The organism is Streptomyces eurythermus (assembly GCF_014649115.1).
GTDB classification, from domain to species: domain Bacteria; phylum Actinomycetota; class Actinomycetes; order Streptomycetales; family Streptomycetaceae; genus Streptomyces; species Streptomyces eurythermus.
Map to the genome: position 1 here is coordinate 57,672 of NZ_BMSK01000027.1, position 53,135 is coordinate 110,806.

The window sequence follows — 53,135 nt, forward strand, 5'->3', positions numbered from 1 at the left end:
GAGCTTGCGCGGATAACCCATCGCGTGCAGCGTGGCGTCGTCGTCGAGCACGACGGCGTCCGCGGCCCGGGCGCGCGCCCGGGAAGTCGACATCCGTTCCGACACGGATCGGCCTTTCTCTGGATGGGGACAAGGGGGGGGCAGGAAGGGGCGAGGAGAACGGGCGGGGTCAGCCCGGCCCCGGGACGGGCAGGCCGCAGGCGCGCCGGGCCCGGGAGAGCTGCTCGACGGGGTCTCCGAAGGCGCTCCAGGGCATGCGCGAGGCGTACGGGCCCATCGCCGTGAACACCGCCCGGGCCTCGAACTCGCGCTGGGCCATCACCAGCGCGTGCGCGAGGTAGGCGAGGTCGAGCACCGGGGTGAAGCGGTAACCGGCCACCGTGGGCAGCCAGTTCTGGTAGATCGCCAGCGCCGTGGAGCGCCACTGGGGCTGTTCCCAGACCCGGTCGGCGAGCAGCTGGGTGGGGTTGTAGCTCTCCACCAGGGCCACCAGGGGCAGCAGCCGCAGGGGGGAGTCGGCGGGTGCCCGCTGGCTGAGGAAGGCGGCGACGTCCCAGGCGGCGGTGACCGAGCCGCCGTGGCGGGTGAAGAAGCAGGACAGGAAGCGGTGGTGGGCCTCCCGGTGCCAGGGGTCCAGGGACAGGATGTGCGCGAACAGCCGCCAGGGTCCGGGCGGCGAGGTGAGCAGGCCCTTCGGGGCCGGGTCGCGCAGCCGGTGCAGCCGGGCCATGGAGAGCCGGGCGACCCAGGGCGTGGGGTCGTCGGGGGCCGCCTCGGCGGCCCGGTCGCAGGCGGCCAGCGCTATCCGCTCCAGCGCCTCGGCGCGCTCGTCGCGCCCGTCGGCGGCCCGCAGGGCGCGCTGCACGGCCACCCGCGCCCACATCAGCGCGGCCTCGGGGGTCGGCTCCTCGGCGAGCCAGCGCTCCACCAGATCGGTGCCGGCCGCCTCGGAGGCGAGCACCAGCGAGCGGTGGGCGCGCAGGCCGAAGTCGGCGCGGGTCTCGGCGAGGGCCTCGTCGGCGGACCGGTAACGCCCGGCGCGCACGTCGACGCAGACACTCGCCAGCACCCGGTCGTCGGCCGCCGGATGCCACACATAGTGCCCTTCGAATAAGTCCGCGGCCATATCCCCCTGCCCGTCCCCGTGCGACGCATCACGTTGCGCAGGAGGCACCTTACTCAGCGTGGGCCACACCCGGAACGCCGAATTCGACATATCGGTCAGCGGATTCGGATTGTTTATCGACGCCTTCGACTGGCCCGCGGCCGGTGATTCAAGGCGGGACTTTCCCGGCCGGGCCACTCCCGCCGGCTCCGGGCGGATCCGTCGGCTTCCGTCGGAGCCCGTCGGCTCGCGCCAGTCCGCCCCCGCCGGTTCCCGCCCCCGGCCCCCGGAGGCCCGCCACTAGACTGTCGCGCGAAGAACGGCCCCCATCGCACCACACCTCGGGAATGACCATTCACGACCTCGCCGCCCGGCTGCGCGGGCTCCCCCCGTCCCTGGGGCCGGTCCGGCTGATCGGCGTCGACGGGCACGCCGGCTCCGGCAAGTCGACCTTCGCCGGGCGGCTGGCGCGGGCGCTGGACGGGGCGCCGGTGGTCCACCTCGACGACTTCGCCAGCCATGAGCACCTGTTCGCCTGGACCGGCCGGCTCATGACCCAGGTGATCGAACCGCTGGGCCGGGGCGAGGACGGGTACGTCACCCCCTACGACTGGCGGGCCCGCGCCTTCGGCGCCCCGCGCCCGGTCCCGGCCGCGCCCGTGGTGCTGATCGAGGGCGTCGGCGCCGGGCGCCGGGCGCTGCGGCCCCATCTGGCCCGGCTGCTGTGGATGGAGCTGCCCCGGGAGGAGTCCTGGGCGCGCGGCCGGCGGCGGGACGGGGCGGGGCAACGGGAGTTCTGGGACGGGTGGGTCACGGCGGAGCACGCGCACTTCGTCACCGATCCCTCACGCCCCCACGCCGATCTCCTGGTGCTCCAGCGACCGGAGGGGTACGAGGTGCTCCCGGGACCGGCCGCGAGCCCCCGGACACCGGCCTGATGTGACGCTCGGTGACGGCCTGTCCGCGATGTGGTGAACCTGTGAAGACTCTTGCGGCAGAAGTTCTCCCAGTACCTCAACTTCGCTTGACCGAGGGCCCGTACAGGACTTACGTTCTGAATGTGCGGCTTTCGGAGCCGCCCGCCGACACGAAGCCCCCGGTTGTTCCCCCGTGACCGGGGGCTTCGTTCTGCCCGCGAGGCCCCCTTTCCGCGCGCCGGCGCGGCGGTCCTCTCACCCTGGGTCACGAAATCCCGTGCGCCCCGTCTGCTCCCACCTCGCCGAACGCCCTGTGCGGCACCCTTCGGCAGGTACCCGCACCGCGGGTACGATGCCCTCGGTGCGACCTTCGAGCGGCAGCCTCGCGCACCTGCAACTCCGGTCCGCGGTACGGAGGTTCGACCGCGGTGGCCATCGGGCGACTGCCCGGTGGTGAACCACGGGTGCATGGTCTGTGGGGGGACGTGATGGACTTCGGCACGCAGGGCCCCGAGGCGCCGGCCGACCTCGCCTGGCTGCGGGGTGTGGACGCCTGCACGATGGGTGCCTACCCGCAGGCGGAGGAGGAGTTCCGCACCGCGGTGCGGATGGACCCGGGCATGGCGGACGCCTGGCTCGGACTGCACGCGCTCCGGGTCGACACCACCACCGCGCTGCTGCGCATGTTCCGGCACCGCGACCGCTTCGGCGAACAGCGCGCCCGGCACCGCCGCGCCCTCAACTCCTGGTACTGGCTGGGCTGGTGGGTGCAGCCCGTGCTGGAGAGCCCGCGCGATCTGCTGCTGGCGCACGCCTCCCACTGGCTGGACGGCCGGCACGTGCCCGAGCTGGACCGCGCCCTCGCCGGACTGCCCCCGGTCGACACCGACGCCCAGGTCCGCTTCCTGCACGCCTGCCGCGCCTACCTGGTCAAGGACTGGGACCAGCTGGTCCGGCACACCGACCCGCTGCTGGACGATCCCCTGCTCGGCATCGAGGCCGGCCTCTTCGGCGGCATGGCCCGGGTCCGGCTGGAGATGTACGGCCAGGCCGAACCGCTGCTGTCGGCCGCGCTGATGCGGTGCCGCAGCGAGCAGCCGCAGCGCAAGGAGCTGCGCTACTGGCTGGCGCGGGCGCACGAGGGCACCGGGCGGTCGGCCGCCGCGCTCCCCCTGTACCGGGCGGTGCACCGGGTCGACCCGGCCTTCATGGACACCTCGGCCCGGCTCGCGGCGATCGCCGAGGGCGACGGGTACGACGAGACGGGCGACCTCGCCGCGATCACCCTGACCGGCGCCGGCCAGGACACGGTGGACGGTCCCGACGGGTTCGATCCGCTGTTCGGCACCGAGGGCCGCGATCTGCGGCTGCCGGAGCCCGACCTGCCGGCCGGGCCGCTGCCGTCGGTGGCCGACCCCTCGGTGCGGACCAGGACCGGCCCCGGGGGTTCCGCCGCGCCGGTACCGGCCGGGCCGACCGACCCCGCCTTACTCGAGCAGGCACTCGCCGAACTGGAGCGCATGGTGGGCCTGGAGCCGGTCAAGCGCCAGGTCAAGGCGTTGTCCGCGCAGCTGAACATGGCACGGCTGCGGGCCGGTCAGGGCCTGCCGGTGCAGCCGCCCAAGCGGCACTTCGTCTTCTCCGGCCCCTCCGGCACGGGCAAGACCACGGTCGCGCGCATCCTGGGCCGGGTCTTCTACGCCCTGGGCCTGCTCGGCGGCGACCACCTCGTGGAGGCCCAGCGGGCCGACCTGGTCGGCGAGTACCTGGGGCAGACGGCCGTGAAGGCCAACGAGCTGATCGACTCCGCGATCGGCGGGGTGCTGTTCGTGGACGAGGCGTACTCGCTGTCCAACTCCGGGTACGGCAAGGGGGACGCGTACGGCGACGAGGCGCTCCAGGTGCTGCTGAAGCGGGCCGAGGACAACCGCGACCACCTGGTGGTGATCCTGGCCGGCTACCCGGAGGGCATGGACCGCCTGCTGGCCGCCAACCCCGGGCTGTCCTCCCGCTTCACCACCCGGGTGGACTTCCCCTCGTACCGGCCGCAGGAGCTCACCGAGATCGGCAAGGTGCTCGCGGCGGAGAACGGCGACGAGTGGGACGAGGAGGCACTGGACGAGCTGCGCTCGATCGCCGGGCACGTGGTCGGCCAGGGGTGGATCGACGAGCTGGGCAACGGGCGGTTCCTGCGGACCCTGTACGAGAAGAGCTGCGCGTACCGGGACCTGCGGCTGTCGGCGTACGCGGGCCCCCTGTCCCGGGAGGACCTGGCGACCCTGCGGCTGCCCGACCTGATGCAGGCCTACGGCGAGGTGCTGTCGGGGCGGGGACCGCAGGATCCGTCCGCGTACTAGGGGTCCGCAGGCTCCCGCCCGCGTACCGGGTGAGCGCCCCCGGAGGGGCGCGGGGAACCGCGCGGACGGCCCGGCACCGGCCGGCCGCCGCACGGTTCGGCGCCACCCACCGGGGCTATCCGGCGAGCGCTCCCTCCGGCTCCCCGCTCGCCCTGGGTTCCGGCATCTCCCGGTGCGCCGGGTCCCGGACCTCGCCCACCAGCATCTCCAGTACGTCCTCCAGGGCCACCAGGCCCAGCACCTTGCCGGTCGCGTCGGCGACCTGGGCCAGGTGCGTGGCCGCCCGGCGCATCACGGTGAGGGCGTCGTCCAGCGGCAGCTCGGCGCGGAGCGTGGCCATGGGCCGCCAGACCTGCTGGGGGACGGCCCGGTCGGAGTCCTCCAGGTCGAGGACGTCCTTCACGTGCACGTACCCCATGAAGGGGCCCTTGCCGGCCGCGGCGACCGGGAAGCGGGAGTAGCCCGTGCGGGCGGTCAGCTCCACGATGTCCCCCGGGGTGACCGACGGGTCCACGATGACCAGGGACTCGCGGCGCAGCAGGACGTCCGTCACCGGGCGCGAGCCCAGCTCCAGGGCGTCCTCCAGCCGCTCGCGCTCCTCGGGGCCGAGCAGACCGGCCTCGCCGGAGTCCTCCAGCAGGCGGTTGAGCTGCTCGGTGGTGACGACCGCTTCCACCTCGTCCTTCGGCTCGACCCGGAACAGCCGCAGGATGCCCTGGGCGCAGGCGCCGAGGGCCACGGTGACCGGCTTGCACAGGCGGGCGAACCAGACCAGGCCGGGACCGAGCCAGAGCGCCGCCTTCTCGGGCGCCGCCATGGCCAGGTTCTTCGGCACCATCTCGCCGATGACCAGGTGGAAGAAGACCACCGCGGCCAGCGCGATGACATAGCCGAGCGGGTGGATCATGCCGTGCGGCAGGTGGATCGCCTCGAACAGCGGCTCCAGCAGGTGCGCCACCGTCGGCTCGGCGACCGCGCCGAGGGTCAGGGAGCAGACGGTGATGCCGAACTGGGCGGCGGCCATCATCTGCGGCAGCCGTTCCAGGCCGTGGAGCACCTGGCGGGCGCGGGCGGTGCCGAGCGGTTCGATCTGGCTGCGGCGGACGGAGACGAGCGCGAACTCGGCGCCGACGAAGAAGCCGTTGGCGAGCACGAGCAGCGCCGCGAAGAGCAGTTGCAGGAGGCTCATCGGGCGGCCTCCGGCACGCTCGCCACGGGGGCCGTCCTGACCAGGCGGACCCGTTCGGCGCGATAGTGGCCGACCTGGCGGACCGACAGGCGCCAGCCGGGCAGTTCGGCCCGGTCGCCGGGGGCCGGGATCCGGCCGAGCAGATCGGCGACCAGTCCGGCCACGGTCTCGTACGGCCCCTCGGGCACCTCCAGTCCTATGCGCGTCAGGATGTCGACGCGGCAGCCGCCGTCCACGTCCCAGGCGGGCCTGCCGTCCTCGGGCGGGGCGGGGGCCAGCTCGGGCATGTCCTTGGCGTCGTGCTCGTCGCGGACCTCGCCGACCAGTTCCTCGACGATGTCCTCCAGGGTGACCACGCCGGCCGTGCCGCCGTACTCGTCCACGACGACCGCGATGGGCTGCTCGCTGCGCAGCCGGGCGAGCAGGGGCTGCACGGGCAGGGTCTCGGGGACGAGGAGCGCCTTGCGGGCGATGCGGCCGACCGGGGTGCGCAGCCGGTCGTGGGCCGGGACGGCCAGCGCGTCCTTCAGGTGGGCCATGCCCACGATCTCGTCGATCTTCTCCCGGTAGACGGGGAAACGGGACAGCCCGGTGGCCCGGGTGAGGTTGACCACGTCCTCGGCGGTGGCCGAGTCCTGCAACGCGCTCACCTTCACCCGCGGGGTCATCACGTGCTGTGCGGTCAGCTCGCCCAGGGACAGGGTGCGCACGAACAGGTCGGCCGTGTCCTGCTCCAGGGCGCCGGCCAGGGCGGAGTGCCGGGCCAGCGAGACGAGTTCGCCGGGGGTGCGGGCGGAGGCCAGCTCCTCGGCGGGTTCCACGCCGAGGGCGCGGACCAGCCGGTTGGCGACCGTGTTCAGCGCGGAGATCACCGGGCGGAACAGGAGGGCGAAGCGGTGCTGCGGGCCGGCCACGAAGCGGGCCACCTGCAGCGGCCGGGACACCGCCCAGTTCTTGGGCACGAGTTCGCCGATCACCATCTGGATCGCGGAGGCCAGCAGCATGCCGACGACCACCGCGACGCCGGCCGCGGCCCCCTCGGGGACGCCGAGCGCCGTGAACGGGCCGCGCAGCAGCTCGGCCAGCGCGGGCTCGGCGAGCATGCCGACGACCAGGGAGGTGATGGTGATGCCGAGCTGGGTGCCGGAGAGCTGGAAGGACAGCTCCTTCAGCGACTCCACGACCGTGCGGGCGCGCGGGTCGCCGTCGGCGGCGGCCTTCTCGGCGTCCGGGCGTTCGACCGTCACGAGGCCGAACTCGGCCGCCACGAAGAATCCGTTGGCGAGGATCAGCAGGAAGGCCGCGGCGAGCAACAGCAGGGGGATGGTCACGCTGCCACCGCCTTGCCGCTATGTCGGGCAGGGGTGGCGCGGGTACTACAGGACGATCCGTCCATCGCCGGAGTAGGTCACTCCTCGGGTAGCAGGAACCCCTGTGCACCGGGTGGCACGCAGGGGCGGAGGCGCAGCGGGACGGCCTCCGCCCACCAGATTAATCAAGATCTGGGCTGGTGCGGCAGGGCGGGCGAGCCGGAGCGGGCCTCGGCGAGTTCCCTGAGGGTCCGGGCGTCGGCGATGGCCTGCTGTTTGGCGATGCCGGGCTGGATGCCGAGCGCGGGCAGGCTGGTGCCGTCGCTGAGGTCGAGGAAGACCCAGGGGTCACCCGGCCGGAGGTTCACCCGGAGGATCTCCGCCCAGGCCAGGCGCCGCTTGCTCGCGATGTTGACGACGGTGACGCCGGACTCGTCGGCGACCACTCTCACCCGGGCCAGCTGGGCGAGCACCCAGAGGCAGAGCGCGCCGGTGACGATGAAGCTGAGCCGGGAGCCCGGGCCGAGGTTCTCCAGCAGCAGCGCGATCCCGGAGATCACCACGAAGATCAGGACTCCGGCGGTGAGCAGGATCGCCCGGGTGCGGCCGGGCCGGAAGGTGACGGGCAGGGCGGGCAGGTCGGACATCTCGGGCGTACCCCTCAGAGGCGGCAGGCGTGGATGGCCGTGGTCAGGATGGCGCGGGCGCCGATGCCGTAGAGGTCGTCCATGATCCGCTGGGCCTCCTTGGCGGGGACCATGGCACGGACGGCGACCCAGCCCTCGTTGTGCAGCGGGGAGACGGTCGGGGACTCCAGGCCGGGGGTGAGCGCCACGGCCTTCTCCAGCTGCTCCACCCGGCAGTCGTAGTCCATCATCACGTACGTCCGGGCCACCAGGACGCCCTGGAGGCGGCGCAGGAACTGCTGGACCTTGGGTTCCTCGGCGTCGGCGCCGGTGCGGCGGACGACGATGGCCTCGGACTTCATGATCGGCTCGCCGAAGACCTCCAGGCCCGCGTTGCGCAGGCTGGTGCCGGTCTCCACGACGTCGGCGATGACCTCGGCGACACCGAGTTCGATGGCGGTCTCTACGGCGCCGTCCAGGTGCACCACGGAGGCGTCGATGCCGCTGTCCGCGAGGTGCTTGGCGACGATCCCCTCGTAGGAGGTGGCGACCGTGCGGCCCTTGAGGTCCTCGATGCCCTGCGCGGTGCCGGGCTTGGCGGCGAAGCGGAAGGTGGAGCGGGCGAAGCCGAGCGGCAGGATCTCCTCGGCGTCGGCGCCGGAGTCGATCAGCAGGTCACGGCCGGTGATGCCGATGTCGAGGCGGCCGGAGGAGACGTAGATCGCGATGTCGCGGGGGCGGAGGTAGAAGAACTCGACCTCGTTCTCCGGGTCGACGATGCGCAGTTCCTTGGACTCGCGGCGCTGCTGGTAGCCGGCCTCATGCAGCATCTCCGCCGCAGGGCCGGACAGTGAACCCTTGTTGGGGACGGCGATGCGCAGCATGAGGTCGGCTTCCTTCGTTCGTTCTCTACGGGACGGTGTGTGCGGGCTACGGCTTACAGGTGGGCGTAGACGTCGTCCAGGGAGATGCCGCGGGCGACCATCATCACCTGGACGTGGTACAGCAGCTGCGAGATCTCCTCGGCCGCCGCCTCCTTGCCCTCGTACTCGGCGGCCATCCAGACCTCGGCGGCCTCTTCGACGACCTTCTTGCCGATGGCATGGACGCCCTTTCCGACCAGTTCCGCGGTGCGGGAGGTGGCGGGATCGCCGTGGGCGGCCTTCTGCTGGAGCTCGGTGAACAGCTCCTCGAACGTCTTCTTGGACATGGTGAGCCCCACCCTAGCCGTTGTGCCGGCCGGTCTAGTGCCAGGGTTCGGATACCGAGCGGAGCGTGGCCGCCGTCGCCACGGCCGCCGTCACCGCCTCGTGGCCCTTGTCCTCGCTGGAGCCCTCCAGGCCGGCCCGGTCCAGGGCCTGCTCCTCGGTGTCGCAGGTGAGCACGCCGAAGCCGACGGGGACACCGGTGTCGACGGAGACCTGGGTGAGGCCCTGGGTGACGCCCTGGCACACGTAGTCGAAGTGCGGGGTGCCGCCGCGGATGACGACGCCGAGGGCGACGATCGCGTCGTAGCCCCGGCCCGCGAGGACCTTGGCGGCGACCGGCAGCTCGAAGCTGCCGGGGACCCGGATCAGGGTCGGCTCGTCGATGCCCAGGTCGCGCAGGGCGCGCAGGGCGCCGTCCACCAGGCCGTCCATCACCTTCTCGTGCCACTGCGCCGCGATCACGGCGACCCTGAGGTCGTCCACCTTGCGTACGGACACTTCCGGTGCGCCCTTGCCGCTCACTTCTTACCTCCGTGCTCTTTCGCTTACTGGTTGCCGCAGGCCGACACGGCGGGCGTGTCGAGCCAGGGCAGGTCGTGCCCCATCCGGTCCCGCTTGGTGCGCAGGTAGCGGAGGTTGTGCTCACCGGCCTGGACGGGCATCGGCTCCCGGCCGGCGACCTCGACGCCGTGGCGCCTGAGGGCGTCGGTCTTGTCGGGGTTGTTGGTCATCAGCCGGACCTCGCGCACGCCGAGGTCGGCGAGGATCCGGGCGCCGGCGCCGTAGTCGCGGGCGTCGGCGGGCAGGCCGAGCTCCAGGTTGGCGTCCAGGGTGTCGTGGCCCTGCTCCTGGAGTTCGTAGGCGCGCAGCTTGGACAGCAGGCCGATGCCGCGTCCCTCGTGTCCGCGCAGGTAGACGACGACTCCGCGGCCCTCCTCCTGGATGCGGCCGAGCGCGGTGTCCAGCTGGGGCCCGCAGTCGCAGCGCAGGGAGCCGAAGACGTCGCCGGTGAGGCATTCGGAGTGGACCCGGACCAGGACGTCCCGGCCGTCGCCGAGGTCGCCGTGGACGAGGGCGACGTGCTCGACGCCGTCGACGGTGGACCGGTAGCCGTAGGCGGTGAAGGTGCCGTGCCGGGTGGGCAGCCGGGTGGCGGCCTCGCGGCGGACGGTGGGCTCGCTGCCGCGGCGGTAGGCGACCAGGTCCTCGATGGAGATGATCGTCAGGCCGTGCTTGCGGGCGAACGGGATCAGCTCGGGCAGGCGGAGCATCCGGCCGTCCTCGCCGGCGATCTCCACGATGGCGCCGGCCGGGCGCAGGCCCGCGAGCCGGGCGAGGTCGACGGCGGCCTCGGTGTGGCCGTTGCGGGCGAGGACGCCGCCGGCCCTGGCGCGCAGCGGGAAGACATGGCCGGGGCGGACGAAGTCGGTGTGCCCGGCCGTGCCGCTCGCGAGCAGCCGGAGCGTGGTGGCGCGGTCGGCGGCCGAGATGCCGGTGCTCACACCGTGCACGGCGGTGGCGTCCACGGAGACGGTGAACGCGGTCTTCATCGACTCGGTGTTGTCCTCGACCATCTGCGGCAGCCGCAGCCGGTCCAGTTCCTCGCTCTCCATGGGAGCGCAGATCAGTCCCCGGCACTCGCTCATCATGAAGGCGACGATCTCGGGGGTGATCTTCTCGGCGGCCATCACGAGGTCGCCCTCGTTCTCCCGGTTCTCGTCGTCGACGACGATGATCGGGCGCCCGGCGGCGATGTCGGCGATGGCCTGCTCGACCGGGTCGAGCGCGAAGTTGTCGAAATCGTGGGTGTCGTGGAGGACGGGTGCCGAGGTCATGCCGGCGCTCCTTCCAGTGTGGGCCTTGCCGCCTTGCGGGAGCGCAGCCACCAGTCGCGCATGCCCCACAGGACGAGTGCGCCGTAGATGACGTAGACGAAGCCGGAGAAGGCGTAGCCGTTGGCGAAGTTCAGGGGGACGCCGACCAGGTCGACGAGCAGCCAGGCGATCCAGAACTCGACCATGCCCTTGGCCTGGGCGTACATCGCGACGATGGTGCCGACGAAGATGTAGGCGTCGGGCCAGGGGTCCCAGGACAGGGACGGGTAGGCCTGGAACAGCAGGGCGACGGCGACCGTGCCGGCGCCGGCGGCGGCGGCCATGGCCGCCCGCTCGCGCCAGGAGGCGAACCGGGGGGTGATCTGGCCGTCGCCGGACCGGTTCCGGGTGCGCTGCCACTGCCACCAGCCGTACAGCGCGACGGCCATGACGACGACCTGCTTGCCGGCGCTGCCGGTCAGATGGCCGTAGAAGGCGGCGAACAGGACGAGGCCGGACAGGAACTGCACGGGCCAGGTCCACAGGGAACGGCGCCAGCCGAGGGCGAGGGTGATCAGGCCCAGGATGTTGCCGGTCATGTCCGACCAGATGATGTGCTGGCCGAAGAGGGTGAACGCCTCGGAGTTCAGCCAGTTCACCGGCCGGCCCCCTGCCCGGCCGCGAGCAGCCGCTCCACGTACTTGGCGATGACGTCCACTTCGAGGTTGACCGGGTCGCCGGGCTGCTTCACGCCGAGCGTGGTCAGGGCGAGGGTGGTCGGGATGAGGCTGACCGTGAAGTGGTCCAAGGCCGCCTCCACGACGGTCAGGCTGATGCCGTCGACCGTGATGGAGCCCTTCTCCACGACGTAGCGGGAGAGGTCGGCGGGGAGGGAGATCTTCACGATCTCCCAGTGCTCGGAGGGCGTGCGGGCCAGGATCTCGCCGGTGCCGTCGACGTGTCCCTGCACGATGTGCCCGCCGAGGCGGGCGCCGACGGCGGTGGGGCGCTCCAGGTTGACGCGGGAGCCGACGGTGAGCGCGCCCAGGCTGGAGCGCTTCAGGGTCTCGGCCATGACGTCGGCGGTGAACTCGTCACCCTCGTGCTCGACGACGGTGAGACAGACCCCGTTCACGGCGATGGAGTCGCCGTGCCGGGCGCCCTCGGTCACGACGGGGCCGCGCAGCCGGAAGCGGGAGGCGTCGCCGAGGTTCTCGACGGCGGTGACCTCACCCAGCTCTTCGACGATTCCGGTGAACACTTCCCGGGTCCTCCTGCCTCTTCGGGCACGGACTCCGGGGCTGTCGATGACGACAGAATCCACGGGTGAGCACACACCGAGAGGCGTCGCCGAACGGACGCGTCCACGCGGACGAGCCTCGATACGGCGGCGCGCACACGGATACACGCGTGCCCGCCCGCCGCGCACTGCCTCCCATCCGGACTTTAACCGTCGGTCCAGGAATTTCACCTGGTCAACCGGCCGCTGGAAGCGACCGGGTCGCGGACTGTAACCGCCGGTTCGGACTTTCACCGACCCCGGAGTGCGCTGCTTCTGGTACAGGCCCAGTGTGCCACGCCCGCCACGCGTCCATACGGGTGGGCCATGTGGCCTCGCTCACAGTGCGTACCGATGCTTTCGCGCCACGCGACCGCCGGGGACAACCGGTCGTCGGACCAAGCGGGCCGAGGTTGGTCCGGACCATTGACCCTACTGGTCTAGTCCTCTTAAGGTGCGGTCGGGCTCGGCGGCGGTGACGACGGCCCTTGCCCGCCGCCGGGCCGCCAAGCCGGGGCCGACCCGGACCCGACCCGGGCCGGCCCGCCGACCGGGACCGCTACCGCTCCGGCGGCCCGAACAGCTCGTCCTGCGCCCGTTCCCGCGCGGTGAGCAGCGCCCCGCGCAGCACGGCCGTCCCGCCGAGGCCGCTCGCCCGCACCTCCGTGGGCAGCGGTGACATCCGGCGCAGCCGCTCCCCCACCAGCCCGGCGAGCACCGCTCCCCCGGCCCGGCCGACCTCCCCGCCGAGCACCACGCAGCCGGGGTCCAGGACGGCCACCACCGAGGCCGCGCCGACGGCGATCCGGTCGGCCAGCGCGCGCAGGAAGCGCTCGTCGGCCGCGGACGCCCGTGCCACCGCCCCGCGCACCACGCGCGCCGCCTCCGGCTCGTCCGCCGCCCCGCGCGCCGCCGCCCGTACCGCGCCCGGCGCGTCGGCAGGCCCGTCCACCGGCGCATCCATCGGCCCGGCCACCGACCCGTCCGCCGACCCGTCCGCCGTCCCGGGCGCCGGCAGTCCGTACTCGGCGGCCAGCGACACGACGGCCGCCGCCCCGGTCAGCGAGTGGAAGCCGCCGCCGCAGTCGGTCGCCGAGGGCAGCGTGCTCGTGCCCGGAACCGGCAGGAAGCCGATCTCGCCGGTGCCGCCGGAGGCGCCGCGGCGCAGGGTGCCGTCCAGGACGACGGCGGCGCCGACGCCGTGCCCCAGCCAGAGCAGGACGAAGGTGTCCCGGTCGCGGGCGGCGCCCTCGCGCTGCTCGGCCAGCGCGGCCAGGTTCGTCTCGTTCTCGACGGTCACCCGGGCGCCGGGCAGCCGGTCCTGGAGGGCGGCGACCAGGCTGCGGTGCCAGGCGGGCAGCCCGGCGGAGTCCCTGAGGTCGCCGGTGGCCGGGTCGATCAGGCCCGGCGCCCCGATGCCGACCGTGTGCAGCCGGTCCGCGCCGCCTTCCTTCACGGCCCGCTCCACCGCGGCCACCGCCTGCTCCACGGCGGGCCCGGTCCCGGTGTCCCCGCCGATCGGCGCGGACGCCTCGGCGAGCACCCGCCCGAGCAGGTCGGAGACCAGGACGAGGACGCCTTCGGTGCGCACGTCGAGGGCGGCGAGGTGGGCGCGGCCGGCGACGATGCCGTAGAGCCGGGCGTTGGGGCCCCGGCGCTGTTCGCCGGACTCGCCGACCACCGTGATCAGGCCGGCGGCCGTGAGCCGGTCCACCAGGTCGGCGACGGTCGGCCGGGACAGGCCGGTCAGCTGCTTCAGCTGCCCCGCCGTCAGCGGGCCTTCCTGCTGCAACAGCCGCAGGGCCAGCCGGTCGTTGAGGGCCCGGGCGGTGCTGGGTGATGCGGGCATGTCGGGAATCCTCCCAGATCGCTGCGGACCGGACGGCCGTACGTCTCGCACGGCCGCCACCCTATCTATCAGGCAGGGTTCCTGATAATTTACGCGCCGAGCTGCCGCGAGGGTCGGCCGGGGAGGGACAGGAACATGGGTGACATGAGCCCCGCACGCGAGGAGGTCCGGCGCGCACGGTACGCCGTGGCGGCCGTGTTCGCCGTGCACGGCTCCGTGACCGGGTCGTTCGCCACGCGGGTGCCCTGGATCCGGGAGCACGCCGGGCTGAGCGCCGGCCAGCTGGGGTTCGCGCTGGCCTTCACCGCGTTCGGCGCGGCGTGCGCGATGCCGCTGGCGGGCCGGGTCACCCACCGGTTCGGCAGCCGGGCGGCCCTGCGCGGGCTGCTGGCGATGTGGACGCTGGCCCTGGTGCTGCCGTCCCTCGCGCCGAACCTGGTCACGCTGTGCCTGGCGCTGTTCGCCTACGGCGCCTCCTCGGGCATGGCCGACGTCGCGATGAACGCGCTCGGCGTGGAGGTCGAGCGGCTGCTCGGCAAGTCGGTGATGTCCGGGCTGCACGGCATGTGGAGCGCGGGGGCCCTGACCGGCTCGGCGGCCGGCACCCTGGCCGCGCACCTCGGGGCGGACGCGCGGGTGCACTTCGCGCTGGCCGCGGCCGTCCTCACCGTGCTCGGCTGCGCGGTCTGCGCCTGGGTGCTGGACGTCCAGCCCGCCGAGGACGAGGAGCCGCCGCCGCGGTTCACGCTGCCGCCGCGCTCCGCCCTGCTGATCGGCGCCGTCGGGTTCTGCGCGGTGTTCGCCGAGGGCGCCACCCTGGACTGGTCGGCGGTGTTCCTGAAGGACCGGCTGGACGGCTCGGCCGGCCTGGCGGCGTCCGCCACCACCGGCTCCATGCTGACCATGGCCGTGGCCCGGATCGCCGGGGACGCGGTGGTGAACCGCTTCGGCGCGGTCCGCACCGTGCGGGCCGGCGGGGTGCTGGCCGTGCTGGGCGGGCTGCTGATCGTGCTCGCGCGGCACCCGGCGGCGGCGATGACCGGGTTCGCGCTGATGGGGCTCGGCATCGCGGTGGTCGTCCCGCTGTGCTTCGCGGCCGCCGGACACGCCGGTCCCAACCCGAGCCAGGCCATCGCGGGTGTGGCGACCGTCACCTACACCTCCGGGCTGATCGCGCCGAGCCTGATCGGCGGGGTGGCCCAGGCGACCAGCCTGATGGTGTCGTTCTGTGTGGTGACGGCGCTGGCCTGCGGGCTCGTCCTGTTCGCGGGCGTCCTGCGCGCCGCCGAACGCGGGGAGGGCGCGAAGGCGGAACCGCACGGCGCGGCGGTGTCCGGCCCGCACTCCTAGGCGATCGGCTATGTGAACCGAGTTCACATAGCCGTCCGCGTGGGCGGAGAACCGCCGCTTACCCGCACAATGGTTCGGACCGTCCTCATGTACGTAAGAAAGCGAAACCCCACCATGGACCTCGGCGTGCGCTGGAAACTGCACGGTGACGGGCGCACGCCCGCTCCCGGAGCGGTGGTACGCCCCGACGAACGGCTGTCCTGGCCCCGCACCGTGGGCCTGGGCGCCCAGCACGTGGTCGCGATGTTCGGCGCCTCCTTCGTGGCCCCCGTGCTCATGGGCCTGGACCCGAACCTGGCGATCATGATGTCGGGCGTGGCGACCGTGATCTTCCTGCTCGCCACCCGCGGCCGGGTGCCGAGCTACCTCGGCTGCTCCCTGTCGTTCGTGGGCGTGGCCGCCGTCATCCGCGCCCAGGGCGGCACCAGCGCGACCGTGACCGGCGCGGTGCTCGTCGTCGGCGCGGTGCTGTTCCTGGTGGGCCTGGCCGTGCAGCGGTTCGGCGCGCGGATCATCCACGCCGCCATGCCGCCGATCGTGACCGGTGCCGTCGTCATGCTGATCGGCTTCAACCTGGCCCCGGTGACCGCGTCCACCTACTGGCCGCAGGACCAGTGGACCGCCCTGCTGGTGATGCTCTTCACCGGGCTGGCGGTCGTCTGCCTGCGCGGTTTCTGGTCGCGCATCGCCATCTTCCTGGGTCTGGTCTTCGGCTACGGCATCTCCTGGGCCTTCGACCGGATCTTCGGCAAGATCCACTCCGTGAGCCCGAGCGGCAAGGTCACCGACCACTGGCGCCTGGACCTGTCCGCGGTCTCGCACGCCAACTGGATCGGGCTGCCCCACCTGCACGGGCCGTCCTTCCAGTGGTCGGCCGTCCTGGTCGCCCTGCCCGTGGTCATCGCCCTGGTCGCGGAGAACGCGGGCCACGTCAAGGCGGTCGGCGAGATGACCGGCGACCCGCTGGACGACAAGCTCGGCACGGCGATCTCCGCCGACGGTGTCGCCTCGGTGCTCTCCACCGCCGTCGGCGGCCCGCCGAACACCACCTACTCCGAGAACATCGGCGTGATGGCCGCGACCCGCGTCTACTCCACCGCCGCCTACTGGGCCGCCGCCGGCTTCGCGCTGCTCTTCGGCGTGTGCCCGAAGTTCGGCGCGGTCGTGGCGGCCATCCCGGGCGGGGTGCTCGGCGGCATCACCGTCATCCTCTACGGCATGATCGGCCTGCTCGGCGCCCAGATCTGGACCAACGCCAAGGTGGACCTGCGCAACCCGCTGAACCTGGTCCCGGCCGCCGCGGGCATCATCATCGGCGTCGGCAACGTCTCCATGAAGTTCACCGACACCTTCTCGCTCAGCGGCATCGCCCTCGGCACCCTGGTCGTCATCACCGGCTACCACGCCCTGCGCGCGTTCGCCCCGGCCCACCTGAAGGCGCAGGAGCCGCTGCTGGACGAGGGCACGTCGACGTACGACACGGAGGCGGAGGCGGACGCGGAGACCGGCTCGCGGGAGCACACGCGGGCGCCGCACGCCAAGTCCTAGCCGGCGCTCCCGCGTTCCGCCGTTCCCCCGTTCCGGGGAAGCACCGGGCCGGTCGGCACGCCGGCCGGCACCGGGCTGGGACGCTTCCGCCATGGCTACCCCCCTGGCGCGGCCCACGGCACGCATCACCCCCGTCGACGCCGTCGTGGCACGGATGCGCGCGCTGGACGCGGCCCTGCCCGCGCGGGACGGCGTCGCCGTGTTCAACCGCGTCTACCTCACCGTGACCGAGGAGGTCGGCCGGCGGCTGACCTCGGGCGCGTTCCCGGATCCGCGGGCGGCGAGCACGCTGGACGTGCGGTTCGCGGAGCGCTATCTGGCGGCGGTCGACGCGGCCGACGAGGACCGCCGCCCGCCCGCCTGCTGGCGGCCGCTGTTCCAGCTCCGCCGCCACCCCGGGGTACGGCCGTTGCAGTTCGCCCTGTCCGGCGTCAACGCGCACATCGGGCACGACCTGGCCCTGGCCCTGGTCGACACCTGCCGGGCGCTCGGCTGCGAACCGGCCGATCTGGAGGACGAGTTCGACCGGGTGGGCGAGCTGCTCGTGGCGCTGGAGGAACGCGTCCGCGAGGACCTCATGCCGGGCCCGGACCTGCTCCAGCTCGCCGACCCGCTCACCCATCTGCTGGGCTCGTGGAGCCTGGAGCGGGCCCGGGACGCGGCCTGGGCGGCGGCCCGCGCCCTGTGGGCGCTGCGGCACTGCACCGGGATCGCCGAGGAGTTCACCGAGCGGCTGGACGCGGCGGTGGGGTTCGCGGGCCGGATGCTGCTGACCCCGCTGCCCGGCTGAGCGGGGCCGAGGGGTTGGCGAAGGCGCGGGGATTGGCGAAGGCGCGGGCGGCCGGAATCCCGGTCCGGCCGCCCGCGCCTCGGTCCGTCTCCCGGGTCAGTCCTCGGGAAGCTCCACCGGGGCGATCTCGTCGTAGACGTCACCCGGGCCCGGGTTCGACGGGTCGGTCGTGCCGCCGAAGTGGTGCATCACGCCCCACACCGCGTTCAGCGCGGTCTGCACGGCGCCCTCGGCCCAGCCGGCCGTCCAGGAGATGTCGTCGCCGGCGAGGAAGATGCCCCGCTTGTCCTCGGGCAGCCGGTCCTGCATGAAGTGGGTGAACAGGCGCCGCTGGTAGCGGTAGTGGCCGGGCAGGTTGGCCTTGAACGCGCCCATGAAGTAGGGCTCGTTCTCCCAGGAGACCGTCACCGGGTTGCCGATGATGTGCTTGCGGATGTCGACCTTCGGGTAGATCTCGCCGAGCGACTTCAGCATGACCTCCATCCGCTCGTTCGCGGACAGCGGCAGCCACTTCAGGCTGTCGTCGCACCAGGTGTACGACAGACAGATCACGGCGGGCCGGTCCGGGCCGTCGTCGAGCAGGTAGGTGCCGCGGGTCATGCGGTCGGTGAGCGTCATCGACATGACGTCCCGGCCGGTCTCCTCGTCCTTGTCCAGCCAGAACGGCCGGTCCACGGGGACGAACAGCTTCGAGGACTCCATGTAGTGGGTGCGCTCGATCGCGGTCCAGTGGTCGATCGGGAAGAGCGAGTCGTCACAGGCGATCTTGGACAGCAGCATCCAGGACTGGGCGGTGAAGATCGCCGCCTGGTAGGTGCGGATGTCGCCGTCCGCGTCCGTCACCGTGATCCGGTTGCCCGCGGTGCGGTGCAGCCGGGTCACCGCCGGCTTCGGCTCGCCGCCCGGGTGCAGGGACTTCAGCGAGGTGCCGTGCGGCCAGTGCACGATCTTCTCCGGCTCCCGCTCCCACAGGCGCAGCGGCAGCTGCTGGGAGCCGCCGACGATGCCGCGGTGGTGGTCGTCGGCCTCGGTGTAGACGACGCGCAGGATCTCCAGGATGGAGTTCGGGAAGTCGGTGTCCCAGCCGCCGGTGCCGAAGCCGACCTGGCCGAAGATCTCCCGGTGCCGGAAGGACTTGAACGCCTCGGAGTCGCACAGGAAGCCGTAGAAGGTCTGGTTGTCGAGCTTCTCGACCAGCTTCGCCCAGATCTCCCGGATGCGCGGCACGTCCCGCTCGCGCATCGCGCGGTTCATGTCGGAGAAGTCGGCGCCCTCCTCCAGGCACTTGTTCCAGGCCTCGGCGACGTCCCGGTACACCTGGGGCAGGTCGTCGATGGTGACGGCGTAGTGCGACTCGCCCTTGAGGTCGACCACGGTCGACGGGGTGGCCTCGGCCAGCGGGTTCGGGAAGGGCCTGGTCTCCAGGCCGACCAGGTCGATGTAGTGCTGGAGGGCGGTGGAGGAGGGCGGGAAGCGCATGGCGCCCATCTCGGCGGTCAGCGAGTCGTCGCAGCCGTCGAAGCCGACCGTGCGGAGCCGGCCGCCGATCTGGTCGGCCTCGTAGACGACGGGCTTGAGACCCATCTTCATCAGCTCGTAGGCGGCCACGATGCCGGACAGGCCGCCGCCGATGACCGCGACCTCGGTGCCGTGCTCGGTCGCCGGGACCTGGCCGAGGCCCGCCGGGTGGGCGAGGAAGTCGTCGTAGGCGTAGGGGAAGTCCGGGCCGAACATGGTGATCGGCGGCTGCTGCTCGTCGGTGTGCTCGACGGCGTTGGGCACCGTGGACGTCATGGGGGTACGGACTCCTTGCGTGGTGGAACAGGGTGAGGCTGCTGCGGCCGCTTGCGCGCGGCTCTCCTTCGCGGCTGGTCCGCGGCTCAGACCAGGGACCCGTACAGACCGGGGCGGCGGTCCGCCAGGTACGGGTTGTTCTCCCGGGAGGCGGCCAGGAAGGCGGGGTCGGCGTCGGCGAGCACCAGCTGCTCGGCGCGGCCGGCGCGGGTGCGGGCGACGCCGTCGGGGCCGGCGAGGACGGAGAGGCCGATGAACTCGAACTCCCCTTCCTGACCGACCCGGTTGACGTACGCGACGTACATCTGGTTCTCGAAGGCGCGTACCGGGATCATCGACTCGGCGACGAACTGGAAGGGGTGCATCTGCGCGGTCGGTACGACGAGGAGGTCGGTGCCGGCCAGGGCGTGGGCCCGGACGTTCTCCGGGAACTCGACGTCGTAGCAGATCAGCAGGCCCACGGTGAGCCCGTTCAGCTCGGCCTGGACGACCTGCCGCTCGCCCGGCGTGAAGTGGTCGCGCTCGAAGCAGCCGAAGAGGTGGGTCTTGCGGTAGTTGGCGAGCCGGGTGCCGTCGGCGGAGATCAGCTGGGCGGAGTTGAAGACGGTGTCGCCGTCGCGCTCCGGGTAGCCGTAGACGAGGGCCAGGCCGTGCCGGGTGGCGATCTCGGCGACCGCGTCGGCCGAGTCGCCGTCGGCGGGCTCGGCGAGGCGGGCGATGTCGTCGCCGATCGCGTACCCGGTGAGGAACATCTCCGGCGCGGCCAGCAGCCCGGCGCCCGCGGCGGCGGCGCGGCCCGCGGCCTCGTCGAGGACCTTCAGGTTCTCGGCGATCGAGCCGGGACGGCCGGAGCTCTGGAGCAGGGCGGTGCGCATGCGTGATCCTCACCGGAACGACAGGGTTGGGGGGTCAGGAAGACGGTACGGGCGGCGCGCTCGGCCGGACAAGAAGGAGCCGTTGCGCGCGCGTGCGTGGTTCGTTGCGCGGAATCGGGGCTGGGCGGCGATTCGTTGCGCGGGCCGGTGGGCTTCCCCGGAAAAGCAGTCGGGGCGCCTTGTCGTACGCCGGGTGCGGGCCGTGCGGGGTTGCTCGCGCAGTTCCCCGCGCCCCTTCAGGGGGCGCTGCCCGCAGCCGGCGACGACAAGGCGCCCCGGGCCGCCGTCCGCTCCTACCCCGGTGCCCCGGAGGAGAAGCGGCGCAGCAGTGGTGACAGGACCAGGACGGACTTGGTGCGTTCCACGAACGGCTCGCCCGCGATCCGCTCCAGGACCCGCTCGAAGTGCCGCATGTCGGAGGCGAAGACCTGGGCGATCGCGTCCGCGTCGCCGGTGACGGTCGACGCGGCCACGACCTCCTGGTACCGCTCCAGACCCCGCTGGATGGTCTCCGGAGAGGTGTTGCTCCGGCAGTAGATCTCGATGTACCCCTCGGTCTCCCAGCCGAGCGCCGCCGGGTCCACCCGGACGGTGAACCCGGTGATGGCTCCGGTGGCCCGCAGCCGGTCCACGCGCCGCTTCACCGCGGGCGCGGACAGGCCGATCAGCTGCCCGATGTCCGCGTAGGAGCGGCGGGCGTCCTCGGCGAGGGCGTGCACGATGCGTTCGTCGAGATCGTTCAGCACAGGGGGTCGTTCACTTCTTCGGTTCGGTCACTTCACTGCCGTCACCGCGAGGTCGTCGTCGGCCGCGAGACGGGAACGGCGATAGCCGTACAGGAAGTAGAACACGAGCCCGACGGCCATCCAGCATCCGAAGACGACCCAGGTCACGGTGTCGAGGCTGAACATGTTGTACGCGCAGAACAGGAAGCCCAGCACCGGCAGCAGCGGCCCGAACGGCACCTTGAACGTCCGCTCCAGGTTCGGCCGCTTGCGGCGCAGCACGATGACCGCGACGTTGACCAGGGCGAAGGCGAACAGGGTGCCGATGCTGGTGGCGTCGACGAGCTTGCCCAGCGGGATGAGGGCGGCGAGCGCACCGCAGAACAGGGAGACGATCACCGTGTTGAGGCGGGGGGCGCCGGACTTGCGGTGGACCTTGCCGAGCGCCTTGGGCACCAGGCCGTCGCGGGACATCGCGAAGAGGATGCGGGTCTGGCCGTAGAGCACGGTGAGCACCACGCTCGCGATGGAGATGACCGCGCCCAGCGCCAGCATCGTGCCCCAGAAGGTCTGGCCGCTGACATCGTTCATGATCGCGGCGAGGGAGGCCTCCGAGCCGTCGAACTTCTTCCAGTTCCAGGCGCCGACGGCGACACCGGCGACGAGCACGTACAGCGCGGTGACGATGATCAGCGACAGCATGATCGCCCGCGGCAGGTCCCGCTTGGGGTCCTTGGCCTCCTCACCGGCGGTGGAGGCGGCGTCGAAGCCGATGTACGAGAAGAACAGCGTGGCGCCGGCGGCGCTGACGCCGCTCATGCCGAGCGGCATGAAGTCGGCGTAGTTGCCGGACTTGAAGCCCATGATGCCGACCGCGCAGAACAGCACGAGGGCGACGATCTTCACGCACACCATGATCGTGTTGGCGCGGGCGGACTCGCGGGCGCCGCCGAGCAGGAACACCATCGCCAGCAGGACGACGACCAGCGCGGGCAGGTTGATGACACCGCCCTCGCCGGGGGCCGAGGACAGCACGCTCGGGATGGTGACGCCGATGGTGCCGTCCAGCAGCTCGTTCAGGTACTCGCCCCAGCCGACGGCGACGGCGGCCACCGAGACGCCGTACTCCAGGATCAGGCACCAGCCGCAGACCCAGGCGACCAGCTCGCCCATCGTTGCGTATGCGTACGAGTAGGAGGAGCCGGCGACCGGGATGCTGCCCGCCAGCTCGGCGTAGGACAGGGCCGAGAACAGCGCGGTGAGGCCGGCGATCACGAAGGACAGGGTGACCGCGGGGCCGGCCTCGGGGACGGCGTCGCCGAGGACGACGAAGATGCCGGTGCCGAGGGTGGCACCGATGCTGATCATGGTCAGCTGCCACAGCCCGAGGGAGCGCCGAAGCTGTCCTCCCTCGCCGTGGCCGCCCTCCGCGACCAGGCGTTCCACCGGCTTGCGACGCATCAGGCGCGCGGCGACGCCCGGGGACGCGGGGGCGGCCGGTATCTGGTTCTGCGGGGGTGCGCCTTGGTCGAGCACGCGCTGGCTCCTTATCGCTGCCGGTGTGGTGCGGACGCGGACCGGCGGATGAGCCGGCCCTCGTGGACGGGGACCGGTGGGCCTGCGAGGGCAGGAACCCACCGAGCGGGGTCCCCGCCACGCACGTACTAGCGCAGCACCCTATGAGGCGGGCCTTCACGGGCGTAATGCAGCAACCTTGCGCATCCCCGCAGAATCATTGCGTTCATCCGCCCCGAATGACAAATCGTTGCGCGCGCGGTTTCGACCGTTGCGCAACGCCCTGAGGCGCACCTTTTCCGAGGTCGGCGGATACGGCGACGGCCCCCGCCGTTCCCGGGTGGGGAACGGCGGGGGCCGTCGTGCGGATCGCGGCAGGCCGCGGGTCAGCTCCAGCTGGCGTGCAGCGGCTTGCCCTCGGCGTAGCCGGCCGCGCTCTGGATGCCGACGATCGCCTTCTCGGCGAACTCCTCCAGCGAGCCGGCGCCCGCGTAGGTGCAGGAGGAGCGGACGCCCGCGATGATCGAGTCGATCAGGTCCTCGACGCCCGGGCGGGCCGGGTCGAGGAACATCCGGGAGGTGGAGATGCCCTCCTCGAACAGCGCCTTGCGGGCGCGGTCGTAGGCCGACTCCTCCGAGGTGCGGTTGCGCACGGCACGCGCGGAGGCCATGCCGAAGGACTCCTTGTAGGCACGGCCCTGGGCGTCGTGCTGGAGGTCGCCCGGGGACTCGTAGGTGCCGGCGAACCAGGAGCCGATCATCACGTTGGACGCGCCGGCCGCGAGGGCCATGGCGACGTCGCGCGGGTGGCGGACACCGCCGTCGGCCCACACGTGCTTGCCGTACTTCTTCGCCTCGGCGGCGCACTCCAGGACGGCCGAGAACTGCGGGCGGCCCACGCCGGTCATCATGCGGGTGGTGCACATGGCGCCCGGGCCGACACCGACCTTGATGATGTCGGCGCCCGCGTCGATGAGATCCTTCACACCCTCGGCGGAGACGATGTTGCCGGCGACGATCGGGACCTTCGGGTCGAGGGCGCGCACCACCTGGACGGCGCTGATCATCGACTCCTGGTGGCCGTGCGCGGTGTCGATGACGAGCGTGTCCACGCCCGCGTCGAGCAGCTGCTTGGCCTTGCCCGCCACGTCGCCGTTGATGCCGACCGCGGCGGCGATCCGCAGCTTGCCGTCGGCGTCCACGGCCGGGGTGTACAGCGTGGCGCGCAGGGCGCCCTTGCGGGTGAGGATGCCGGCGAGCCTGCCGTCCTTGTCGACGGCCGGGGCGTAGCGGCGGTTGTGGTGGTCGAGGGTGTTGAAGGCCTCGCGCGGGTCGATGTCGGCGTCCAGCAGGAGCAGATCCTTGGACATGACGACTTCGAGCTGGGTGAAGCGGTCGACGCCGGACAGGTCGGCGTCGGTGACGACACCGACGGGCCGGCGGTTCTCGTCCACGACCACGCCGGCGTTGTGCGCCCGCTTGGGCAGCAGCGCCAGGGCGTCGGCGACGGTCTGGTGCGGGGCCAGCACGATCGGGGTGTCCAGCACCAGGTGCCGGCTCTTCACCCAGGAGATCACATCGGTGACGACGTCGATCGGGATGTCCTGCGGGATGACCACGAGCCCGCCGCGGCGGGCCACCGTCTCGGCCATGCGGCGGCCGGCGATGGCGGTCATGTTCGCGACGACGAGCGGGATGGTGGTGCCCGTCCCGTCCGGCGAGGCGAGGTCCACGCCCTGACGCGAGCCCACCGCGGAGCGGCGCGGCACCATGAACACGTCGTCGTACGTCAGGTCGTACGCGGGCTGGATGTCATTGAGGAAACGCACGTGCTGCACATCCCAGTCGATCAGAGGTGACCCCCTGACAGGTGTGCCAGGGGGAAAGAGCACGTACTTCATTCTCCCATGGCGGGCCGTCTGTCATGCCCTGACAGAACATCCAGGGTCGCCACCGGGCGGCTAGGAGGTTCCTCCAAGGGCGAGGGCGACGGTGAGGGCGGTGGTGCGGTCCGCGGCCTCGGTGAGGACCTCCTCGGCCGTCCGCCACTCCTCGGGCCGGGCCTCGGCGTACGGCCGCCAGCCCCGTACGACGATCAGCAGCCCCCGTTCGACGGCGCCCTCGGGCCAGACCGTGTGATCGGACAGGGAGTCGGCCAGCGCGTCCCAGTTGCGGCCGAACCAGTCGGGCAGCGCCAGGGACCGGGCGGCACGGTCCATCAGGCCCGCCTTGTCCGTGACGCCGTCGAGGTCGAGCACGGCCACGAGCGGGCCGGCCGGGTCTTCGCTCATCTCAGTACCGCCCGGAACGAGTCGTAGTGGTCATCGGTGTAGTAGATCTCCCCGCCCTGCCCGGTGACCAGGCGCCGGGCGCCCCGGTCATGGGAGCCGGGGGTCTTGACGGTGTACTCGTGGTAGTAGCCGCGCCGGTGCCTGGGCAGGTGCTGCTCGAAGTTCCCGAAGACGGCCCCGTCCTGGGCGTAGGGGAAGGGCCCGCCCCGGTCGATCAGGGCCAGTGTGGCGCGGGCCTCGGCGGGCAGCCGGGAGGCGGGGACCGTGGCCATGCCGTGCGCCCAGGCCGGGGTGGAGGCGCCCGGGGAGGCCGGCGGGGAGGCGCCGGAACATCCGGTCAGGAGAACGGCGAGACAGATCAGCAGCCCGGCGAGGGCGCGGGGGACGAACCGTGGCGGCATGCGTCGATGCTGCCACGGCCGTCCCGTCCGGGCCCGCCGGGGAGGCGCCGTCAGACTCCGTCGGGGTCCTGGCGGCTGAGCGCCGGCTTGGGCGCCTGGCCCGCCGTCAGCAGGTGGTCGGCGGCCGAGGTGTCGGTCACCAGGCTGGTGACCAGCCCGGAGCGCAGCACCGCGTCGATCGCGGCGGCCTTGCGCTGCCCGCCCGCGATCGCCACCACCTCCGGGATACGGCGCAGCTGGTCGGTCTTGACCGTGATGCACCGCTCCCCCAGGTCCCGGCCGATCCGGCGCCCCTCGGCGTCGAAGAGGTGCGCCGACATCTCGGCGGCGACACCGAGCGAGGCGTAGTGCGCGCGCTCCTCGTCGCTGAGCATGTCGTGCACGGTCGAGATGCCCGGCTCCCAGGAGCCGATGGAGACACAGGCGACCGTGACCTTGTCGAAGTACTCGAAGGCCCGGGCGATCCCGGTCTGGCTGCGCAGCGCCGCCGCGGTGGCCGCGTCCGGCAGCAGCATCGGCGCGTAGATGGGGTGCGCGTCGCCGCCCGAGACCTGGGCGGCCCGGCGGACGGCCTCCACCGAGCCGCGCTCGGCGGTCCCGGCGTCGTACACGCCCGTCAGCTGCACCACCGTGCACGGCGGCAGCCGGTCGAGCGCCGCCGCCATGTGGATCGTGGACCGGCCCCAGGCCAGCCCGAGCACGTCACCCTCGTTGACGAGTTCGCCGAGCAGGTCGGCGGCGACCTCACCGAGGTTCTCGGGGTCCGGGGTCTCCTCCGCCTCGGCCGGGGACTCGACCACGACGGCGTGCCGCAGCCCGTAGCGGGCGCGGAGCGCGTCGGAACGCTCGGCGTCCAGCTCGGCCGGCACACGGATCTCGATACGTACGAGGTCCCGTTCGAGGGCGGTCTCCAGGACCCGGGCCACCTTGAAGCGGCTGACGCCGAACTCCTCCGCGATCTGGATCTTGGACTTGCCCTCGAGGTAGAAGCGGCGGGCCATGGCCGCCGCCTGCACCAGCTCAGCGGGTCCCATCCGCATGGCTGACCGGCCCGCCGACATACCCGACACGGCGATCTCCTCACTGCTGTTCACACTCTGGATTCGCCGTTCATCCTCGCAGATTCGGGGCGACTGATCCGCCCTGATGGGCGGCCTTCATTCAACCGTTCACTTCGCCGTGGCTCAGTGGTCGCATGCCCAGGACGCCTTGGCGGTGGCCGACTCCGCCTGGGCGCGCAGCGCGCGCACCGCCTCGGCCGGGTCCTCGGCCCCGTACACGGCCGAGCCGGCGACGAACACGTCCGCCCCCGCGTCCGCGCACCGCTCGATGGTGGCGGCCGACACACCGCCGTCGACCTGGAGCCACAGCTGCAGACCGTGCTTCTTGATCAGCTCCCGGGTGCGGCGGATCTTCGGCAGCATGATGTCGAGGAACGCCTGGCCGCCGAAGCCCGGCTCGACCGTCATGATCAGCAGCATGTCGAGTTCCGGCAGCAGGTCCTCGAACGGCTCGATGGGCGTCGCGGGCTTCAGCGCCATGGACGCACGGGCGCCCTTCGCGCGGATCTCCCGGGCGAGCCGCACCGGGGCGGCCGCCGCCTCCACGTGGAAGGTGACCGACGACGCCCCCGCCTCGACGTACTGAGGGGCCCACCGGTCGGGGTCCTCGATCATCAGGTGGCAGTCCAGCGGGGTGTCCGTCGCCCGGGCCAGGGACTCCACCACCGGCACGCCGAGGGTGAGGTTCGGGACGAAGTGGTTGTCCATGACGTCGACATGGAGCCAGTCGGCGCCGCGGACCGCCTCGGCCTCGTCCGCGAGGCGGGCGAAGTCGGCGGACAGGATGCTGGGATTGATCTGCACGGACATGGGCCCAAGCCTATGCCCTGTGGGGGACGCCTGTTCGGGCCCGGGGCGGCCGGCGCTACGCGGTCCTGCGGATCAGGGCCAGGTACATCGCGTCCGTGCCGTGCAGATGGGGCCACAGCTGGATGTCCGGGCCCTCGCCCAGGCCGGGGAGGCCGGGGAGCAGGGGGCGGGCGTCGATCAGGTCGGTGCCGGGGTGCTGTTTGAGGACGTCGGCGACCACCGCCCGGGTCTCGGCCAAGTGCGGGGAGCAGGTGGCGTAGCCGACGACCCCGCCGACGCGTACGGAGTCCAGGGCGGTGCGCAGCAGGGCGCGCTGGAGCGGGGCGAAGGTGTCCAGGTCCTCGGGGCGGCGGCGCCAGCGGGCCTCGGGGCGGCGGCGCAGGGCGCCGAGGCCGCTGCACGGGACGTCCACGAGCACCCGGTCGAAGCTGCCGGGCCGCCACGGCGGACGGGTGCCGTCGGCAGCGATGACCTGGTACGGGCCCGGGTTGCCGTGCAGCGCCTTGGCTACCAGGCCGGCCCGGTGCGGCTGCTTCTCGGAGGCGAGCAGTACGGCGCCGCGCTCGGCGGCGAGGGCGCCGAGCAGCGCGGCCTTGCCGCCGGGTCCGGCGCAGCCGTCGAGCCACTTCGTGTCGGGCCCGTCGAGCGGGGCGTTCGCGAGCGCGAGGGCGACCAGCTGGCTGCCCTCGTCCTGCACGCCGGCCCGGCCCTCGCGCACGGCCTCGACCGCGCCCGGCTCGCCGCCCTCCGCGAGCCGTACGGCGTACGGCGACCAGCGGCCCGGTACGGCGGCGTCCTCGCGCAGCAGTTCCTCGGTGGTGGCCCGTCCGGGCCGGGCGACCAGGGTCACCTCGGGCCGTTCGTTGTCGGCGGCCAGCAGCTCCTCGATGCCCGTCCGGCCGCCGCCGAGGGAGTCCCAGAGCGCGGAGACGACCCAGCGCGGGTGCGAGTGCACCACGGCCAGGTGGTCCTCGGGGTCCTCGTCATAAGGCGGCGCGACCTTCTCGGTCCAGCCCGCCAGGTCGTCCTGCGCGACCTTGCGCAGCACGGCGTTGACGAACTTGGCCCGGCCGTCGCCGAGCACCACCCGGGCCAGCTCCACGGAGGCGGAGACGGCGGCGTGGGTCGGGATCCGGGTGCCGAGCAGCTGGTGCACGCCGAGGCTGAGCACGTCCAGCACCGGCGGGTCGACCTCGCGCAGCGGCCGGTCGACACAGGCGGCGATGACGGCGTCGTAGGTGCCCTGCCGGCGCAGCGTGCCGTACACCAGCTCGGTGGCGAGCGCGGCGTCCCGGGCGTCGAAGTCGCCCTTGTCGCGGGCCTTGCGCAGCAGCGGGGGCAGCACGAGGTTGGCGTAGGCGTCCCGCTCGTCCACCGCGCGCAGCGCCTCGAAGGCCAGGATGCGGACGGGGTCCTTCTGGGGACGGCGGTAGGGCTTGGCGGGCCTGCGGGGCCGCCGGGAGGACTCGCTCACGAAAAAGGTGCTCCGGAGGTAGAAGGGGATGCCTCTCCAGCCTACGTCGGGGCATCTCCGCCACCGCCGTCCGGGGCGTCAGCCGCCGAGCGTCTCGCCCTCCGCGATGCGCACCCCGCGCGCCCAGTCGGCCGCGCGCATCGGCTTCTTGCCCTGGGCCTGCACCCAGAGCAGTTCGACGGCGTACGAGCCGGTACCCACGTGCACGCTGTTCTTGCCCACCGCGAGCCGGCCCGGCGCGAGGCCGGTCCGCTCGGGCACGGGGGTGACCTGGACGAGCTTGAGGCGCTCGCCGCGGAAGGTGGTCCAGGCGCCGGGCGCCGGGGTGCAGCCGCGCACGACCCGGTCGACGCGCAGCGCGGGCGCCGCCCAGTCCACCTGGGCGTCCTCGACGGTGATCTTCGGCGCGAGGGAGACGCCCTCGGCGGGCTGCGGCACGGCCTTCAGGGTGCCGTCCTCGATGCCGTCCATGGTGGCGGCGAGCAGCCCGGCGCCCGCGAAGGCGAGCCGGGTGAGCAGGTCGCCGCTGGTGTCGGTGGGGCGGATCTCCTCGGTGACGGTGCCGTAGACGGGCCCGGAGTCCAGGCCCTCCTCGATGAGGAAGGTGGACGCCCCGGTGATCTCGTCGCCCGCCATGACGGCGTGCTGCACGGGCGCGGCGCCGCGCCAGGCGGGCAGCAGCGAGAAGTGCAGGTTGACCCAGCCGTGGGCCGGGATGTCCAGGGCGGGCCGGGGCAGCAGGGCGCCGTAGGCGACGACCGGGCAGCAGTCCGGGGCGATCTGCTTCAGCCGCTCCAGGAAGTCCGCGTCCCGGGGCTTGAGCGGCTTCAGCACCTCGATCCCGGCCTCCTCCGCCCGTTCGGCCACGGGGGACGCGACCAGCCTGCGCCCGCGCCCGGCCGGCGCGTCGGGCCGCGTGACGACGGCGGCCACCTCGTGCCGCCCGGAGGCGAGCAGGGCGTCCAGGGCGGGAACGGCGACCTCGGGGGTACCGGCGAAGACGAGCTTCATGGGCGGGATCGGGCCTCTCGGGCGGGGGCGGTCGGGCAGCGCACCAGTCTATGACCATGGACGGCGCACGGGTGGGCGACCGGCGTACGCATATGCCCGTACGCCCCCAGCCCGTGACCAGCGGAGGGTCGGCGCGTTGGTCAAGAAAGAGTTGACCACATCGGGCCGCTTTCGCGGCCGAATTCCTTTCAACGCCGGTTCGAGAGGCTTGTTCATGGCCGACCACGCAACCCACGACGCCCAGGCCCGGGCCAGCCTGCACTTGCTGGTGCGGGACATCGAGCGGGTCCGCCGGCAGGTGGACGCGCTGCGCACGCTCACCGCCCAGCTGGGCAACGTCTACCGCCCGCGCCGCTCCGGCCCGTCCACGGGCTTCGTCGTCTACGGACGTGCCCCCGCCCCGACGGTCCGTCTCGCCCAGGAACTCCGCGACAGTGTCGAGACGCTGGTCACGGCCGCGGTGGACTTCGACCGCTCACTCGGTTTCTCGTGGGACGCGGTGGGCTCGGCGCTCGGGGTCACCAAACAGGCGGTGCACCGCCGCTACGGCGCCCGCCGCGCGGCGGCCCAGGCGGCGGCCGAGGCGGAGCGGACGCCGGAGCCGTCCGGCACCCGCACGATCAATGTGAACACCGGGCTGCCCGCCGTGCCGACGGTGCCCGCGGCCCGCTCCATGCCCACCCAGCCGACCGCGACGGCCCCCGCCCGCCGCGACGACACCCGCCCCGCCACCTTCCCCAGCCCGCGCAACGGCTGACCCACCGACCGCCCCGTCCCCCGCCCTTCCGGAGAGACCCGGGAGGGCGGACGTGTGGGGCGGGCACCCCCGCCACACCCCGGAGCCCACCCGGTGCCCAGCCGCCCGTCCCCCGCCCGGCACCCGACCCGACCGCCCGGTGGCCGGTACCCGGCGGCTCAGCCGATGTCCGGTGGGTCGACGCGGACCCGTACCTGCTCGGCGCTGCCACGGGCCATCCGGGCGGCCTGGGCGGTCTTCAGGGCCGTGGCCAGGGCGGCGCCGCTGCCCGGCGGGACGCGGACGAGGGCCCGTTCCCAGTGTTCGCCGGGCGGGGGCGCGCCGGGCCGGCGCGGCCGGCCGGGCTGCGCGGGCGGCAGCGGGACCGGGCCCAGCACCTCGGCGTCCGGCGGCAGTTCGACGGCCGCCAGGAACTCGGCGACGGCCGCCGGCGGTCCGGACACGGCCGCCATCCGGGACACCGGCGGGAAGCCCAGTTCGGCCCGCTCGGACAGTTCGCGCACGGCATGCCCGACGGGGTCCCAGCGCACCAGCGCCTGGACGGGCCGCAGGGTGGGCTCGGCCACCACGACCACGGTGCCCCCCTCGCTCTGCGGCCGCACCAGCGCACCGGCCGCGATCCACCGGCGCAGCGCGTCCTCCCCGGCCCGCAGATCGGGACGCCCGAGCATGGCCCAGCCGTCCAGGAGCAGGGCCGCCGCGTAGCCGCCCTCGGCCACCGGTTCGGCGCCCGGCGTGCTGACCACCAGCGCGGGCGTGTCCGGCACGGTGTCCAGTACATGCTCGCGCCCCGAGGTGCGCACCGGTACGGCGGGAAACGCGCGCCCCAGTTCCTCGGCGGTGCGGCGCGCGCCGACGATCTGGGCGCGGAGCCGGAAACCACCGCACTCCGGGCAGTGCCAGGCGCTCTCCCCCTGCCCGCACCAGCCGCACCGCAGCACGCCCCCGTCCTGTCCCTCCAGCGGCCCCGAGCAGTGCCGGCACCGGGCGGGCGCCCGGCAGCGGGCGCAGGCCATGCGGGGGGTGTAACCGCGCCGGGGCACCTGCACCAGCACCGGTCCGTGCCGCAGCCCCTCGCGGGCGGCCTGCCAGGCGAGGCTGGGCAGCCGGGCGGCGCGGGCCGCCTCGTCGCGCGCGAGGTCCTCGTCCCCGACGGTCCGCACCAGGGGCGCGGCCCGGCGCACCTGCTCGCGCCCGGCGACCAGCGGCCGGGCCCAGCCGGTCTCGACGAGCTGGGCGCCCTCCACGGTGCAGCCCCAGCCCCCCAGCAGGAAGGCGCACCGGTCCAGCGCGGCCCGCAGCAGCAGCACATCGCGGGCGTGCGGCTGCGGGGCGTGCGGCTCGCTGTGGCTGTCGTCGCCGTCGTCCCAGACGGCGACGAGCCCGAGGTCCCGCACGGGCGCGAACATCGCCGCCCGTGTCCCGACGACGGCGCGCACGGATCCGCGCCGCACCGCCAGCCACTCGGCGTACCGCTTCTCGGGGCCGGCCTCGGCGGTGAGCAGCGCGTGCCGGCCGGGGCCGAGCAGCGCGGTCAGCGCGGCGTCGACACGCGCGGCGGCCCGCCCGTCCGGTACGACGACCAGGGCGCCCCGCCCGGAGGCGAGGGTGGCGGCGACGGCCCGGGCCAGCTCCTCGCTCCACATCGGTCCGGGCAGCGCGTTCCACACGGCCCTGGGCGACCCGCCGGAGGCCAGCGCGTCGAGGAAGGCGCCCCCGTGCTCGTACCGCGCCCAGGAACCGGCGTCGGGCGCCTCGGGCGGGGGCAGCGGCTCAGGGGACGGCCGCTGCTCGGCGCGGGCGTTGCGCGGCGGTACGGCCAGTTGCAGCACGTCGGCGAGGCTGCCCGCGTACCGGTCGGCGACGGCCCGCGCGAGGCCGAGCAGTTCCTCGCCCAGTACCGGCTCCGGCGACACGACCTGGGCGAGCGCGGCCAGCGGCCCGGAGTAGTCGGACTCGGCCCGGCGCTCGACGATGAAGCCGTCGATGAGCCCGCCGCCCTCCCGGCGCCCCTCGCGCACCCGGTGCCGCCCGGCGCCGAACCGCACCCGCACCCGCACCCCGGGCTGTGCCTGGGCGTCCAGCTCGGCGGGCACCGCGTAGTCGAAGTACCGGTCGAGGTGGAGCACGCCCTTGTCGACCAGCACCCGGGCGACGGGCAGCTCCGGCGCCAGCGCGGCCCCCCGCCAGGTCCGCGGCTTGGCCCGCGGCACCTTGGCCTTGCGCACACTCTCCCGGATCAGCGCGAGCTGCTCCGGCGGCGCCCCTTCGGCCCCACCGCCCCCGTCTCCCCGGGACACCCCGTTCTCGCTGCTCACGCCAGCATTCTTACCAAACCCCACCGACAATGCCCGGCCGGCAGAATCGCCGGCCGCCCCGCGACGCGCCGAGGCCCGGCCCCCGTAGCGGGGAAGCCGGGCCTCGGTGGGCGGGCGGGTGTGGGTTACAGGCCGGCGGCGGCGCGCAGGGCGTCGACGCGGTCCGTGCGCTCCCAGGTGAACTCGGGCAGCTCGCGGCCGAAGTGGCCGTACGCGGCGGTCTGGCCGTAGATCGGGCGGAGCAGGTCGAGGTCGCGGATGATCGCGGCCGGGCGGAGGTCGAAGACCTCGTCGATCGCCTTCTCGATCTTCTCGGGGTCGATCTTGTGGGTGCCGAAGGTCTCCACGAAGAGGCCGACGGGCTCGGCCTTGCCGATGGCGTAGGCGACCTGGACCTCGCAGCGGGAGGCCAGGCCGGCCGCCACGACGTTCTTGGCGACCCAGCGCATCGCGTACGCCGCCGAGCGGTCCACCTTGGACGGGTCCTTGCCCGAGAAGGCGCCGCCACCGTGCCGGGCCATGCCGCCGTAGGTGTCGATGATGATCTTGCGGCCGGTCAGGCCCGCGTCACCCATCGGACCGCCGATCTCGAACCGGCCGGTCGGGTTGACCAGCAGGCGGTAGCCCTCGGTGTCCAGCTTGATGCCCTCGTCCAGCAGGGCCTTCAGCTCCGGCTCCACGACGAACTCGCGGATGTCGGGGGCGAGCAGCGACTCCAGGTCGATGTCGGAGGCGTGCTGGGACGAGACGACCACCGTGTCCAGACGGACGGCCTTGTCGCCGTCGTACTCGATGGTGACCTGCGTCTTGCCGTCGGGGCGCAGATAGGGGATGGTGCCGTTCTTGCGGACCTCGGACAGGCGCTTGGACAGGCGGTGCGCCAGGAAGATCGGCAGCGGCATCAGGGTCGGCGTCTCGTCGGACGCGTAGCCGAACATCAGGCCCTGGTCGCCCGCGCCCTGCCGGTCCAGCTCGTCGTCGTCGCCCTCGACCCGGGCCTCGTACGCGGCGTCGACACCCTGGGCGATGTCCGGGGACTGCGCGCCGATGGACACCGAGACACCGCAGGAGGCGCCGTCGAAGCCCTTCTTGGAGGAGTCGTAACCGATGTCCAGGATCTTGTTGCGGACGAGGGTCGCGATGTCCGCGTAGGCCTTGGTCGTCACCTCGCCGGCCACGTGCACCAGGCCGGTGGTGATGAGCGTCTCCACGGCGACCCGGGAGGTCGGGTCCTCACGCAGAAGCGCGTCGAGAATGGTGTCGCTGATCTGGTCAGCGATCTTGTCGGGGTGACCCTCGGTCACGGACTCCGAGGTGAACAGGCGACGGGACACAACGCTCCCTGTGGTTGCAGCGGCTGCTGGCTGATCATTTGCGATCGACGCGGGGCTGCGCCCGGCGTCGACCGTGAACAGTTTATCGGTCGCACTCCGCCGACGGGCCACCCGTCTCGCCTCTCGGGAGCGCTGTGACCTGCGGCACGGGCATTCTGCCCAATGCCCGGCGGCCTTGGCCAGGGTCGCCACGCCCAATTCCGGCGTGGCGTGAACACGACCCAGGCCCGCCCGGCCGGGTGGCGCCGGTCAGCCCAGGCGCCGGACGACCAGGTCCCAGACGGTGTCGGCGAGGTCCTCCTTGGGGCCGTACGGCACCGGGGTCTCGCTGCCGTCGGCGCCCAGCACCACGGCCTCGCTCTCCTCGGCGCCGAAGGTCTTGCGCTCCCCCACTTCATTGACCACGAGCAGGTCACAGCCCTTGCGGGCGAGCTTGGCGCGGCCGTTGGCGAGGACGTCGTCGGTCTCGGCGGCGAAGCCGACGATCACCTGTCCGGGCCGGGCCCGCTCGGCCGAGATCTCCGCGAGGACGTCCGGGTTGCGCACCAGGACGATCGGGTCGGGCTCCTGGCCGTCCTTCTTCTTGATCTTTCCGGCGGCATAGGCGGACGGCCGGAAATCGGCCACGGCGGCGGCCATGACGACCGCGTCGGCGTCCGCGGCGGCCTTCAGGACGGCTTCCCGCAGCTGCACGGCGGTGCCCACCCGGACGACGTCCACGCCCGCCGGGTCGGGCAGGCCGGTGTTGGCCGCGACCAGCGTGACCCGGGCGCCGCGGGCGGCGGCGGTGCGGGCGAGGGCGTAGCCCTGCTTGCCGGAGGAGCGGTTGCCGAGGAAGCGGACCGGGTCGAGGGGTTCGCGGGTGCCGCCGGCGGAGACGACGACGTGCCGTCCTTCGAGGTCGGGCGTGGCGCTGCCGCGGGCCAGCACCCGGCGGCAGACCTCGAAGATCTCGCCCGGGTCGGGCAGCCGGCCCTTGCCGGTGTCGACGCCGGTGAGGCGGCCGACGGCGGGCTCGATGACGACGGCGCCGCGACGGCGCAGGGTGGCGACGTTCTCCTGGGTGGCCGGGTGCTCCCACATCTCGGTGTGCATCGCGGGTGCGAAGACCACCGGGCAGCGGGCGGTGAGCAGGGTGTTGGTCAGCAGGTCGTCGGCGAGGCCGTGGGCGGCCTTGGCGAGCATGTCCGCGGTGGCCGGGGCCACCACCACCAGGTCGGCGTGCTGGCCGATGCGGACGTGCGGGACCTCGTGGACGTCGTCCCAGACCTCGGTGGCGACCGGGTTGCCGGACAGCGCGGACCAGGTGGCGGCGCCGACGAAGTGCAGCGCGGCGGCGGTGGGCACCACCCGGACGTCATGGCCCGACTCCGTGAACCTCCTCAGCAGCTCACAGGCCTTGTACGCGGCGATACCGCCGCTGACCCCCAGCACGACCTTCGGCTTGTCCACCATGGCTCCTCGCATTCGAGAATCTGCACCACCCATGACACACCACAGGCCCGGCAGAATGACTGCCGGGCCTGTGGATAAGTCAAACGCGATCTGAAAGTACTACTGCGCCGGGCCGTCGACAGCCTCGGAGGTCAGCAGACCGGCGTTGATCTCGCGCAGGGCGATCGAAAGCGGCTTCTCGTGCACGTGGGTGTCGACGAGCGGACCGACGTACTCAAGGAGGCCCTCACCGAGCTGCGAGTAGTACGCGTTGATCTGGCGGGCACGCTTGGCCGCGTAGATCACGAGGCTGTACTTCGAGTCGGTCGCCTCGAGAAGCTCGTCGATCGGCGGGTTGATGATGCCCTCGGGCGCGGTGATGGAAGAGGACACGCTCTACCTTCCGATGGATGGAAAAGAATCAGACATCGTGATCACGGTCACGATCACACAACGTCCATCAAGGCTAGCAGCTCGCGGGCCACGTCCTCGACGGAGGTGTTGACCAAGGTCACATCGAACTCCGGCTCGGCCGCCAGTTCGGTCCGCGCCGCCTCGAGACGGCGCTCGATGACCTCCGGCGACTCGGTCCCCCGGCCGGTCAGCCTGCGCACCAGCTCCTCCCAGGAGGGCGGAGCCAGGAACACCAGCCGTGCGTCGGTCATGGACTCGCGGACCTGCCGGGCACCCTGGAGGTCGATCTCCAGCAGGACGGGCTCGCCCTTCTCCAGCCGCTCCAGCACGGCCGCGCGGGGCGTGCCGTAGCGGTTGCCGGCGAACTCGGCCCACTCCAGCAGCTCCCCGTTGGCGATCAGCTTGTCCATCTCCTCGTCGGTGACGAAGAAGTAGTGGACTCCGTGCTGCTCGCCGGGGCGCGGCTTGCGGGTGGTCGCCGACACCGAGAGCCAGACGTCGGGGTGTTCCTTGCGCATATGGGCGACGACCGTGCTCTTGCCGACCCCCGAGGGGCCGGAGAGCACGGTCAGCCGCGGACGTTCACTCATGCAGCGATTATTCCAGCAATCCCGGGGTGCCCGGGACTCCCGGTCCGCCGGGCGGGCGGACTCAGGAGCCGGTGCTGCCGAACTCACGCTCCAGGGAGGCGATCTGGTTCGAACCGAGACCGCGCACGCGGCGGCTCTCGGAGATGCCCAGACGCTCCATGATCTGCTTGGCGCGGACCTTGCCCACGCCCGGCAGGGACTCCAGCAGCGCGGAGACCTTCATCTTGCCGATGACGTCGTTTTCCTGGCCCTGCTTGATGACCTCGTGCAGGGAGGCGCCGGAGTGCTTGAGTCGATTCTTGACCTCGGCCCGCTCCCGGCGAGCCGCGGCGGCCTTTTCGAGCGCGGCTGCGCGCTGTTCAGGGGTAAGGGGCGGAAGAGCCACGCCTACGTCACCTCGGATGTCGAACTGTCGGATACGGACCGGTGAGGAACCTGACGCCCCACACCTGGGGGCTACGGACGACGCATCGCCCGACCTCCCCACACTGCCTTGAGGGGCATGGGAGGTTCCCCACTGCCTCGGAGACTAGCGGGCAAGTCCGCCAGAGTCAGCGAGAACAGCGGAAAAGTCCTGGTCAGCCTCCGTCAGGTCGGACATTTTGCACATATCGCCCCCGATTTGAGGGTGTATTCACACCACGGACGGCGGGATCGCGCTCCGGCGGGCACCGTCACCGCGGCTCAGCCCGCGGTGAGGGCCTGCCGGATCTCCTCCGCGAACCGCTCGGCCGCGCCGCGCAGCGCGCCCGCGTCGGGGCCGTGCCGCAGCACACCCCGGCTGACATTGGGCACGACGTTGCGGACGGCCGCCCCGAAGACCCGGGGGAGGTCGGCCGGGGTCGCGCCCTGGGCGCCGATGCCGGGGGCGAGGAGCGGGCCGCCCATGTCCAGGTCGTACGACGACAGGTCGCCGAGCGTGGCGCCGACGACCGCGCCGAAGGAGCCCAGCGGCTCCTCCCCCGCGTTCTCGGCCGCCAGGTGGGCCAGCATGGTCGCCCCGACCGTGCGGCCGTCGGCGCGCACCGCGTGCTGCACCTCGCCGCCCTCCGGGTTCGAGGTGAGCGCCAGCACGAACAGTCCGGCGCCGCTCTCCCGGGCCAGCGCGACGGCCGGGGACAGCGAGCCGTAGCCGAGGTACGGCGAGACGGTCAGGGCGTCGGAGAACAGCGGGGCGTCCGGACGCAGGAACGCCTCGGCGTAGGCGGCCATGGTGGAGCCGATGTCGCCGCGCTTGGCGTCCATCACGACCAGGGCGCCGGCCGCGCGCGCCTCCTGGACCGACTTCTCCAGCACGGCGAGGCCGCGCGAGCCGAACCGCTCGAAGAAGGCGCTCTGCGGCTTCAGGACGGCCACCCGGCCGGCCAGGGCCTCGACGACCGTGCGGCTGAACCGCTCCAGGCCGGCGATGTCGTCGTCCAGGCCCCACTCGGCGAGCAGGGAGGCGTGCGGGTCGATGCCGACACACAGCGGGCCGCGCTCGTCCATGGCGCGCCGCAGCCGGGCGCCGAAGGGTTCTCCAGAAGATGTCCGCGGCCCGGAGGGCCTCGTCGAGGGGTGGGCGGTCATGCGGACTTCCTCACATCGGCGCCGACCGCGTCGGCGAGGGTGGCGTACGGGCTGGTGCGCAGGCGGGCGGCGAGGCCCTTGTGGATGGACCGGCACCAGAAGGGGCCCTCGTAGATGAAGGCGCTGTAGCCCTGGACCAGCGTGGCACCGGCCAGGATGCGCTGCCAGGCGTCCTCGGCCGTCTCGACGCCGCCGACGCCCACCAGGGTGATCCGGTCGCCCACGCGCGCGTACAGGCGCCGCAGGACCTCCAGGGAGCGTGCCTTGAGCGGCGCCCCGGACAGGCCGCCGGTCTCCGCCACCAGCGCGGGCGCGGAAGCGAGGCCCAGGCCCTCGCGGGCGATGGTGGTGTTGGTGGCGATGATGCCGTCCAGGCCCAGTTCCACGGCGAGGTCGGCGACCGCGTCGATGTCCTCGTCCGCGAGGTCGGGGGCGATCTTCACCAGCAGCGGGACACGCCGGGCGGGGACGGCGCGGTCGGCGGCCTCGCGCACGGCGGTGAGCAGCGGGCGCAGGTGGTCCACCGCCTGGAGGTTGCGCAGGCCGGGGGTGTTGGGCGAGGAGACGTTGACGACCAGGTAGTCGGCGTGCGGCGCGAGCCGTTCGGCCGACTTCACGTAGTCGGCGACGGCCTCCGCCTCGGGGACGACCTTGGTCTTGCCGATGTTGACGCCGACGACGGTCTTGAAGACCGCCTCGCGCGAGGCCAGGCGGGCCGCCACGGCCAGCGAGCCGTCGTTGTTGAAGCCCATGCGGTTGATCAGCGCGCGGTCGGCGACGAGCCGGAACAACCGCTTCTTGGGGTTGCCGGGCTGCGGCTCCCCCGTCACCGTGCCGATCTCGACGTGGTCGAAGCCCAGCATCGACATCCCGTCGATCGCGACGGCGTTCTTGTCGAAGCCGGCGGCCAGCCCGAACGGGCCGTGCATCCGCAGCCCGAACGCCTCGGTGCGCAGCTCCTTGTGGCGGGGCGCGAGGACGGCGGCGACGAACGTGCGCAGCACGGGAACGCGGGCGGCCAGCCGGATCCACCGGAAGGCCAGGTGGTGCGCCTGCTCCGGGTCCATGCGGCGGAAGACCAGCTGGAAAAAGATCTTGTACATGGTGTCCTCGTGAAGAGGGGGACACCGTTTCCGGTGTCCCCCTCGGGGCTGCTAGTCGCGGGCGGCGGTCAGACGTTCCGCGTGTTCCTGGAGGGAGCGGACGCCCACGTCCCCGTGGTTGAGGGCGTCGATGCCCTGGACGGCCGCCGCGAGCGCCTGGACGGTCGTCAGGCACGGCACGGAGCGGGCCACCGCGGCCGTACGGATGTCGTAGCCGTCGAGGCGGCCGCCGGTGCCGTACGGGGTGTTGACGATGAGGTCGACCTCGCCGTCGTGGATGAGCTGGACGATGGTCCGCTCGCCGTTCGGGCCGGTGCCCTCGGACTGCTTGCGCACGACCGTGGCGTTGATGCCGTTGCGCTTGAGGACCTCGGCGGTGCCGGAGGTGGCGAGCAGTTCGAAGCCGTGGGCGACCAGCTCGCGCGCCGGGAAGATCATCGAGCGCTTGTCGCGGTTGGCGACCGAGATGAACGCGCGGCCCTTGGTGGGCAGCGGGCCGTAGGCACCCGCCTGCGACTTGGCGTACGCCGTGCCGAAGACGGAGTCGATGCCCATGACCTCGCCGGTGGAGCGCATCTCCGGGCCGAGGACGGTGTCCACGCCCCGGCCGTGGATGTCGCGGAACCGCGACCACGGCAGGACGGCCTCCTTGACGGAGATCGGCGCGTCCAGCGGCAGCTCGCCGCCGTCGCCGGTCTTCGGCAGCAGGCCCTCGGCGCGCAGCTCGGCGATGGTCGCGCCCAGCGAGATCCGGGCGGCGGCCTTGGCGAGCGGCACCGCGGTCGCCTTGGAGGTGAAGGGCACCGTGCGGGAGGCGCGCGGGTTGGCCTCCAGGACGTAGAGGATGTCGCCGGCCATCGCGAACTGGATGTTGATCAGGCCGCGCACGCCGACGCCCTTGGCGATGGCCTCGGTGGAGGCGCGCAGCCGCTTGATGTCGAAGCCGCCGAGGGTGATCGGGGGCAGGGCGCACGCCGAGTCGCCGGAGTGGATGCCGGCCTCCTCGATGTGCTCCATCACACCGCCGAGGTACAGCTCCTCGCCGTCGTAGAGCGCGTCGACGTCGATCTCGATGGCGTCGTCCAGGAAGCGGTCGACGAGGACCGGCCGGGAGGGGCTGATCTCGGTCGACTCGGCGATGTAGGAGGCGAGGCGGGTCTCGTCGTAGACGATCTCCATGCCGCGTCCGCCGAGCACGTACGACGGACGGACCAGGACCGGGTAGCCGATCTCGTCGGCGATGGCCTTGGCCTCGGCGAAGGTGGTGGCCGTGCCGTGCTTGGGGGCCGGCAGGCCCGCCTCGGCGAGGACGCGGCCGAAGGCGCCGCGGTCCTCGGCCGCGTGGATGGCCTCCGGGGAGGTGCCCACGATCGGCACGCCGTTGTCCTTCAGGGCCTGCGACAGGCCGAGCGGGGTCTGGCCGCCGAGCTGGACGACGACGCCCGCGACCGGGCCGGCCTGCTGCTCCGCGTGGACGATCTCCAGCACGTCTTCCAGCGTCAGCGGCTCGAAGTACAGGCGGTCGGAGGTGTCGTAGTCCGTGGAGACGGTCTCCGGGTTGCAGTTGACCATCACGGTCTCGTACCCGGCGTCGGCCAGCGCGAAGGAGGCGTGGACGCAGGAGTAGTCGAACTCGATGCCCTGGCCGATGCGGTTCGGGCCGGAGCCGAGGATGATGACGGCCGGCTTCTCGCGCGGGGCGACCTCGGTCTCCTCGTCGTAGGAGGAGTAGAAGTACGGCGTCTTCGCGGCGAACTCGGCGGCGCAGGTGTCGACCGTCTTGTAGACGGGGCGGACGCCGAGGGCGTGCCGGACCTCGCGGACGACGTCCTCGCGCAGGCCGCGGATCTCGGCGATCTGCTGGTCGGAGAAGCCGTGCCGCTTGGCCTCGGCGAGCAGGCCGGCGGTCAGCTCGGGGGCCTCGGCCAGTTCGTCCGCGATCTCCTTGATGAGGAAGAGCTGGTCCACGAACCAGGGGTCGATCTTCGTGTACTCGAAGACCTCCTCGGGCGTGGCGCCGGCGCGGATGGCCTGCATGACGGTGTTGATCCGGCCGTCGGTGGGCCGTACGGCCTCGCGCAGCAGGGTGTCCTTGTCGCCCGGGTCGCCGACGAAGGTGAACTGGCTGCCCTTCTTCTCCAGTGAGCGCAGCGCCTTCTGGAAGGCCTCGGGGAAGTTGCGGCCGATGGCCATGGCCTCGCCGACCGACTTCATGGTGGTGGTCAGCGTGGAGTCGGCCTGCGGGAACTTCTCGAAGGCGAACCGGGGGGCCTTGACGACCACGTAGTCCAGGGTCGGCTCGAAGGAGGCCGGGGTCTCCTGGGTGATGTCGTTCGGGATCTCGTCCAGCGTGTAGCCGACGGCCAGCTTGGCGGCGATCTTCGCGATCGGGAAGCCGGTGGCCTTGGAGGCGAGCGCCGAGGAACGCGACACGCGCGGGTTCATCTCGATGACGATCACGCGGCCGTCCTCGGGGTTGACCGCGAACTGGATGTTGCAGCCGCCGGTGTCGACGCCGACCTCGCGGATGATCGCGATGCCGACGTCGCGCAGCACCTGGTACTCGCGGTCGGTCAGCGTCATCGCCGGGGCGACGGTGATCGAGTCGCCGGTGTGCACGCCCATCGGGTCGAAGTTCTCGATGGAGCAGACGACCACGACGTTGTCGTTCTTGTCGCGCATCAGCTCCAGCTCGTACTCCTTCCAGCCGAGGATGGACTCCTCCAGGAGCACCTCGGTGGTCGGGGAGAGCGTCAGGCCCTGGCCGGCGATGCGGCGCAGCTCCTCCTCGTCGTGCGCGAAGCCGGAGCCGGCGCCGCCCATGGTGAAGGAGGGGCGGACGACGACCGGGTAGCCGCCGAGGGTCTCGACGCCCTTGAGGACGTCGTCCATGGAGTGGCAGATCACCGAGCGGGCGGACTCGCCGTGCCCGATCTTCTTGCGGACCTCCTCCACGACGTCCTTGAACAGGTCGCGGTCCTCGCCTTTGTGGATCGCCTCGGGCTTGGCGCCGATCAGCTCCACGCCGTACTTGGCGAGCACGCCGTTCTCGTGCAGGGAGATGGCGGTGTTCAGGGCCGTCTGGCCGCCCAGGGTGGGCAGCAGGGCGTCCGGGCGCTCCTTGGCGATGATCTTCTCGACGAACTCGGGGGTGATCGGCTCGACGTAGGTGGCGTCGGCGATCTCCGGGTCGGTCATGATCGTCGCCGGGTTGGAGTTGACCAGGATGACGCGCAGGCCCTCGGCCTTGAGCACGCGGCACGCCTGGGTGCCGGAGTAGTCGAACTCGGCGGCCTGGCCGATGACGATCGGGCCGGAGCCGATGACCAGGACGGACTGGATATCGGTGCGCTTAGGCACGCTGGCCCTCCATCAGGGAAACGAAGCGGTCGAACAGGTAGGCGGCGTCGTGCGGACCGGCTGCCGCTTCGGGGTGGTACTGGACGGAGAAGGCGGGCTGGTCGAGCAGCTGGAGCCCCTCCACGACGTTGTCGTTCAGGCAGACGTGCGAGACCTCGGCGCGGCCGAACTTCGTCTCGCTGACCTTGTCGAGCGGCGCGTCCACGGCGAAGCCGTGGTTGTGCGCGGTGACCTCGACCTTGCCGGTCGTACGGTCCTGGACCGGCTGGTTGATGCCGCGGTGGCCGTACTTCAGCTTGTAGGTGCCGAAGCCGAGGGCGCGGCCGAGGATCTGGTTGCCGAAGCAGATGCCGAACAGGGGCGTCTTGCGCTCCAGGACGGCGGTCATCAGGGCGACCGGGCCGTCGGCGGTCGCCGGGTCGCCGGGTCCGTTGGAGAAGAACACGCCGTCCGGGTCGACGGCGTAGACGTCGTCGGCGGTGGCGGTGGCGGGCAGGACGTGCACCTCGATGCCGCGCTCGGCCATGCGGTGCGGGGTCATGCCCTTGATGCCGAGGTCGATGGCGGCGACGGTGAAGCGCTTCTCGCCGACGGCCGGGACGACGTACGCCTCCTTGGTCGCGACCTCCTCGTAGAGGCTCGCGCCCTTCATCTGCGGCTGGGCCTGCACGCGCCGGAGCAGTTCCGCCTCGGGGGCGAGGGCCTCGCCGGAGAAGACGCCGGCCCGCATCGAGCCGCGCTCGCGCAGGTGGCGGGTGAGGGCGCGGGTGTCGATGCCGGAGATGCCGACCACGCCCTGGCGCTCCAGCTCGTCGTCCAGGGAGCGCTTGGCCCGCCAGTTGGACGGGACGCGGGCGGGGTCGCGCACGACGTAGCCGGAGACCCAGATGCGGCTCGACTCGTCGTCCTCGTCGTTCCAGCCGGTGTTGCCGATCTGCGGGGCGGTCGCGACGACGATCTGGCGGTCGTACGACGGGTCGGTGAGGGTCTCCTGGTAGCCGGTCATGCCGGTGGAGAACACGGCCTCGCCGAAGGTCTCCCCCACGGCCCCGTAGGCGCGGCCGCGGAAGGTGCGGCCGTCCTCCAGGACGAGTACGGCGGGAACCCTTGCGGCTCCCCTGGTGGAGGTCGTCATCGTGCGCCTTCCGTGTCGTTGGTCATCTTGTTCAGGGTGTCGGCCCACTCGGCGTGCTCCGCCGAGCGGTCGGAGCGGAAGCCGGAGTCGATCAGCTTGTCGCCGTGTTGCCAGGTCACCACCAGCAGTCCGCCCTCGGTGAGGACCTTGCCGGCGATGCCCTTGTCCAGGCGGGCGCCGCGCAGGGCGGCCCGGGGGACGAAGAAGTCGGCGGCGCCGGGGCGCTCGACCTCCAGGCCCGCGTCGGTCAGGGTGAGCTCGGCCCGGCTGCGGGTGCCCAGGCCGTGGGCCACGATGCGGTCCAGCCACTGCCCGGCGGTGGTGGAGCCGTGGTAGCGGCCGCTCATGCTCAGTCTGACCGGGCCGGCGTCCTCGGGCGCTGCGGGCAGCGGCGGCAGGCCCGCCTGGAGGGTGCCGCGCCACTTCCAGCCCTCGCGCATCAGCCAGTAGACCAGCGCGATGAACAGGGCCAGACCGACGAGCCAGCCGATCCGGGCCCCCCAGTCGGTGACCTCGGCCGACTTCTTCGCCTCGGCCAGCAGGATTACAGGTGTCACGTGAGCTTCCCGTCGACGAGCGTGGCCTTGCCCCGCAGCCACGTGTGCGTCACACGGCCCGGCAGCTCACGGCCCTCGTAGGGGGTGTTGCGGCTGCGCGAGGCGAAGCGCGCGGGGTCCACCGGGCCACGGTATGCCGTGTCGACGAGGGTGAGGTTGGCGGGCTCACCAGCCGAGACGGGGCGGCCGTGGCCGGTGGCCTGTCCGATCCGCGCGGGCTTGACGGACATCCGGTCGGCGACGCCGGCCCAGTCCAGCAGGCCCGTGTCGACCATGGTCTCCTGGACCACCGACAACGCGGTCTCCAGACCGACCATGCCCATGGCGGCGGCGGCCCACTCGCAGTCCTTGTCCTCGTGCGGGTGCGGGGCGTGGTCGGTGGCGACGATGTCGATCGTGCCGTCGGCGAGCGCCTCGCGCAGGGCCATGACGTCGCGCTCGGTGCGCAGCGGCGGGTTGACCTTGTAGACGGGGTTGTAGGTGCGCACCAGCTCGTCGGTCAGCAGCAGGTGGTGGGGGGTGACCTCGGCGGTGACCCGGATGCCGCGGGACTTGGCCCAGCGGACGATCTCGACGCTGCCGGCGGTCGACAGGTGGCAGATATGGACGCGGGAGCCGACGTGCTCGGCGAGCAGCACGTCCCGGGCGATGATCGACTCCTCGGCGACGGCGGGCCAGCCGCCCAGACCCAGCTCGGCGGAGACGACGCCCTCGTTCATCTGGGCGCCCTCGGTGAGCCGCGGCTCCTGCGCGTGCTGGGCGACGACGCCGTCGAAGGCCTTCACGTACTCCAGCGCACGGCGCATGATCACCGCGTCGTCCACGCACTTGCCGTCGTCGGAGAAGACGGTGACGCCGGCGGCGGACTCGTGCATGGCACCCAGCTCGGCGAGCTTCTTGCCCTCGAGGCCGACGGTGACGGCGCCGATGGGCCGGACGTCGCAGTAGCCGTGCTCCCGGCCCAGCCGCCAGACCTGCTCGACCACGCCGGCGGTGTCGGCGACGGGGAAGGTGTTGGCCATGGCGAAGACGGCCGTGTAGCCGCCGCTCGCCGCGGCGCGGGTGCCGGTGAGGACGGTCTCGGAGTCCTCGCGGCCCGGCTCGCGCAGGTGGGTGTGCAGGTCGACCAGGCCCGGCAGCAGCACCTTGCCGGCGGCCTCGACCACCTCGGCGCCCTCGGCGCTCAGGTCCGTGCCCACCTCGGCGATGGTCTCGCCGTCGATCAGCACGTCCTGCGGCTCGCCGCCGAGCACCTTCGCACCGCGGATCAGGATCTTGCTCATGGTCTTACTTCTCCTCGGTACGAGAGTGGGTGACGGCGGGCTCGTTGCCACCGAGCAGCAGGTACAGGACGGCCATCCGGATGGAGACGCCGTTGGCGACCTGTTCGACGGCGGTGCAGCGGCCGGAGTCGGCGACCTCGGCGGTGATCTCCATGCCGCGGACCATCGGGCCGGGGTGCATCACGATCGCGTGCTCGGGCAGCCGGGCCATGCGGTCGCCGTCGAGGCCGTAGCGCCGGGAGTACTCGCGCTCGGTCGGGAAGAAGGCCGCGTTCATGCGTTCGCGCTGGACGCGGAGCATCATCACGGCGTCGCACTTGGGCAGCGTGCTGTCCAGGTCGTAGGAGACCGCGCACGGCCAGGACTCGACGCCGACCGGCACCAGCGTGGGCGGCGCGACCAGGGTGACCTCGGCGCCGAGGGTGTGCAGCAGGTCGACGTTGGAGCGGGCGACCCGGCTGTGCAGGACGTCGCCGACGATGGTGATCCGCTTGCCGGACAGGTCCTGGCCGAGCCCGGCGTCGCGGCCGACCAGCCGGCGGCGCAGGGTGAAGGCGTCCAGCAGGGCCTGGGTGGGGTGCTGGTGGGTGCCGTCGCCGGCGTTGATGACGGCCGCGTCGATCCAGCCGGAGTTGGCGAGCCGGTAGGGGGCCCCGGAGGCGCCGTGCCGGATGACCACGGCGTCGACGCCCATGGCCTCCAGGGTCTGGGCGGTGTCCTTCAGGGACTCGCCCTTGGACACCGAGGAGCCCTTGGCGGAGAAGTTGATGACGTCCGCGGACAGCCGCTTCTCGGCGGCCTCGAAGGAGATGCGCGTCCGCGTGGAGTCCTCGAAGAAGAGGTTGACGACCGTCCGGCCGCGCAGGGTCGGCAGCTTCTTGATCGGCCGGTCGGCGACCCGGGACATCTCCTCGGCGGTGTCGAGGATCAGGACGGCGTCGTCGCGGGTGAGGTCGGCGGCCGAGATGAGATGGCGCTGCATCTGACAGGCTCCGTAAGGCAGTTCATTCGGGAGATTTCGGGCAGACAGGCGCGTGCGGGGGCACGCCGGGGCGGCCGTGCGCCTGTCGTGCTACTGGGCGGCCGGCTTCGCACCGAGCAGCACGGTGTCGCGACCGTCCTCCTCGGCGAGCTGGACCTTGACCGTCTCCCGCAGCGACGTGGGGAGGTTCTTGCCGACGTAGTCGGCGCGGATCGGCAGTTCACGGTGGCCGCGGTCGACCAGGACCGCGAGCTGCACCGCGCGGGGGCGCCCGATGTCGTTCAGGGCGTCCAGGGCGGCGCGGATGGTGCGGCCGGAGAAGAGCACGTCGTCGACGAGGACGACCAGCTTGCCGTCGATGCCGTCACCGGGGATCTCGGTGCGGGCCAGCGCACGCGGCGGGTGCATGCGCAGGTCGTCGCGGTACATGGTGATGTCGAGGGAGCCGACCGGGATCTCGCGGTCGGTGATCTGCGCCAGCTTGGCGGCGAGCCGCCGGGCGAGGAAGACGCCCCGGGTCGGAATGCCGAGGAGCACCACGTCGTCGGCGCCCTTGGCGCGCTCGACGATCTCGTGGGCGATACGGGTCAGCACCCGCGCGATGTCGGGGCCCTCGAGCACGGGCCGGGCATCGGACGCTTGCGGATGCACGGGCGTGTCGTGCGTGTCCATACGAAACGGACCTCCTTCTCCGCCTCACGGGACGGACCTTAAAGGACGTCGGAATTGCGCCATCCACCGTACCAGGTCCCCGGAGGGCCTTCTGTCACCCGCTTGGCCTAACGGGCGGCCGCTACCACGGAAGAGTCGGTGTGGACCATTCGGCTTGACGCAGGAGAGTCACGCTGCGTAACCTCACAGTGAGTTACCAGCCGCGCGGCGGGAAGACAGTCCGGTCGCGTCGACACAGTGTCCGGGGAGCTATATGTCCAGCGAATACGCCAAACAGCTCGGGGCCAAGCTCCGGGCCATCCGCACCCAGCAGGGCCTTTCCCTCCACGGTGTCGAGGAGAAGTCCCAGGGTCGCTGGAAGGCCGTGGTGGTGGGTTCGTACGAGCGCGGCGACCGTGCCGTGACCGTGCAGCGCCTCGCCGAGCTGGCCGATTTCTATGGCGTTCCGGTGCAGGAGCTCCTGCCGGGCACCACGCCGGGCGGCGCCGCCGAGCCGCCGCCGAAGCTGGTCCTGGACCTGGAGCGGCTGGCCACCGTGCCGGCCGAGAAGGCGGGCCCCCTGCAGCGCTACGCGGCGACGATCCAGTCCCAGCGCGGTGACTACAACGGCAAGGTGCTCTCGATCCGCCAGGACGATCTGCGCACACTCGCCGTCATCTACGACCAGTCGCCCTCGGTCCTCACCGAGCAGCTGATCAGCTGGGGCGTTCTGGACGCGGACGCGCGCCGCGCGGTGGCCACGCACGAAGAGGCGTGACAACCAGCCATATCTGAGCAGAAACGTGCCGCCGGGGTGGCCGGAATCTTACGGTTCCGGCCACCCCGGCGGTCTTTTTCTCCACTCGCCGGCTTCTCTCCGCTCGTCGGCGCCGTACGCGGGAGGGCCCGTGGCACGGAAACCGTGCCACGGGCCCTCCTGTGGTGTCGTACCGGGCGCTACGCCTCGTCCCGGCGCAGGGACGGCTTGAGTTCCTTCAGCCGGCCCAGCAGGCCGTTGACGAACGACGGCGACTCGTCCGTGGAGAACTCCTTCGCCAGCTGCACCATCTCGTCCAGGACGACGGCGTCCGGGGTCTCGTCGACCCAGATCAGCTCGTACGCGCCCAGCCGCAGGATGTTGCGGTCCACGACCGGCATCCGGTCGAGCGTCCACCCCACCGCGTACTGGGAGATCAGCTCGTCGATCCGCCGCGCGTGCTCCGCGTAGCCCTCGACCAGCTGCATCGTGTACTCGCTGACCGGGGGCTGCCGGGTGTCGGCCCGGGAGAGCCGGATCCAGTCCGCGAGGACCGTCAGGACGTCGGCGCCGCGCTGGTCGCCCTCGAAGAGGATCTGGAAGGCGCGCTTGCGGGCCGTGTTGCGGGCAGCCACGGTTAGCTGTTCACCCGGCCGAGGTAGTCGCTGGTGCGGGTGTCGACCTTGATCTTCTCACCGGTGGTGATGAAGAGCGGGACCTGGATCTGGTGGCCGGTCTCCAGGGTGGCGGGCTTGGTGCCACCGGTGGAGCGGTCGCCCTGGACGCCCGGCTCGGTCTCGGCGACGGTCAGCTCGACGGCGGCCGGCAGCTCGACGAAGAGCACCTCGCCCTCGTGCTGGGCGACGGTGGCCTCGAAGCCCTCGATCAGGAAGTTGGCGGCGTCGCCGACGGCCTTGCGGTCGACCATCAGCTGGTCGTAGGTGTCCATGTCCATGAAGACGAAGTACTCGCCGTCCATGTACGAGAACTGCATGGTCCGCTTGTCGACGGTGGCCGTCTCGACCTTGACGCCGGCGTTGAAGGTCTTGTCGACCACCTTGCCGGAGAGCACGTTCTTGAGCTTGGTGCGCACGAAGGCCGGGCCCTTGCCGGGCTTGACGTGCTGGAACTCGACGACGGACCAGAGCTGGCCGCCTTCGAGCTTGAGCACCATGCCGTTCTTGAGGTCGTTCGTGGAAGCCACGGTTGCGGAATCTCCTGGACTGACGTACGACCCCGGCGCACGCGCTACAGCGCGAGCAGCTCCTTGGTCGTGATGGTGAGTAGCTCGGGTCCGCCGTCCGCCTCGGGGCGCACGACGAGCGTGTCATCGATCCGGACACCGCCCCGGCCCGGGAGGTGGACCCCCGGTTCGACGGTGACCGGCACGCAAGCGTCCAGTTTACCCATGGCCGAGGGCGCCAGCTGTGGGTCCTCCTCGATTTCGAGTCCGACCCCGTGCCCGGTCAGCGGTGGCAGGGCTTCCGCATAGCCCGCCGAGTCCAGCACCTGACGTGCCGCGCGGTCGACGTCGCGGCAGGCGGCTCCCGGCGCGAGGAACTCCCGTCCGGCCCGCTGGGCGGCGAAGACCAGGTCGTACAGCTCGATCTGCCAGTCGGCGGGCGAGGTGCCGATGACGAAGGTACGGCCGATCTCACAGCGGTAGCCGCGGTAGGTGGCCCCCAGGCAGACGGAGAGGAAGTCGCCCTCCTCCACGCGCCGGTCGGTGGGGCGGTGACCGCGGCGGCCGGCGTGCGGCCCGGTGGCCACGGAGGTGGCGAAGGCCGGACCGTCGGCGCCGTGGTCGACCAGGCGCCGCTCCAGCTCCAGCGCGAGGTGCCGTTCGGTGCGGCCGACGAGAATGGACTCCAGCAGCTCGCCGAGGGCCTGGTCGGCGATCTCGGCACCGATGCGCAGACAGGAGATCTCCTCCTCGTCCTTGACCACCCTGAGCTGTTCGACGGCCCCGCCGAGGTCGGTCAGGCGCAGCCCGGGGGCGACGGAGGCGAGGGCGCGATGGCGGGACACCGTGAGGTGGTGTTCCTCGATCGCCAGGGAGTCGGCGCCCTGGGCCAGGGCGAGACCGGCCGCGGCCACGGCGGTGTCACCGCCGTTCGCCGGCAGGACGTGCAGGCGCACGCTCTCGTCCGGCCTGCCCTCGTAGGGGCGGTCGTCCGGCGGGCCCGCGCACACCAGGAGGTCCTCGCTCCTGCCGAGCAGCAGGACGGAGCCCTGTGGGGCCGCGGCGGCGAGATAGCGGACGTTGGCCGGGCGGGTGACGAGCGCTGCCGCGGTGCCCGCCGCGTTGACATGGTCCCTCAGCCGGGATCGGCGGTTCGCGTACACCTCTGACATGAGATGAGCGTAGGAGTTTTGTCCGGGTTGTGCCGATTGGGAGGGGCCGAGTGGGGTCGCGGGCGGCCGCCTACCAGCTCGGCGGGCTCGCGATCGCCCTCGCCAGGACCTCGTCGAGGACCCTCGCCGTGCCGGGGATGTCCAGCTGGGAGTTGTCGATGATCGGCAGGCCCGAGCCGTACCAGCCGGCCATGCGGCCGTGGATGCGGGCCACCTCCTCGTCGGTGAGGCGGCGGTTGCCGGTGCGTTCCGCGTTGCGCTCCAGGACGATGTCCAGGCCCGGCAGCAGGACCACCGGGAGCAGGCCGGGGCCCACGTGCCGCTTCCAGCCGCCGAGGCCCACGACCGGGCGGTCCGGGAAGACCGCGTCGTCCAGGATGCAGGAGATGCCGTTGGCCAGGAAGTTCCGCGCGGCGAAGCCGCAGGTGCGGCGGGCCAGGCGGTACTGGGCCTCCGAGTTCTCGTTCCAGCCGGACTGGGGGTCGGCGAAGCCGGAGCGGACCCATTCGCGCACGTCGTCCAGGCTGATGTGGGCGGTGGGGACGCGCCGGTGGTCCGCCCAGTACTTGGCGACGCTGGTCTTGCCCGCGCCGGCCGGGCCGATGAGGAGAACGGCGAGGGTGGCGGCCGTCGCGTCCGGGGCGGGGGCGGACGGCGGCGCGGGCGTGCCAACCGGGCCGCCGGGAGGCAGCGGCACATGCCCGGTGGCGTCGTGGCCCGACGGCGCCGGAGCGTGCGGCACGGGCGCCGGGCCGGAGGGCGCGGAAGGCTGCCGCGGGGCCGTGGACGGGGGCGGCACGGGAGGCTGGTGGGAAGCCGGGGGCCGCTGAGGGGCCGGCGGGACGGGCCCCGGCGGGGTGGCCGGGAAGCCCGGGGGCGGCGGGGGTACGGGCGCGGTCCGCCGGGGGGCTCCCGGGTGCGGGCCCTGGGGGTGGGCGGCCGGCTGATAGGACGCCGACTGATGAGGGGCCGGCACCCAGCCGGCGTGCGGCCCCTGCCCCGGCTGGTGGGGCGGCGGCAGCGGAGAACCCACTGCGTGCTGCATCCGTTGCCACTTTCGTCTCGTACAGGCACTTGCTGCCGGCGGCGGGGGCACGCCCCCACTGCCTACCGAACGGTACCGTCCCCGGCCGTCGTTCGGTGAAACGGCCGGGGGCGGTCCGAAGTGCCCGGGCGGGGAAGGGAATCGGACGGAGGGAACAGTCCGGGACCTACTGCCCGACCTCGCCGTACGCGGCGAGGAGGACGGCCGGGTCGGGGCCTTCCAGGACGGTGGGCTTGGCCAGTCCGTCCAGCACGATGAAGCGGAGCAGGTCGCCGCGGGACTTCTTGTCGACCTTCATCGCCTCCAGCAGCTTGGGCCACTGGTCGTAGCGGTAGTGCAGCGGCAGGCCGACGGCTTCCAGGACGGCGCGGTGCCGGTCGGCGGTCGCGTCGTCCAGGCGGCCCGCGAGGCGGCCCAGTTCGGCGGCGAAGTGCATGCCGACGGAGACCGCGGCGCCGTGCCGCCACTTGTACCGCTCGTTCTTCTCGATCGCGTGGCCCAGGGTGTGGCCGTAGTTGAGGATCTCCCGCAGCCCGGACTCCTTCAGGTCCGCGGAGACCACATCGGCCTTGACCCGGATCGACCGCTCGATCAGCTCGGCGGTGTGCGGGCCGGCCGGGGTGCGGGCGGCCTCTGGGTCGGCCTCGATCAGGTCCAGGATCACCGGGTCGGCGATGAATCCCGCCTTGATGACCTCGGCCAGGCCGGAGACGTAGTCGTGGAGCGGCAGCGAGTCGAGGGCGGCCAGGTCGCACAGCACACCGGCGGGCGGGTGGAAGGCGCCGACGAGGTTCTTGCCCTCGGCGGTGTTGATCCCGGTCTTGCCGCCGACCGCCGCGTCCACCATGGCCAGCACGGTGGTCGGGATCGCCACCCAGCGCACCCCGCGCAGCCAGGTCGCCGCGACGAACCCGGCCAGGTCCGTGGTGGAGCCGCCGCCGACGCCGACGATGACGTCCGTGCGGGTGAAGCCGCACTGGCCCAGCGCCTTCCAGCAGTAGGCGGCGACCTCGGCGGTCTTGGCCTCCTCCGCGTTGGGCACCTGGATCGCGACGGCCTCGTACCCCTGCCCGGCCAGGTCGGCCCGCAGTGCCTCGCCGGTCTCCGCGAGCGCCTCCGGGTGGATCACCGCGACCCGCTTGGCCCGGTCGCCGATCAGTCCGGCCAGCTCGCCCAGCAGTTGCCGGCCGACCAGCACCTCGTAGGCGTCCGTGCCCGCCGTGGCCCCGACCTGGATCCGGGTGACTGCGTCGCTCATCGCTGCTTCAACTCCAGTGCGTCCAGCACGCTCTGCGTGACCTCTTCGGGGGTACGGCCGTCCGTCGCGACCACCGCGACCGCGACCTGTTCGTACAGGTGCCGACGTGCTTCCATCAGCTCGCGCCACTGCTTGCGCGGGTTGACCGCGAGCAGCGGGCGGGCCACGTTCAGGCCGGTGCGCTTGACGGCCTCCTCGACCTCCATCGACAGGTAGACCACCCGGTGCCCGGCCAGCAGCGTCCGTGTCTCCTCGTCCAGGACGGCGCCGCCGCCCAGCGCCAGGACGCCGTCGTGCTCGGCGAGGGCCGCCCGCACGGCCGCCTTCTCCAGCGCGCGGAAGGCGGGCTCGCCCTCGTCCACGAAGATCTCGGCGATGGTGCGGCCCTGGGCGGCCACGATGTCGTCGTCGGTGTCCCGGTAGCCCACGCCGAGGTGTCCGGCGAGCAGCCGGCCCACCGTGGACTTGCCCACGCCCATCGGCCCGACCAGGACGATTGCCGGCACGGCGCTCACCTGATCGCCAGGCCGTCGAGGTAGGAGCGGACGTTGCGGCGGGTCTCGGTGACGCTGTCGCCGCCGAACTTCTCCGCGACCGCGTCCGCCAGGACGAGGGCGACCATGGCCTCGGCGACGATCCCGGCGGCCGGCACCGCGCACACGTCCGAACGCTGGTGATGCGCCTGCGCCGCCTCACCGGTGGCCACGTCGACCGTCCGCAGCGCCCGCGGCACGGTCGCGATCGGCTTCATCGCCGCCCGCACCCGCAGCAGCTCACCCGTGCTCAGACCACCCTCCGTACCACCGGAACGGCCCGTGACCCGCCTGATCCCCTCATCCGTCGTCACGATCTCGTCGTGCGCCTTCGAACCCGGCACCCGCGCCAGCTCGAAACCGTCACCGACCTCCACACCCTTGATCGCCTGGATGCCCAT

51 protein-coding genes and 1 riboswitch (1 of these 52 only partly in view) are annotated in these 53,135 nt (G+C 72.5%); of the genes, 7 read left to right on the plus strand and 44 right to left on the minus strand.

Annotation, left to right across the window (positions count from 1 at the left end; all coding sequences use genetic code 11):
• Both IE251_RS35835 and IE251_RS35840 read right to left on the minus strand, forming a co-directional pair.
• Positions 1 to 93: the start of an amino acid permease gene (locus IE251_RS35835; RefSeq protein WP_234470773.1), read on the minus strand. Its footprint begins 1,434 nt before the window's first position; 93 of the gene's 1,527 nt are visible here — the first part of the coding sequence; the start codon lies at positions 91 to 93; the stop codon falls past the left edge of the window.
• Between the two features lie 76 nt (positions 94 to 169).
• Positions 170 to 1,126, minus strand: a complete 957-nt coding sequence (locus IE251_RS35840; RefSeq protein ID WP_189757122.1) for a hypothetical protein — start codon at positions 1,124 to 1,126, stop codon at positions 170 to 172.
• A 326-nt stretch (positions 1,127 to 1,452) separates the two neighbouring features.
• On the opposite strand from IE251_RS35840, the gene IE251_RS35845 reads away from it, so the two are divergent.
• On the plus strand, positions 1,453 to 2,043 hold the full coding sequence (locus tag IE251_RS35845; protein ID WP_189757123.1) for a uridine kinase family protein: 591 nt from the start codon (positions 1,453 to 1,455) through the stop codon (positions 2,041 to 2,043).
• Positions 2,044 to 2,510: 467 nt separating this feature from the next.
• Positions 2,511 to 4,379, plus strand: a complete 1,869-nt coding sequence (locus IE251_RS35850; RefSeq protein WP_189757124.1) for an AAA family ATPase — start codon at positions 2,511 to 2,513, stop codon at positions 4,377 to 4,379.
• A 115-nt stretch (positions 4,380 to 4,494) separates the two neighbouring features.
• On the opposite strand, the gene IE251_RS35855 is transcribed toward IE251_RS35850, so the two are convergent.
• From IE251_RS35855 to IE251_RS35900, 10 genes are all read right to left on the minus strand, one after another.
• A complete protein-coding gene (locus IE251_RS35855) occupies positions 4,495 to 5,568 on the minus strand; it encodes a hemolysin family protein (RefSeq protein ID WP_189757125.1) in 1,074 nt (357 codons plus the stop codon).
• Positions 5,565 to 6,899, minus strand: coding sequence for a hemolysin family protein (locus IE251_RS35860; protein WP_030793261.1), 1,335 nt, complete (start codon positions 6,897 to 6,899; stop codon positions 5,565 to 5,567). The genes IE251_RS35855 and IE251_RS35860 overlap by 4 nt, the downstream gene beginning before the upstream one ends.
• Before the next feature lie 164 nt (positions 6,900 to 7,063).
• Entirely contained in the window at positions 7,064 to 7,525 is a 462-nt protein-coding gene (locus IE251_RS35865) for a PH domain-containing protein (protein ID WP_189757126.1), read from the minus strand.
• A gap of 14 nt (positions 7,526 to 7,539) precedes the next feature.
• Positions 7,540 to 8,388: an ATP phosphoribosyltransferase gene (gene hisG / locus IE251_RS35870; RefSeq protein ID WP_189757127.1), complete on the minus strand. Its 849-nt coding sequence runs from the start codon at positions 8,386 to 8,388 to the stop codon at positions 7,540 to 7,542.
• A gap of 53 nt (positions 8,389 to 8,441) precedes the next feature.
• A complete protein-coding gene (locus tag IE251_RS35875) occupies positions 8,442 to 8,714 on the minus strand; it encodes a phosphoribosyl-ATP diphosphatase (protein ID WP_023552153.1) in 273 nt (90 codons plus the stop codon).
• A 34-nt stretch (positions 8,715 to 8,748) separates the two neighbouring features.
• Entirely contained in the window at positions 8,749 to 9,234 is a 486-nt protein-coding gene (gene ribH / locus IE251_RS35880; protein ID WP_189757128.1) for a 6,7-dimethyl-8-ribityllumazine synthase, read from the minus strand.
• A 23-nt stretch (positions 9,235 to 9,257) separates the two neighbouring features.
• A complete protein-coding gene (locus tag IE251_RS35885) occupies positions 9,258 to 10,547 on the minus strand; it encodes a bifunctional 3,4-dihydroxy-2-butanone-4-phosphate synthase/GTP cyclohydrolase II (RefSeq protein ID WP_189757129.1) in 1,290 nt (429 codons plus the stop codon).
• Positions 10,544 to 11,185, minus strand: coding sequence for a nicotinamide mononucleotide transporter family protein (locus IE251_RS35890; protein ID WP_189757130.1), 642 nt, complete (start codon positions 11,183 to 11,185; stop codon positions 10,544 to 10,546). Before IE251_RS35890 ends, IE251_RS35885 begins: the two co-directional genes overlap by 4 nt.
• Positions 11,182 to 11,787 carry a riboflavin synthase gene (locus IE251_RS35895; RefSeq protein ID WP_189757131.1) on the minus strand — a complete coding sequence of 202 codons (606 nt, stop codon included), beginning with the start codon at positions 11,785 to 11,787 and terminating at the stop codon, positions 11,182 to 11,184. The genes IE251_RS35890 and IE251_RS35895 overlap by 4 nt, the downstream gene beginning before the upstream one ends.
• A gap of 160 nt (positions 11,788 to 11,947) precedes the next feature.
• Positions 11,948 to 12,078, minus strand: a riboswitch (FMN riboswitch).
• A gap of 286 nt (positions 12,079 to 12,364) precedes the next feature.
• Positions 12,365 to 13,654 (minus strand): ROK family transcriptional regulator, encoded by a 1,290-nt coding sequence (locus IE251_RS35900; protein ID WP_189757132.1) that lies wholly within the window; start codon positions 13,652 to 13,654, stop codon positions 12,365 to 12,367.
• 144 nt (positions 13,655 to 13,798) lie between these two features.
• Here IE251_RS35900 and IE251_RS35905 point away from each other — a divergent pair, with 144 nt between their 5' ends.
• The 3 genes from IE251_RS35905 (at position 13,799) to IE251_RS35915 (ending at position 17,342) form a co-directional block, all read left to right on the plus strand.
• Entirely contained in the window at positions 13,799 to 15,004 is a 1,206-nt protein-coding gene (locus IE251_RS35905) for an MFS transporter (RefSeq protein WP_373302094.1), read from the plus strand.
• A gap of 114 nt (positions 15,005 to 15,118) precedes the next feature.
• Positions 15,119 to 16,552: a uracil-xanthine permease family protein gene (locus tag IE251_RS35910; RefSeq protein ID WP_189757134.1), complete on the plus strand. Its 1,434-nt coding sequence runs from the start codon at positions 15,119 to 15,121 to the stop codon at positions 16,550 to 16,552.
• A gap of 91 nt (positions 16,553 to 16,643) precedes the next feature.
• The gene (locus IE251_RS35915) at positions 16,644 to 17,342 is read left to right on the plus strand and encodes a DUF5995 family protein (protein ID WP_189757135.1); all 699 of its coding nucleotides are present in this window, start codon (positions 16,644 to 16,646) and stop codon (positions 17,340 to 17,342) included.
• Between the two features lie 96 nt (positions 17,343 to 17,438).
• Here IE251_RS35915 and IE251_RS35920 read toward each other — a convergent pair whose 3' ends face one another.
• The 11 genes from IE251_RS35920 to fmt all read right to left on the minus strand — a co-directional run bounded on the left by IE251_RS35920 (position 17,439) and on the right by fmt (position 29,299).
• The gene (locus IE251_RS35920) at positions 17,439 to 19,136 is read right to left on the minus strand and encodes a flavin monoamine oxidase family protein (RefSeq protein ID WP_189757136.1); all 1,698 of its coding nucleotides are present in this window, start codon (positions 19,134 to 19,136) and stop codon (positions 17,439 to 17,441) included.
• Between the two features lie 86 nt (positions 19,137 to 19,222).
• A complete protein-coding gene (locus IE251_RS35925) occupies positions 19,223 to 20,011 on the minus strand; it encodes a carbon-nitrogen hydrolase family protein (protein ID WP_189757137.1) in 789 nt (262 codons plus the stop codon).
• A 293-nt stretch (positions 20,012 to 20,304) separates the two neighbouring features.
• Positions 20,305 to 20,757, minus strand: a complete 453-nt coding sequence (locus IE251_RS35930; RefSeq protein WP_030620185.1) for an Lrp/AsnC family transcriptional regulator — start codon at positions 20,755 to 20,757, stop codon at positions 20,305 to 20,307.
• A gap of 27 nt (positions 20,758 to 20,784) precedes the next feature.
• Positions 20,785 to 22,272 carry an amino acid permease gene (locus tag IE251_RS35935; protein ID WP_189757138.1) on the minus strand — a complete coding sequence of 496 codons (1,488 nt, stop codon included), beginning with the start codon at positions 22,270 to 22,272 and terminating at the stop codon, positions 20,785 to 20,787.
• 365 nt (positions 22,273 to 22,637) lie between these two features.
• Positions 22,638 to 24,080, minus strand: a complete 1,443-nt coding sequence (locus IE251_RS35940; RefSeq protein WP_189757139.1) for a GuaB1 family IMP dehydrogenase-related protein — start codon at positions 24,078 to 24,080, stop codon at positions 22,638 to 22,640.
• A 132-nt stretch (positions 24,081 to 24,212) separates the two neighbouring features.
• Positions 24,213 to 24,542 carry a barstar family protein gene (locus tag IE251_RS35945; protein WP_189757140.1) on the minus strand — a complete coding sequence of 110 codons (330 nt, stop codon included), beginning with the start codon at positions 24,540 to 24,542 and terminating at the stop codon, positions 24,213 to 24,215.
• The gene (locus IE251_RS35950) at positions 24,539 to 24,943 is read right to left on the minus strand and encodes a guanyl-specific ribonuclease (RefSeq protein ID WP_189757141.1); all 405 of its coding nucleotides are present in this window, start codon (positions 24,941 to 24,943) and stop codon (positions 24,539 to 24,541) included. Before IE251_RS35950 ends, IE251_RS35945 begins: the two co-directional genes overlap by 4 nt.
• A gap of 50 nt (positions 24,944 to 24,993) precedes the next feature.
• Positions 24,994 to 26,037 (minus strand): sugar-binding transcriptional regulator, encoded by a 1,044-nt coding sequence (locus IE251_RS35955; RefSeq protein ID WP_189757142.1) that lies wholly within the window; start codon positions 26,035 to 26,037, stop codon positions 24,994 to 24,996.
• A gap of 90 nt (positions 26,038 to 26,127) precedes the next feature.
• A complete protein-coding gene (rpe, locus tag IE251_RS35960; RefSeq protein ID WP_189757143.1) occupies positions 26,128 to 26,814 on the minus strand; it encodes a ribulose-phosphate 3-epimerase in 687 nt (228 codons plus the stop codon).
• 55 nt (positions 26,815 to 26,869) lie between these two features.
• Entirely contained in the window at positions 26,870 to 28,288 is a 1,419-nt protein-coding gene (locus IE251_RS35965) for an RsmB/NOP family class I SAM-dependent RNA methyltransferase (RefSeq protein ID WP_189757144.1), read from the minus strand.
• A 78-nt stretch (positions 28,289 to 28,366) separates the two neighbouring features.
• On the minus strand, positions 28,367 to 29,299 hold the full coding sequence (gene fmt, locus IE251_RS35970) for a methionyl-tRNA formyltransferase (protein WP_189757145.1): 933 nt from the start codon (positions 29,297 to 29,299) through the stop codon (positions 28,367 to 28,369).
• Between the two features lie 214 nt (positions 29,300 to 29,513).
• Between fmt and IE251_RS35975 the strand changes: the two genes are divergently transcribed.
• Positions 29,514 to 30,056 (plus strand): hypothetical protein, encoded by a 543-nt coding sequence (locus IE251_RS35975; protein ID WP_189757146.1) that lies wholly within the window; start codon positions 29,514 to 29,516, stop codon positions 30,054 to 30,056.
• A 158-nt stretch (positions 30,057 to 30,214) separates the two neighbouring features.
• Here IE251_RS35975 and IE251_RS35980 read toward each other — a convergent pair whose 3' ends face one another.
• The 14 genes from IE251_RS35980 to pyrR form a co-directional block, all read right to left on the minus strand.
• Entirely contained in the window at positions 30,215 to 32,374 is a 2,160-nt protein-coding gene (locus IE251_RS35980) for a primosomal protein N' (protein ID WP_189757147.1), read from the minus strand.
• A 125-nt stretch (positions 32,375 to 32,499) separates the two neighbouring features.
• Positions 32,500 to 33,708: a methionine adenosyltransferase gene (gene metK / locus IE251_RS35985; protein WP_189757148.1), complete on the minus strand. Its 1,209-nt coding sequence runs from the start codon at positions 33,706 to 33,708 to the stop codon at positions 32,500 to 32,502.
• 249 nt (positions 33,709 to 33,957) lie between these two features.
• Positions 33,958 to 35,160: a bifunctional phosphopantothenoylcysteine decarboxylase/phosphopantothenate--cysteine ligase CoaBC gene (gene coaBC / locus IE251_RS35990; protein ID WP_189757166.1), complete on the minus strand. Its 1,203-nt coding sequence runs from the start codon at positions 35,158 to 35,160 to the stop codon at positions 33,958 to 33,960.
• Between the two features lie 102 nt (positions 35,161 to 35,262).
• Complete coding sequence (gene rpoZ / locus IE251_RS35995) at positions 35,263 to 35,535, minus strand: DNA-directed RNA polymerase subunit omega (protein WP_030620214.1); 273 nt, start codon at positions 35,533 to 35,535, stop codon at positions 35,263 to 35,265.
• A 53-nt stretch (positions 35,536 to 35,588) separates the two neighbouring features.
• Entirely contained in the window at positions 35,589 to 36,146 is a 558-nt protein-coding gene (gmk, locus tag IE251_RS36000; RefSeq protein ID WP_189757149.1) for a guanylate kinase, read from the minus strand.
• A gap of 61 nt (positions 36,147 to 36,207) precedes the next feature.
• Positions 36,208 to 36,531, minus strand: coding sequence for an integration host factor (locus IE251_RS36005; protein ID WP_003977346.1), 324 nt, complete (start codon positions 36,529 to 36,531; stop codon positions 36,208 to 36,210).
• 299 nt (positions 36,532 to 36,830) lie between these two features.
• On the minus strand, positions 36,831 to 37,715 hold the full coding sequence (gene pyrF / locus IE251_RS36010) for an orotidine-5'-phosphate decarboxylase (RefSeq protein ID WP_189757150.1): 885 nt from the start codon (positions 37,713 to 37,715) through the stop codon (positions 36,831 to 36,833).
• A complete protein-coding gene (locus IE251_RS36015; RefSeq protein ID WP_189757151.1) occupies positions 37,712 to 38,818 on the minus strand; it encodes a quinone-dependent dihydroorotate dehydrogenase in 1,107 nt (368 codons plus the stop codon). Before IE251_RS36015 ends, pyrF begins: the two co-directional genes overlap by 4 nt.
• 51 nt (positions 38,819 to 38,869) lie before the next feature.
• Positions 38,870 to 42,178 carry a carbamoyl-phosphate synthase large subunit gene (carB, locus tag IE251_RS36020; protein WP_189757152.1) on the minus strand — a complete coding sequence of 1,103 codons (3,309 nt, stop codon included), beginning with the start codon at positions 42,176 to 42,178 and terminating at the stop codon, positions 38,870 to 38,872.
• Complete coding sequence (gene carA, locus IE251_RS36025; RefSeq protein ID WP_189757153.1) at positions 42,171 to 43,313, minus strand: glutamine-hydrolyzing carbamoyl-phosphate synthase small subunit; 1,143 nt, start codon at positions 43,311 to 43,313, stop codon at positions 42,171 to 42,173. Before carA ends, carB begins: the two co-directional genes overlap by 8 nt.
• Positions 43,310 to 43,870, minus strand: coding sequence for a PH-like domain-containing protein (locus IE251_RS36030; protein ID WP_189757154.1), 561 nt, complete (start codon positions 43,868 to 43,870; stop codon positions 43,310 to 43,312). Before IE251_RS36030 ends, carA begins: the two co-directional genes overlap by 4 nt.
• Positions 43,867 to 45,153, minus strand: a complete 1,287-nt coding sequence (locus IE251_RS36035; RefSeq protein ID WP_189757155.1) for a dihydroorotase — start codon at positions 45,151 to 45,153, stop codon at positions 43,867 to 43,869. Before IE251_RS36035 ends, IE251_RS36030 begins: the two co-directional genes overlap by 4 nt.
• A gap of 4 nt (positions 45,154 to 45,157) precedes the next feature.
• Complete coding sequence (locus tag IE251_RS36040; protein WP_189757156.1) at positions 45,158 to 46,135, minus strand: aspartate carbamoyltransferase catalytic subunit; 978 nt, start codon at positions 46,133 to 46,135, stop codon at positions 45,158 to 45,160.
• A 90-nt stretch (positions 46,136 to 46,225) separates the two neighbouring features.
• Positions 46,226 to 46,807 (minus strand): bifunctional pyr operon transcriptional regulator/uracil phosphoribosyltransferase PyrR, encoded by a 582-nt coding sequence (gene pyrR, locus IE251_RS36045; RefSeq protein ID WP_030620245.1) that lies wholly within the window; start codon positions 46,805 to 46,807, stop codon positions 46,226 to 46,228.
• A gap of 253 nt (positions 46,808 to 47,060) precedes the next feature.
• Between pyrR and bldD the strand changes: the two genes are divergently transcribed.
• Entirely contained in the window at positions 47,061 to 47,564 is a 504-nt protein-coding gene (gene bldD / locus IE251_RS36050) for a transcriptional regulator BldD (RefSeq protein WP_014671524.1), read from the plus strand.
• A 179-nt stretch (positions 47,565 to 47,743) separates the two neighbouring features.
• Here bldD and nusB read toward each other — a convergent pair whose 3' ends face one another.
• The 7 genes from nusB to IE251_RS36085 form a co-directional block, all read right to left on the minus strand.
• Positions 47,744 to 48,178 carry a transcription antitermination factor NusB gene (gene nusB / locus IE251_RS36055; RefSeq protein ID WP_189757157.1) on the minus strand — a complete coding sequence of 145 codons (435 nt, stop codon included), beginning with the start codon at positions 48,176 to 48,178 and terminating at the stop codon, positions 47,744 to 47,746.
• Between the two features lie 2 nt (positions 48,179 to 48,180).
• Positions 48,181 to 48,747 carry an elongation factor P gene (gene efp / locus IE251_RS36060; RefSeq protein WP_181792736.1) on the minus strand — a complete coding sequence of 189 codons (567 nt, stop codon included), beginning with the start codon at positions 48,745 to 48,747 and terminating at the stop codon, positions 48,181 to 48,183.
• Positions 48,748 to 48,791: 44 nt separating this feature from the next.
• Positions 48,792 to 49,898, minus strand: a complete 1,107-nt coding sequence (locus tag IE251_RS36065; RefSeq protein ID WP_189757158.1) for an aminopeptidase P family protein — start codon at positions 49,896 to 49,898, stop codon at positions 48,792 to 48,794.
• Positions 49,899 to 49,968: 70 nt separating this feature from the next.
• The gene (locus IE251_RS36070; protein ID WP_189757159.1) at positions 49,969 to 50,943 is read right to left on the minus strand and encodes an AAA family ATPase; all 975 of its coding nucleotides are present in this window, start codon (positions 50,941 to 50,943) and stop codon (positions 49,969 to 49,971) included.
• Between the two features lie 166 nt (positions 50,944 to 51,109).
• The gene (aroB, locus tag IE251_RS36075; RefSeq protein ID WP_189757160.1) at positions 51,110 to 52,201 is read right to left on the minus strand and encodes a 3-dehydroquinate synthase; all 1,092 of its coding nucleotides are present in this window, start codon (positions 52,199 to 52,201) and stop codon (positions 51,110 to 51,112) included.
• Complete coding sequence (locus IE251_RS36080) at positions 52,198 to 52,716, minus strand: shikimate kinase (RefSeq protein WP_307784893.1); 519 nt, start codon at positions 52,714 to 52,716, stop codon at positions 52,198 to 52,200. The genes aroB and IE251_RS36080 overlap by 4 nt, the downstream gene beginning before the upstream one ends.
• Positions 52,713 to 53,135, minus strand: a 423-nt coding sequence (locus IE251_RS36085; protein WP_189757161.1) for a chorismate synthase, incomplete at its 5' end; no start/stop codon positions are given. The genes IE251_RS36085 and IE251_RS36080, both read right to left, overlap by 4 nt.

What these genes read in the sequence shown, in the direction of transcription:
- IE251_RS35840 (WP_189757122.1), bottom strand. Translation starts at nt 1,126, where the DNA reads ATGGCCGCGGACTTATTCGAAGGGCACTATGTGTGGCATCCGGCGGCC.
- IE251_RS35845 (WP_189757123.1), top strand. Translation starts at nt 1,453, where the DNA reads ATGACCATTCACGACCTCGCCGCCCGGCTGCGCGGGCTCCCCCCGTCC.
- IE251_RS35850 (WP_189757124.1), top strand. Translation starts at nt 2,511, where the DNA reads ATGGACTTCGGCACGCAGGGCCCCGAGGCGCCGGCCGACCTCGCCTGG.
- IE251_RS35855 (WP_189757125.1), bottom strand. Translation starts at nt 5,568, where the DNA reads ATGAGCCTCCTGCAACTGCTCTTCGCGGCGCTGCTCGTGCTCGCCAAC.
- IE251_RS35865 (WP_189757126.1), bottom strand. Translation starts at nt 7,525, where the DNA reads ATGTCCGACCTGCCCGCCCTGCCCGTCACCTTCCGGCCCGGCCGCACC.
- hisG (WP_189757127.1), bottom strand. Translation starts at nt 8,388, where the DNA reads ATGCTGCGCATCGCCGTCCCCAACAAGGGTTCACTGTCCGGCCCTGCG.
- IE251_RS35875 (WP_023552153.1), bottom strand. Translation starts at nt 8,714, where the DNA reads ATGTCCAAGAAGACGTTCGAGGAGCTGTTCACCGAGCTCCAGCAGAAG.
- IE251_RS35885 (WP_189757129.1), bottom strand. Translation starts at nt 10,547, where the DNA reads ATGACCTCGGCACCCGTCCTCCACGACACCCACGATTTCGACAACTTC.
- IE251_RS35900 (WP_189757132.1), bottom strand. Translation starts at nt 13,654, where the DNA reads ATGCCCGCATCACCCAGCACCGCCCGGGCCCTCAACGACCGGCTGGCC.
- IE251_RS35905 (WP_373302094.1), top strand. Translation starts at nt 13,799, where the DNA reads ATGAGCCCCGCACGCGAGGAGGTCCGGCGCGCACGGTACGCCGTGGCG.
- IE251_RS35910 (WP_189757134.1), top strand. Translation starts at nt 15,119, where the DNA reads ATGGACCTCGGCGTGCGCTGGAAACTGCACGGTGACGGGCGCACGCCC.
- IE251_RS35915 (WP_189757135.1), top strand. Translation starts at nt 16,644, where the DNA reads ATGGCTACCCCCCTGGCGCGGCCCACGGCACGCATCACCCCCGTCGAC.
- IE251_RS35920 (WP_189757136.1), bottom strand. Translation starts at nt 19,136, where the DNA reads ATGACGTCCACGGTGCCCAACGCCGTCGAGCACACCGACGAGCAGCAG.
- IE251_RS35925 (WP_189757137.1), bottom strand. Translation starts at nt 20,011, where the DNA reads ATGCGCACCGCCCTGCTCCAGAGCTCCGGCCGTCCCGGCTCGATCGCC.
- IE251_RS35945 (WP_189757140.1), bottom strand. Translation starts at nt 24,542, where the DNA reads ATGAGCGAAGACCCGGCCGGCCCGCTCGTGGCCGTGCTCGACCTCGAC.
- IE251_RS35950 (WP_189757141.1), bottom strand. Translation starts at nt 24,943, where the DNA reads ATGCCGCCACGGTTCGTCCCCCGCGCCCTCGCCGGGCTGCTGATCTGT.
- rpe (WP_189757143.1), bottom strand. Translation starts at nt 26,814, where the DNA reads ATGTCCGTGCAGATCAATCCCAGCATCCTGTCCGCCGACTTCGCCCGC.
- fmt (WP_189757145.1), bottom strand. Translation starts at nt 29,299, where the DNA reads ATGAAGCTCGTCTTCGCCGGTACCCCCGAGGTCGCCGTTCCCGCCCTG.
- IE251_RS35975 (WP_189757146.1), top strand. Translation starts at nt 29,514, where the DNA reads ATGGCCGACCACGCAACCCACGACGCCCAGGCCCGGGCCAGCCTGCAC.
- gmk (WP_189757149.1), bottom strand. Translation starts at nt 36,146, where the DNA reads ATGAGTGAACGTCCGCGGCTGACCGTGCTCTCCGGCCCCTCGGGGGTC.
- pyrF (WP_189757150.1), bottom strand. Translation starts at nt 37,715, where the DNA reads ATGACCGCCCACCCCTCGACGAGGCCCTCCGGGCCGCGGACATCTTCT.
- IE251_RS36015 (WP_189757151.1), bottom strand. Translation starts at nt 38,818, where the DNA reads ATGTACAAGATCTTTTTCCAGCTGGTCTTCCGCCGCATGGACCCGGAG.
- carA (WP_189757153.1), bottom strand. Translation starts at nt 43,313, where the DNA reads ATGACGACCTCCACCAGGGGAGCCGCAAGGGTTCCCGCCGTACTCGTC.
- IE251_RS36035 (WP_189757155.1), bottom strand. Translation starts at nt 45,153, where the DNA reads ATGAGCAAGATCCTGATCCGCGGTGCGAAGGTGCTCGGCGGCGAGCCG.
- IE251_RS36040 (WP_189757156.1), bottom strand. Translation starts at nt 46,135, where the DNA reads ATGCAGCGCCATCTCATCTCGGCCGCCGACCTCACCCGCGACGACGCC.
- pyrR (WP_030620245.1), bottom strand. Translation starts at nt 46,807, where the DNA reads ATGGACACGCACGACACGCCCGTGCATCCGCAAGCGTCCGATGCCCGG.
- bldD (WP_014671524.1), top strand. Translation starts at nt 47,061, where the DNA reads ATGTCCAGCGAATACGCCAAACAGCTCGGGGCCAAGCTCCGGGCCATC.
- IE251_RS36065 (WP_189757158.1), bottom strand. Translation starts at nt 49,898, where the DNA reads ATGTCAGAGGTGTACGCGAACCGCCGATCCCGGCTGAGGGACCATGTC.
- IE251_RS36070 (WP_189757159.1), bottom strand. Translation starts at nt 50,943, where the DNA reads ATGCAGCACGCAGTGGGTTCTCCGCTGCCGCCGCCCCACCAGCCGGGG.
- aroB (WP_189757160.1), bottom strand. Translation starts at nt 52,201, where the DNA reads ATGAGCGACGCAGTCACCCGGATCCAGGTCGGGGCCACGGCGGGCACG.